The 56,439-nt window shown below is 67.8% G+C and carries 48 protein-coding genes and 4 pseudogenes (2 of these 52 only partly in view); 24 read left to right on the forward strand and 28 right to left on the reverse strand.

Features of this window, described 5'->3' with window-relative positions:
- From HIV01_RS13615 to HIV01_RS13625, 3 genes are all read right to left on the reverse strand, one after another.
- Positions 1-93 carry the beginning of a ThiF family adenylyltransferase gene (locus tag HIV01_RS13615; protein WP_207526964.1) on the reverse strand. It extends 1,119 nt beyond the left edge of the window, so 93 of the gene's 1,212 nt are visible here — the first part of the coding sequence; the start codon lies at positions 91-93; its stop codon lies beyond the left edge, outside the window.
- The gene (locus HIV01_RS13620) at positions 68-331 is read right to left on the reverse strand and encodes a multiubiquitin domain-containing protein (protein ID WP_200607935.1); all 264 of its coding nucleotides are present in this window, start codon (positions 329-331) and stop codon (positions 68-70) included. The genes HIV01_RS13615 and HIV01_RS13620 overlap by 26 nt, the downstream gene beginning before the upstream one ends.
- 76 nt (positions 332-407) lie before the next feature.
- Positions 408-590: a hypothetical protein gene (locus tag HIV01_RS13625; RefSeq protein ID WP_207526965.1), complete on the reverse strand. Its 183-nt coding sequence runs from the start codon at positions 588-590 to the stop codon at positions 408-410.
- A gap of 191 nt (positions 591-781) precedes the next feature.
- Between HIV01_RS13625 and HIV01_RS13630 the strand changes: the two genes are divergently transcribed.
- Both HIV01_RS13630 and HIV01_RS13635 read left to right on the forward strand, forming a co-directional pair.
- Positions 782-1,150, forward strand: a complete 369-nt coding sequence (locus HIV01_RS13630) for a helix-turn-helix domain-containing protein (protein WP_200607939.1) — start codon at positions 782-784, stop codon at positions 1,148-1,150.
- Between the two features lie 12 nt (positions 1,151-1,162).
- Positions 1,163-2,029, forward strand: a complete 867-nt coding sequence (locus HIV01_RS13635) for an ImmA/IrrE family metallo-endopeptidase (protein WP_200607941.1) — start codon at positions 1,163-1,165, stop codon at positions 2,027-2,029.
- 299 nt (positions 2,030-2,328) lie between these two features.
- Here the strand turns inward: HIV01_RS13635 and HIV01_RS13640 are convergent, their stop codons facing one another.
- Positions 2,329-3,597: a TCR/Tet family MFS transporter gene (locus HIV01_RS13640; protein ID WP_245156809.1), complete on the reverse strand. Its 1,269-nt coding sequence runs from the start codon at positions 3,595-3,597 to the stop codon at positions 2,329-2,331.
- A gap of 403 nt (positions 3,598-4,000) precedes the next feature.
- Between HIV01_RS13640 and gltB the strand changes: the two genes are divergently transcribed.
- The 3 genes from gltB to HIV01_RS13655 all read left to right on the forward strand — a co-directional run bounded on the left by gltB (position 4,001) and on the right by HIV01_RS13655 (position 10,409).
- Positions 4,001-8,467: a glutamate synthase large subunit gene (gltB, locus tag HIV01_RS13645; RefSeq protein WP_207526966.1), complete on the forward strand. Its 4,467-nt coding sequence runs from the start codon at positions 4,001-4,003 to the stop codon at positions 8,465-8,467.
- A gap of 5 nt (positions 8,468-8,472) precedes the next feature.
- On the forward strand, positions 8,473-9,963 hold the full coding sequence (locus HIV01_RS13650; RefSeq protein ID WP_200608573.1) for an FAD-dependent oxidoreductase: 1,491 nt from the start codon (positions 8,473-8,475) through the stop codon (positions 9,961-9,963).
- A gap of 155 nt (positions 9,964-10,118) precedes the next feature.
- Positions 10,119-10,409: a GIY-YIG nuclease family protein gene (locus tag HIV01_RS13655; protein ID WP_200607946.1), complete on the forward strand. Its 291-nt coding sequence runs from the start codon at positions 10,119-10,121 to the stop codon at positions 10,407-10,409.
- A gap of 118 nt (positions 10,410-10,527) precedes the next feature.
- Here the strand turns inward: HIV01_RS13655 and folE are convergent, their stop codons facing one another.
- From folE to HIV01_RS13685, 7 genes and pseudogenes are all read right to left on the reverse strand, one after another.
- Complete coding sequence (gene folE / locus HIV01_RS13660; RefSeq protein WP_200607948.1) at positions 10,528-11,118, reverse strand: GTP cyclohydrolase I FolE; 591 nt, start codon at positions 11,116-11,118, stop codon at positions 10,528-10,530.
- Between the two features lie 218 nt (positions 11,119-11,336).
- A complete protein-coding gene (locus HIV01_RS18435; protein ID WP_486624455.1) occupies positions 11,337-11,687 on the reverse strand; it encodes a TolC family protein in 351 nt (116 codons plus the stop codon).
- A gap of 1 nt (position 11,688) precedes the next feature.
- Positions 11,689-12,906 (reverse strand): annotated as a pseudogene (locus HIV01_RS13665) (efflux transporter outer membrane subunit); the annotation flags it as partial.
- A complete protein-coding gene (locus HIV01_RS13670) occupies positions 12,899-16,069 on the reverse strand; it encodes an efflux RND transporter permease subunit (protein WP_200607952.1) in 3,171 nt (1,056 codons plus the stop codon). The gene HIV01_RS13670 and the pseudogene HIV01_RS13665, both read right to left, overlap by 8 nt.
- A gap of 116 nt (positions 16,070-16,185) precedes the next feature.
- On the reverse strand, positions 16,186-17,379 hold the full coding sequence (locus HIV01_RS13675; protein WP_200607954.1) for an efflux RND transporter periplasmic adaptor subunit: 1,194 nt from the start codon (positions 17,377-17,379) through the stop codon (positions 16,186-16,188).
- Entirely contained in the window at positions 17,376-18,422 is a 1,047-nt protein-coding gene (locus HIV01_RS13680) for an SDR family NAD(P)-dependent oxidoreductase (RefSeq protein ID WP_200607956.1), read from the reverse strand. Before HIV01_RS13680 ends, HIV01_RS13675 begins: the two co-directional genes overlap by 4 nt.
- The gene (locus HIV01_RS13685; protein ID WP_207526968.1) at positions 18,419-18,700 is read right to left on the reverse strand and encodes a DUF2798 domain-containing protein; all 282 of its coding nucleotides are present in this window, start codon (positions 18,698-18,700) and stop codon (positions 18,419-18,421) included. The genes HIV01_RS13680 and HIV01_RS13685 overlap by 4 nt, the downstream gene beginning before the upstream one ends.
- Before the next feature lie 161 nt (positions 18,701-18,861).
- Here HIV01_RS13685 and HIV01_RS13690 point away from each other — a divergent pair, with 161 nt between their 5' ends.
- A complete protein-coding gene (locus HIV01_RS13690) occupies positions 18,862-19,938 on the forward strand; it encodes a LysR family transcriptional regulator (RefSeq protein WP_200607960.1) in 1,077 nt (358 codons plus the stop codon).
- A gap of 13 nt (positions 19,939-19,951) precedes the next feature.
- Here the strand turns inward: HIV01_RS13690 and recD are convergent, their stop codons facing one another.
- From recD to recC, 3 genes are read right to left on the reverse strand one after another with little or no spacing between them, the layout of a single operon-like run.
- Complete coding sequence (gene recD / locus HIV01_RS13695; RefSeq protein WP_200607962.1) at positions 19,952-21,802, reverse strand: exodeoxyribonuclease V subunit alpha; 1,851 nt, start codon at positions 21,800-21,802, stop codon at positions 19,952-19,954.
- On the reverse strand, positions 21,799-25,374 hold the full coding sequence (recB, locus tag HIV01_RS13700; RefSeq protein ID WP_200607964.1) for an exodeoxyribonuclease V subunit beta: 3,576 nt from the start codon (positions 25,372-25,374) through the stop codon (positions 21,799-21,801). Before recB ends, recD begins: the two co-directional genes overlap by 4 nt.
- Complete coding sequence (gene recC / locus HIV01_RS13705; RefSeq protein ID WP_425600234.1) at positions 25,371-28,712, reverse strand: exodeoxyribonuclease V subunit gamma; 3,342 nt, start codon at positions 28,710-28,712, stop codon at positions 25,371-25,373. Before recC ends, recB begins: the two co-directional genes overlap by 4 nt.
- Before the next feature lie 229 nt (positions 28,713-28,941).
- On the opposite strand from recC, the gene HIV01_RS13710 reads away from it, so the two are divergent.
- The 6 genes and pseudogenes from HIV01_RS13710 to HIV01_RS18180 all read left to right on the forward strand — a co-directional run bounded on the left by HIV01_RS13710 (position 28,942) and on the right by HIV01_RS18180 (position 33,297).
- Positions 28,942-29,730 carry an ABC transporter ATP-binding protein gene (locus HIV01_RS13710; protein WP_200607966.1) on the forward strand — a complete coding sequence of 263 codons (789 nt, stop codon included), beginning with the start codon at positions 28,942-28,944 and terminating at the stop codon, positions 29,728-29,730.
- Positions 29,731-29,758: 28 nt separating this feature from the next.
- Entirely contained in the window at positions 29,759-30,550 is a 792-nt protein-coding gene (locus HIV01_RS13715; RefSeq protein WP_207526969.1) for an MlaE family lipid ABC transporter permease subunit, read from the forward strand.
- A pseudogene (gene mlaD / locus HIV01_RS13720) lies at positions 30,547-31,111 on the forward strand (outer membrane lipid asymmetry maintenance protein MlaD). The gene HIV01_RS13715 and the pseudogene mlaD overlap by 4 nt, the downstream one beginning before the upstream one ends.
- Complete coding sequence (locus HIV01_RS13725) at positions 31,108-31,785, forward strand: MlaC/ttg2D family ABC transporter substrate-binding protein (RefSeq protein ID WP_200607971.1); 678 nt, start codon at positions 31,108-31,110, stop codon at positions 31,783-31,785. The pseudogene mlaD and the gene HIV01_RS13725 overlap by 4 nt, the downstream one beginning before the upstream one ends.
- A 2-nt stretch (positions 31,786-31,787) precedes the next feature.
- Positions 31,788-32,069, forward strand: a complete 282-nt coding sequence (locus tag HIV01_RS13730; protein WP_200607973.1) for an STAS domain-containing protein — start codon at positions 31,788-31,790, stop codon at positions 32,067-32,069.
- A gap of 196 nt (positions 32,070-32,265) precedes the next feature.
- Positions 32,266-33,297 (forward strand): MlaA family lipoprotein, encoded by a 1,032-nt coding sequence (locus tag HIV01_RS18180; protein WP_425600285.1) that lies wholly within the window; start codon positions 32,266-32,268, stop codon positions 33,295-33,297.
- A 79-nt stretch (positions 33,298-33,376) separates the two neighbouring features.
- On the opposite strand, the gene HIV01_RS13740 is transcribed toward HIV01_RS18180, so the two are convergent.
- The 3 genes from HIV01_RS13740 to HIV01_RS13750 form a co-directional block, all read right to left on the reverse strand.
- Positions 33,377-33,748, reverse strand: coding sequence for a hypothetical protein (locus tag HIV01_RS13740; protein WP_200607975.1), 372 nt, complete (start codon positions 33,746-33,748; stop codon positions 33,377-33,379).
- Positions 33,749-33,828: 80 nt separating this feature from the next.
- Positions 33,829-35,187 (reverse strand): DNA recombination protein RmuC, encoded by a 1,359-nt coding sequence (locus tag HIV01_RS13745; protein ID WP_200607977.1) that lies wholly within the window; start codon positions 35,185-35,187, stop codon positions 33,829-33,831.
- Between the two features lie 113 nt (positions 35,188-35,300).
- On the reverse strand, positions 35,301-36,470 hold the full coding sequence (locus tag HIV01_RS13750; protein ID WP_200607978.1) for a class I SAM-dependent rRNA methyltransferase: 1,170 nt from the start codon (positions 36,468-36,470) through the stop codon (positions 35,301-35,303).
- Positions 36,471-36,594: 124 nt separating this feature from the next.
- On the opposite strand from HIV01_RS13750, the gene HIV01_RS13755 reads away from it, so the two are divergent.
- Positions 36,595-37,374, forward strand: coding sequence for a rhomboid family intramembrane serine protease (locus HIV01_RS13755; protein ID WP_200608584.1), 780 nt, complete (start codon positions 36,595-36,597; stop codon positions 37,372-37,374).
- Positions 37,375-37,391: 17 nt separating this feature from the next.
- On the opposite strand, the gene HIV01_RS13760 is transcribed toward HIV01_RS13755, so the two are convergent.
- The gene (locus HIV01_RS13760; RefSeq protein WP_200607980.1) at positions 37,392-38,039 is read right to left on the reverse strand and encodes a DUF2238 domain-containing protein; all 648 of its coding nucleotides are present in this window, start codon (positions 38,037-38,039) and stop codon (positions 37,392-37,394) included.
- Positions 38,040-38,139: 100 nt separating this feature from the next.
- Here HIV01_RS13760 and HIV01_RS13765 point away from each other — a divergent pair, with 100 nt between their 5' ends.
- From HIV01_RS13765 to HIV01_RS13790, 6 genes are all read left to right on the forward strand, one after another.
- Positions 38,140-39,822 (forward strand): M28 family metallopeptidase, encoded by a 1,683-nt coding sequence (locus tag HIV01_RS13765; protein WP_200607982.1) that lies wholly within the window; start codon positions 38,140-38,142, stop codon positions 39,820-39,822.
- Positions 39,819-40,514, forward strand: a complete 696-nt coding sequence (locus tag HIV01_RS13770) for an aspartate/glutamate racemase family protein (RefSeq protein WP_200607984.1) — start codon at positions 39,819-39,821, stop codon at positions 40,512-40,514. Before HIV01_RS13765 ends, HIV01_RS13770 begins: the two co-directional genes overlap by 4 nt.
- Before the next feature lie 74 nt (positions 40,515-40,588).
- Positions 40,589-41,536, forward strand: a complete 948-nt coding sequence (locus HIV01_RS13775) for a hypothetical protein (protein WP_207526970.1) — start codon at positions 40,589-40,591, stop codon at positions 41,534-41,536.
- Positions 41,533-42,258 (forward strand): ABC transporter ATP-binding protein, encoded by a 726-nt coding sequence (locus HIV01_RS13780; protein ID WP_200607987.1) that lies wholly within the window; start codon positions 41,533-41,535, stop codon positions 42,256-42,258. The genes HIV01_RS13775 and HIV01_RS13780 overlap by 4 nt, the downstream gene beginning before the upstream one ends.
- 101 nt (positions 42,259-42,359) lie before the next feature.
- Positions 42,360-43,379: a TIGR00266 family protein gene (locus HIV01_RS13785; protein ID WP_200607989.1), complete on the forward strand. Its 1,020-nt coding sequence runs from the start codon at positions 42,360-42,362 to the stop codon at positions 43,377-43,379.
- A gap of 103 nt (positions 43,380-43,482) precedes the next feature.
- Positions 43,483-44,538: a patatin-like phospholipase family protein gene (locus HIV01_RS13790; RefSeq protein ID WP_200607991.1), complete on the forward strand. Its 1,056-nt coding sequence runs from the start codon at positions 43,483-43,485 to the stop codon at positions 44,536-44,538.
- Positions 44,539-44,540: 2 nt separating this feature from the next.
- On the opposite strand, the gene HIV01_RS13795 is transcribed toward HIV01_RS13790, so the two are convergent.
- Together HIV01_RS13795 and HIV01_RS13800 are read right to left on the reverse strand one after the other, a co-directional pair.
- Entirely contained in the window at positions 44,541-45,719 is a 1,179-nt protein-coding gene (locus HIV01_RS13795) for a fatty acid desaturase family protein (RefSeq protein WP_200607994.1), read from the reverse strand.
- Positions 45,720-45,727: 8 nt separating this feature from the next.
- Positions 45,728-46,846, reverse strand: coding sequence for a ferredoxin reductase (locus HIV01_RS13800; RefSeq protein ID WP_200607996.1), 1,119 nt, complete (start codon positions 46,844-46,846; stop codon positions 45,728-45,730).
- A gap of 113 nt (positions 46,847-46,959) precedes the next feature.
- Between HIV01_RS13800 and fabR the strand changes: the two genes are divergently transcribed.
- Positions 46,960-47,616, forward strand: coding sequence for an HTH-type transcriptional repressor FabR (gene fabR / locus HIV01_RS13805; protein ID WP_245157005.1), 657 nt, complete (start codon positions 46,960-46,962; stop codon positions 47,614-47,616).
- Here fabR and HIV01_RS13810 read toward each other — a convergent pair.
- Both HIV01_RS13810 and HIV01_RS13815 read right to left on the reverse strand, forming a co-directional pair.
- On the reverse strand, positions 47,613-48,677 hold the full coding sequence (locus HIV01_RS13810) for a pyridoxal-phosphate dependent enzyme (RefSeq protein WP_200608000.1): 1,065 nt from the start codon (positions 48,675-48,677) through the stop codon (positions 47,613-47,615). The genes fabR and HIV01_RS13810 overlap by 4 nt on opposite strands.
- Before the next feature lie 93 nt (positions 48,678-48,770).
- Entirely contained in the window at positions 48,771-49,334 is a 564-nt protein-coding gene (locus HIV01_RS13815; RefSeq protein ID WP_245156811.1) for an Lrp/AsnC family transcriptional regulator, read from the reverse strand.
- Between the two features lie 26 nt (positions 49,335-49,360).
- Here HIV01_RS13815 and HIV01_RS13820 point away from each other — a divergent pair, with 26 nt between their 5' ends.
- Positions 49,361-49,990, forward strand: a complete 630-nt coding sequence (locus HIV01_RS13820; RefSeq protein WP_245156812.1) for a glutathione S-transferase family protein — start codon at positions 49,361-49,363, stop codon at positions 49,988-49,990.
- A gap of 11 nt (positions 49,991-50,001) precedes the next feature.
- Here HIV01_RS13820 and HIV01_RS13825 read toward each other — a convergent pair.
- Positions 50,002-50,478: pseudogene (locus HIV01_RS13825) on the reverse strand (Lrp/AsnC family transcriptional regulator).
- Positions 50,479-50,599: 121 nt separating this feature from the next.
- Between HIV01_RS13825 and phhA the strand changes: the two are divergent.
- Positions 50,600-51,493: pseudogene (phhA, locus tag HIV01_RS13830) on the forward strand (phenylalanine 4-monooxygenase).
- 52 nt (positions 51,494-51,545) lie between these two features.
- Here phhA and HIV01_RS13835 read toward each other — a convergent pair.
- The 3 genes from HIV01_RS13835 to HIV01_RS13845 form a co-directional block, all read right to left on the reverse strand.
- Positions 51,546-52,967 carry an FAD/NAD(P)-binding protein gene (locus HIV01_RS13835; protein WP_200608006.1) on the reverse strand — a complete coding sequence of 474 codons (1,422 nt, stop codon included), beginning with the start codon at positions 52,965-52,967 and terminating at the stop codon, positions 51,546-51,548.
- Between the two features lie 130 nt (positions 52,968-53,097).
- On the reverse strand, positions 53,098-53,787 hold the full coding sequence (locus tag HIV01_RS13840; protein ID WP_200608008.1) for a hypothetical protein: 690 nt from the start codon (positions 53,785-53,787) through the stop codon (positions 53,098-53,100).
- 18 nt (positions 53,788-53,805) lie between these two features.
- Positions 53,806-53,943 carry a hypothetical protein gene (locus HIV01_RS13845; RefSeq protein WP_200608010.1) on the reverse strand — a complete coding sequence of 46 codons (138 nt, stop codon included), beginning with the start codon at positions 53,941-53,943 and terminating at the stop codon, positions 53,806-53,808.
- Here HIV01_RS13845 and HIV01_RS13850 point away from each other — a divergent pair.
- Both HIV01_RS13850 and HIV01_RS13855 read left to right on the forward strand, forming a co-directional pair.
- Positions 53,942-55,045, forward strand: coding sequence for a sensor histidine kinase (locus HIV01_RS13850; RefSeq protein ID WP_200608012.1), 1,104 nt, complete (start codon positions 53,942-53,944; stop codon positions 55,043-55,045). The two genes, HIV01_RS13845 and HIV01_RS13850, sit on opposite strands and share 2 nt — an antisense overlap.
- Before the next feature lie 26 nt (positions 55,046-55,071).
- Positions 55,072-55,710, forward strand: coding sequence for a response regulator transcription factor (locus HIV01_RS13855; RefSeq protein WP_200608590.1), 639 nt, complete (start codon positions 55,072-55,074; stop codon positions 55,708-55,710).
- A 27-nt stretch (positions 55,711-55,737) separates the two neighbouring features.
- On the opposite strand, the gene HIV01_RS13860 is transcribed toward HIV01_RS13855, so the two are convergent.
- On the reverse strand, positions 55,738-56,100 hold the full coding sequence (locus HIV01_RS13860; protein ID WP_200608014.1) for a hypothetical protein: 363 nt from the start codon (positions 56,098-56,100) through the stop codon (positions 55,738-55,740).
- A gap of 81 nt (positions 56,101-56,181) precedes the next feature.
- Positions 56,182-56,439, reverse strand: partial view of a LytR/AlgR family response regulator transcription factor gene (locus tag HIV01_RS13865; RefSeq protein ID WP_200608016.1) — the 3' end only. It continues 522 nt past the right edge of the window; the window shows 258 of its 780 coding nt (coding positions 523-780); its start codon lies off the right edge, out of view; the stop codon is at positions 56,182-56,184.

Consider the following 56,439-nt stretch of genomic DNA (forward strand, 5'->3'; position numbering starts at 1 on the left):
AACGAGCAGGTGCTGGTCGCGGATCTCTACTTCGAACCCCTCGTCGCGAAGGCGATCGAGGGCGGTATTAGGATCGACTGGATTTGATGACATTGAAGCTCATCCCTTCGCGAACCTTGGTGTCCTGGCCTTGCGTCACCGTTCCGTCGGGGCCGTGGTCGTTGGCGTAATCGACGGCGTAGGTGATGTCGAACGGCCCTTCCGGGAAAGCCAGGCGCACGACTTCCTCGTAGCTGATGCGCTGTTGCGTGACGGAGTGCGGCTGGCCGTTGATGACGATCTGGACCGGCTTGTTGTGGCCGGGAGCGTTTTCCGAGTGTTCGTTGCTCATTCGTGCAATTTCCTTGGTGGATGAATTTGGTTGTCTTGACCGGGACTCGGGAGGCCGAAGCCTCCCGGCCGGTTGATCACTTCTTGTGACGGGTGGGATCCACCAAGCTGTAGCTCGAGCCCGGTGAGGGCGTCGGCGGGAGCGGTTCTTGGCGCACGACGGTGCGCTCTGGACCCTTGGCCCCGCGGGGACCGATGATTTGATACTGGCCGGACTGGGGTGCCTTCGCGCCCGGCTTCAACCCGCTGGTCTTGCTCATGCTGCTCCTCCGTTGTCCTTCCAGACAACACAATCGGCCAAGAAAACCCGCCTCGCGGCGGTCGTTGTTCAGCCAGACAACGCAACGGTCCAAAATTTGGCCGCTCTGCGGCCGTAGCATTCTGAACTGTTGTCTGGCTGGTCAACAGCATATACTCGCCTCCCCAACGAATGCAATAGGCTGAACAGAACATGGATCTGGCGGGCTTCATCGAGCGCGCGCGCGACAAAAAGGACTTGAGTTTCAGGAAGTTAGAGCGCGCCAGTGATTTGGACCATGCCTATATCTGGCACTTGGCGAAAGGGTCGAAGACCTCCCCCTCGGAGACAACGCTGGAGAAGCTGTCAGAGGCACTGAGCCTAGATGAACGGGAGCGAGCCATTTTGCAACTGCTTGCGGAGCAGCCGATCGACGATGCGCTGTTCAACCTGATGATCACGCGCCGAGACATTGCCTGGGACGAGCTGCGGGATGTCTCCCGCGTCAGTAATCGCGGGGACCGTCAGACCACTGAAGAGGGCTGGCTGAAGTTGATCGAACACATGCGTGAACTCTTCTGAGGACGCACGCTCATGGATGAGTTGACGGCCATTTCGCGAGCTAGGCGCCTTCTGGAAAAACACCCTTCCGCACGAGCTCCCGTTGATATCGCTGCCATTGCCGAAGCCGAAGGCTTCGAGGTTAAGGAGAGCGACAAGCTCGAGTCCGGTACTGCCGGCATGCTGCTTCAGCGTGGCGGTCGAAAGATCATTGTCGTCAACAAGAACGATCATCCATATCGTCGCCGGTTCACTATCGCGCATGAGCTCGCGCATCAGATTCTTGGCCTACCGTCGGTGCATGGGGCGCGTGTGCCATCCGACGAACTCGAACGGCATGGCAGGCGGCCGAAGGAAGAAATTCTGTGCGATGTGTTCGCTGCGGAGTGTTTGGTGCCATGGAAACTGATCCAGCAGCAGGCAAACAACTTGCATTTTACAGTGGAGACGATTTCCGAACTCTCCGAACTGTATGAAGCGTCGAAGCCCTGTGTGGCTTCGCGCTTCGCGCAAGTGTCCGAAGACCTGCTGGCTTACGTCCCCGTTGAGAGTGGCACTGTTCGCCATGCCATCCTGTCTAGGTCACTGCGTGAGTCCGGACTTCGGATCACCGTCGGCATCAAGGTTCCTAGAACCTCAGCCGTCTATCGAGCAATGGAGCGCGACGAAGGGATTGCGATCGTGGATATCGAGGGCACGGACTGGAGCGAAAGCGGCGTTGCGGGAGACTTTTCCTGCCACGAGGAAGCGTTCCATGTCGGCGACTGGGATCAGGGTTTCACGCTGCTGACCTTCGAAGAAGCGCCATCAAGTTCCGATGCGGTATCGGATCGCGACATTCACGAAGACGATGAGCGCCTTTCTCCCCTCACTGGGCATCTAGAATGGGGTAAAAAGTAGGCACGGCTGCTCTGGGCACGCGACTGACCTACCAACAGTCGATATTGAACGAGTCCAGCCGAGATGCCGCAGCAAAGTCCGTTCTGCGCGGCACCGGTCTACAAGCGAACTGGGCAAGCGGAGGGAGGTGGCAGCCGTCCAAGATCAGTCTGCTCGGATCAAGGTCATCGCGTCGGCGGACGATTTATGCTTTCCTAACGCGGACAATTCATGGCTTCCAGCACAGTCGTTGTTTCTGAAACCATATGTTGGCCGTTTTCGCCAACCTTACGATGTTAAAAGTCCTGGGAGACTGAGCCTCAGCCCGCTTCGGCCATCACCGCCGGCGCGGCCTGGGCCGGCACGCGCGCGTAGCGCCAGGCGATACCCACCGCGACGCACAACAGCACCGAGGCGATCAGGAACGGCGCGCCCGGCAGGTGCACCGGCGCGCGGTCGTCGATGAAGTAGCCGAAGCTGCCGGCGAACACCGCCGGGCCGATGATGCCGGCCAGGCTCACCAGGCTCATCAGCGCGCCCTGGATGCGGCCCTGCACGTCGGCACCGACCTGGCGCGTGATCAGCGCCTGCGTCGACGGCGCCGCCAGGCCCCAGATCGCCGAGATCGGCAGGCCGATCAGGAACACCCAGCCGACATCGGCGAAGCCATAGATCGCGAATCCGACCGCGCCGAAGCACAGTCCGATAATCAGCGCGCGGCGCTCACCAATCGCATGCACGATCCGCCCGACCAGCCCCGCCTGCACGATCACGTTGAGTACGCCCACGATCGCCAGCACGTAGCTGACTTCGCGCGGACCCCACTGGTACTGGTAGTCGGCGAACAGCACGAACACGCTCGGATAGACGTAGTGGGCGAGGTTGGCGATGAACACCACCGCCGCCAGCCCGAACACCTGCGGATAGCGCTTGAGCAGCACCAGCGAGCCGAGCGGATTGGCGTGCGACCAGTCGAAGCGCGCACTGCGCTTTTCCTTCGGCAGCGACTCGGGCAGCACGAACCAGCCGTAGCAGAAGTTGACCAGCGCCAGGCCGGCGGCAAACCAGAACGGCAGGCGCAGGTCGATCTCACCCAGCTGCCCGCCGATCAGCGGACCGACGATGAAGCCGACCCCGAACGCCGCGCCGAGCAGGCCGTAGCTCTTGGCGCGCTTGTCGGCAGGGGTGACGTCGGCGACGTAGGCATTGGCGGTGGTGAAGCTGGCCGAGGTGATGCCGGAAATGATGCGGCCCACCAGCAACCAGGCCAGCGACGGCGCCAGCGCCATGAACACGAAATCCAGGCCCAGGCCCAGGCACGAGATCAGGATCACCGGCCGCCGGCCGAAGCGGTCCGACAGCGCGCCCTGGATCGGCGAGGTCACGAACTGGATCGCCGCGAACAGGAATCCGAACGCCGCCACCCAGTACGCCGCGTGCGCGGTGTCGCCGCCGGCGAACTGCTCGATCAGGTGCGGCAGCACCGGAATGATCAGCCCGAACGAGAGCACGTCGATCAGGATGGTGACGAAAATGAAGGCGAGCGCGGCGCTACGGCGAGCGCCGCTGGCAGGAATCGAATCGGTCACGGATGGGCCGCAGGGGCGTGTGTCGGGATGAGAGGAGTTTATCGCGGCGGCGCACGGGGCCACCCCTGCCCATGGTCGCGGTCCACGCCAACGTCGTTTGGGTGCGATCGCCATGTCCATCAGACACCGCTGCGCAACGCCACGCGCAATGGTTTCAGGCGTTACCAAAATCCTTCGTTTCCCGCCGAAAACTCCCAGTAACGTCAATGCCTTAGCCTGGATCGGCTGATGTCCATTGCCATGCGTATGCTGCAAATTGCCGCATCGCACAATTTGTGCTTTATTCGGATGAAACAGTGTCAAGGCAGGCCGGACTGCGCGAGCGGACCGTCATGCCCCGTCGCTGTGAGCCAGGTTTCGTTGTCCAACGATTTCAAGCTGCCACAACAGCGACGGAGTAACGATGGAGCAGCAGTACCGCACCGGCCCTGTCGGTCTTTATGACCCCCGCGACGAGCGGGATGCCTGTGGTTTCGGCCTGATCGCGCAGCTCGACGATGCCCCGAGCCGCGCGATCGTCGATCGCGCCATCGATGCGCTGGTACGCATGACCCATCGCGGCGGCATCGCCGCCGACGGCCTCAGCGGCGACGGCTGCGGCCTGCTGATCCGCCAGCCCGATGCCTTCCTGCGTGCGCTTGCGCGCGAAGCCGGCATCGCACTGGGTTCGCACTACGCGTCCGGCCTGGTGTTCCTTCCGCATGACGAAGGCGACGCCGCACGTGCGCGCGACACGCTCAATGCACAGCTGCAGCGCGAGCGCGTCGACGTCGCCGGTTGGCGCGTCGTCCCGGTCGACACCAGCGCCTGCGGCGAGCTGGCCAAGCGGACCATGCCGCGGATCGAGCAGATCTTCGTCAAGCCGGCCGGCGCGTTCGATGCGGCGATCTTCCAGCGCTCGCTGTTCCTCGCCCGGCGCCGCGCCGAGCAGGCGCTGCGCGAACTGCCCGACTTCTATGTGGTCAGCCTGTCGGCGGCGAGCATCGGCTACAAGGGCATGGTCCTGCCCGATCGCCTCGCCCAGCTCTATCCGGACCTGCAGCGTGCCGACCTGACCGCCAGCGTGGTGGTGTTCCACCAGCGCTTCTCCACCAACACCACGCCGCGCTGGCCGCTGGCGCAACCGTTCCGCCTGCTGGCGCACAACGGCGAGATCAACACCATCGCCGGCAACCGCGCCTGGGCACAGGCACGCGTGCACGCCTGGCATACGCCGGCGCTGGACCTGACCGAGTTCGACCCGGTGATCTCCACCGACGGCTCCGACTCGCAGTCGCTCGACAACATGCTCGAACTGCTCCAGGCCGGCGGCATGGACCTGCTCAAGGCGATGCGGATCCTGATTCCGCCGGCCACGCAGTCGCTTGAATACAAGGACGCGGACCTCGCCGCGTTCTACGAGTACTACGCGCTCAACACCGAGCCGTGGGACGGCCCGGCCGGCATCGTCACCGTCGACGGCCGCTACGCCGCCTGCACGCTCGACCGCAACGGCCTGCGCCCGGCGCGCTGGCTGCGCACGCGCGACCGCCACTTCCTGATCGCCTCCGAAGCCGGCGTGTGGGAACTGCCGGCCGAGGAGATCGAGGCCAAGGGCAAGCTCGGCCCGGGCGAGATGATCGCCGCCGACCTCTACCTGGGCGAGCTGCTCGACTCCGACGCGATCGACCGCATCAACCGCGCACGCGCGCCGTACAAGCGCTGGCTCAAGCAGGGCATGACCTACCTGCAGACCGAGCTGATCGACCCGCAGCTGGCGGCCGAGCCGTTCGACGCCGAGACGCTTTCTGCTTTCCAGAAACTCTTCCAGCTCACCCGCGAGGAACGCGAGCAGGTGCTGCGTCCGCTGGCAGAAACCGAGCAGGAAGGCATCGGCTCGATGGGCGACGACGTGCCGATGGCAGTGCTGAGCCAGCAGGTGCGGCCGCTCTACGACCAGTTCCGCCAGGCCTTTGCCCAGGTCACCAATCCGCCGATTGATCCATTGCGCGAGGACTGCGTGATGTCGCTGGCGACGCAGCTCGGCCGCGAAGGCAATGTCTTCGCCGACGGTCCGGGCAATGTCGGCCACGTCCATCTCAACTCGCCCGTGTTGTCGCAGCGCAAGCTGCGCCAGCTGCTGGCGATGGCGCCGTACGACCAGTCGCACGCGTTGATCCATCTGCACTACTCGCCGGAGGAAGGCCTCAAGGCCGCACTCGAGCGCATCTGCGCCGAGGCCGAAGCCGCCACGCGCGCCGGCAAGGTGCTGCTGGTGCTCAGCGACCGTTACCCGCAGCCCGACCGGCTGATGGTGCACGCGCTGCTCGCCACCGGTGCGGTCCACCAGCACCTGGCCCGCGCCGGCATCCGCTGCGAGTCCAACCTGATCATCGAGACCGGCACCGCCCGCGACCCGCACCACTTCGCCTGCCTGCTCGGCTTCGGCGCCACTGCGGTCTACCCGTACCTGGCCTACCAGACCCTGCACGACCTGGGCGTGCGCGGCATCCTCAAGACCAAGCACGGCGAGGTCGCGCAGATCGGTCGCAGCTACCGGCGCGGCATCAAGAAGGGCCTGCTCAAGATCATCTCGAAGATGGGCATCAGCACCATCGGCAGCTACCGCGGTGCGCGCCTGTTCGAGATCGTCGGCCTGGACCGTGAAGTGGTCGACCTGTGTTTTGCGGGAACTCCCTCACGGATCGGCGGCGCCGGTTTCGACGACCTGCACGCCGATGCCGCCCAGCTCGCCGACCACGCCTCGAACGTCAACGCCCTGCCCGCCATCGGCGGCCTGCTCAAGTACACACCCGGCGGCGAATACCACCTGTTCAATCCCGACGTGGTCACGCGCCTGCAACGCGCGGTCACGACCGGTGACTGGAACGACTGGCAAAGCTACGCCGAAGCGGTCAACGAGCGCCCGACCGCTGCGCTGCGCGACCTGCTCGAAGTCGATGCTTCGACGGCGACGCCCATCTCCATTGATGACGTTGAGCCGGTGTCGGCGATCGTCCGCCGCTTCGACTCGGCGGCGATGAGCCTGGGCGCGTTGTCGCCGGAAGCGCACGAAGCGCTGGCGATCGCGATGAACCGCCTCGGCGGGCGCAGCAATTCCGGCGAAGGCGGCGAAGACCCGGTCCGCTACGGCACCGAGAAGGTCAGCAAGATCAAGCAGATTGCTTCTGGCCGCTTTGGTGTGACGCCCGAGTACCTGGTCAATGCCGAAGTACTTCAGATCAAGATCGCCCAGGGCGCCAAGCCCGGCGAAGGCGGCCAGCTGCCGGGCCACAAGGTCAACGAGCTCATCGCGCGACTGCGCTACGCGATGCCCGGCATCGGCCTGATCTCGCCGCCGCCGCACCACGACATCTATTCGATCGAGGACCTCGCCCAGCTGATCTTCGACCTCAAGCAGGTCAATCCGCAGGCGCTGGTGTCGGTGAAGCTGGTCTCGCATGCCGGCGTCGGCACGATCGCCACCGGCGTGGCCAAGGCCGGCGCCGACCTGGTGACGATCTCCGGCCACGATGGCGGCACCGGCGCCAGCCCGCTGTCGTCGATCCGCTACGCCGGCACGCCGTGGGAACTGGGCCTGTCGGAAGCGCGCCAGGCCTTGCTCGCCAACGACCTGCGCGAGCGCGTGATCCTGCAGACCGACGGCGGCCTCAAGAGCGGACTGGACGTGATCAAGGCCGCCCTGCTCGGCGCCGAGAGCTTCGGCTTCGGCACCGCGCCGATGATCGCGCTGGGCTGCAAGTACCTGCGTATCTGCCACCTCAACAATTGCGCTACCGGTGTTGCCACCCAGGACGATGCGCTGCGTCGCGACCACTTCACCGGCCTGCCCGAACGCGTCGAGAACTTCTTCCGCCTGCTCGCCGAGGAAGTGCGTGTGTGGCTGGCGCAACTGGGCGTGCGCACGCTGGGCGAGCTGGTCGGTCGCACCGACCTGCTGCGCCAGGTCGACGGCGACAGCGGTCGCCAGCACGGTCTCGACCTGGCACCGCTGCTGGCCGGCACCGGCCTCGCCCATGGCGGCCACTGCGGCGCACCGCAACCGGCGGCGGATCCGGAAGGCCTTGCAGCCCGACTGGATGCCGAGCTGGCGGACGCGATCGACCACAAGCGCGGCGGCGAATACCGCCATGCCATCCGCAACACCGACCGCAGCATCGGCGCGCGCCTGTCCGGGCGCATCGCGCGAGTGCACGGCGATCGCGGCATGAGCGATACGCCACTGACGCTGCGCTTCGACGGCACCGCCGGACAGAGCTTCGGCGCGTTCAATGCCGGCGGCCTGCATTTTGAACTCAGCGGCGAAGCCAACGACTATGTCGGCAAGGGCATGGCCGGCGGGCGCATCGTGATCCGGCCGCCGCAAGGGGCGCGTTACGTCGCCCACGAAACGCCGATCCTCGGCAACACCTGCCTGTACGGCGCCACCGGCGGCGAACTGTATGCCGCAGGCCGCGCCGGCGAGCGCTTCGCCGTGCGCAACTCCGGCGCGACGGCCGTCGTCGAAGGCGCCGGCGACCACTGCTGCGAGTACATGACCGGCGGCGTGGTCGCCGTGCTCGGCCGCACCGGCCTCAACTTCGGTGCCGGCTTCACCGGCGGCATGGCCTACGTGCTCGACACCGAGCGCGATTTCGTCGACCGCTACAACCACGAACTCATCGACATCCTGCGCATCGCCGCCGACGGCTTCGAGAACCACCGCTCGCACCTGCGCGAACTGCTCGAGTCGCACATCCGCCTCACCGGCAGCGCGTGGGCGCAGCGCATCCTCGACGAGATGCGCGACTACCTCGGCAAGTTCTGGCTGGTGAAGCCGAAGGCCGCGAGTCTCGAATCGCTCGCAGAGAACCTGCGGAGGGCAGCGTGAGCAAGATGGACGCAAAGAAGCCCGTGTTCGCCTTCCGCGAGACCCCCCGGCAGATGCCGGCGCGGATCCCGCTCGAGTTGCGCCAGAGCGGCGACTGGAACGAGCTCTATGGCCGCTTCGGCGAAGCCGAGGCCAAGCACCAGGCCAGCCGCTGCCTCGACTGTGGCAATCCGTATTGCGCGTGGAAGTGCCCGCTGCACAACTACATCCCGAACTGGCTCGAACTGGCACGCGAAGGCCGCATCCACGAAGCCGCCGCGCTCGCCCACGAGACCAACCCGCTGCCGGAAGTGTGCGGACGCGTCTGCCCGCAGGACCGCCTGTGCGAAGGCAGCTGCACGCTCAACGACGGATTCGGCGCGGTCACCATCGGCGCGGTCGAGAAGTACATCGCCGACCGTGCGCTCGCCGATGGCTGGCGACCGGACCTTTCGCGCGTGGTTGCCACTGGCAAGCGCGTGGCCGTGATCGGCGCAGGTCCCGCGGGTCTGTCGTGTGCGGACCGCCTGGCACGCGCCGGTATCGAAGCCACCGTGTTCGACCGCTACGAACAGATCGGCGGCCTGCTCCACTTCGGCATCCCCAGCTTCAAGCTCGACAAGTCGGTGATGGCCACGCGCCGCGACGTGCTCGAGGGCATGGGCGTGAAGTTCCGCCTCGGCGTCGAGATCGGTCGCGACATCGGCCTCGACACGCTGCTGGCGGAGTTCGACGCGGTGTTCCTGGGCCTGGGCAGCTATCGCTACACCGATGGCGGCCTGCCGGGCCAGGACCTGCGTAACGTCCTGCCGGCCCTGCCGTTCCTGGTGCAGAACGGGCGCCTGGTGCATGGCGAGGATGAAGTCGACGGCAAGCCGATCGCCGGTTGGGAAGACCACGTCGCCCTGCCCGACCTGCGCGGCAAGCGCGTGGTCGTGCTCGGCGGCGGCGACACCGGCATGGACTGCGTGCGCAGCGCGGTGCGCCTGGGCGCCTCACGCGTGACCTGCGCCTACCGCCGCGACGAAGCCAACATGCCCGGCTCCGCGCGCGAAGTGGCCAATGCGCGCGAGGAAGGCGTGCAGTTCCTCTTCAACCGTGCACCGCTGGCGCTCCTGGGCGAGGACGGTGATGTCACCGGCGTGCGCGTGGCCGAGACGCAGCTGGGCGCACCGGATGCACAGGGCCGTCGCAACGCCGAGATCGTCGCAGGCAGCGAATCGGTGCTGGCCGCGGACGTGGTGATCATCGCCTTCGGCTTCCAGCCCGACCCGCCGGAATGGCTGTCGGCGCATGGGATCGAGCTGGAGGGCAACGGCAGGATCCGCGTGCAGCCGGCGGCTTCGGGCTGCGGGTCGCGGAAGAAGGTAGCCGCTGATGCGCGACTGCCGTTCCAGACGGCCAATGCGAAGGTGTTCGCCGGTGGCGACAGCGTGCGCGGGGCAGATCTGGTGGTGACCGCGGCGTACGAGGGACGCGAGGCGGCGGCGGGGATTGTGAAGCTGCTGCTGGGGTGAGGCGGTCCTTCGACTTCGCTGCGCTACGCTTCCTTCGACTTCGCTGCGCTACGCTCAGGACGAACGGGGTCAGATAGTCACCGTTCGTCCTGAGCGTAGGGCCGTCAGGCCCGAAGTCGAAGGACACAGACACAGATACGCTCAAGGAGGAGCGAATGTTCTGGATCTACATGCTTCGCTGCGCCGACGGCACCTTCTACCTCGGCCACACCGACGATATCGAACGCCGCCTGGACCAGCACCATGCTGGGCAGCATGCCTGCTATACCCAACGACGCAGGCCAGTCACGCTGGTCTTCTCGCAGGAGTTCCCGACGCGGGAAGAAGCCCTTGTCGCCGAGCGGCAGATCAAGGGATGGAGCCGAGCGAAGAAGCTGGCGCTGGTCGACGGAGACTGGGGCAGGATCAGTCTGCTGGCCCGGGGGAAGCACCGGCATCAGCGGTGAGGCTTTTGGCTGTCCTTCGACTTCGCTGAGCTACGCTCAGGACGAACGGTGACTTACCAACCCCGTTCGTCCTGAGCGTAGGGCCGAAGGCCCGAAGTCGAAGGACCCGCGCTGGGTCTTACCGCCCCGGACCCACATCAATAAACTGCAAGAACTCCGCGCGCGTCCGCGCATCCTCGCGGAAGCTTCCCAGCATCTTCGAAGTGATCATGCTCACCCCGCGCTTGTGCACTCCGCGCGTGGTCATGCACTCGTGCGCGCCTTCGATCACCACGCCGACACCGCGCGGCTGCAACACATCCTGGATCACCTGCGCGATCTGCGCGGTCATCTTCTCCTGCACCTGCAACCGGCGCGCATAGGTCTCGACCACGCGCGCGAGCTTGCTGATGCCGACCACCTTGCCGTCGGGCAGGTAGCCCACGTGCGCCTTGCCGATGATCGGCGCCATGTGGTGCTCGCAGTGGCTCTCGAACTCGATGTCGCGCAGCACGATCATCTCGTCGTAGCCCTCGACTTCCTCGAAGGTGCGCTTGAGGTAGTCGGCCGGGTCCTCGGCGTAGCCGCTGAACCAGTCGGTGTACGCCTTGGCCACGCGCTTGGGCGTGTCGAGCAGGCCTTCGCGAGCCGGGTCGTCGCCGGCCCAGCGCAGCAGGGTGCGCACGGCCGCTTCGGCCTGTTCGCGGGACGGCTTGTCGTTGTCGGCCATGGCGCGGCTCCTGTGGGGGGACGCAAATGCTACTCCACCGGGGTGGAGAGGATAAAAAAATGCCGCAGGGACGGGATGAGACCCCTGCGGCAAGCAAAAGGCTGCGAGGAGCCTGCGGAATGCGGTGGTCCGCGCCGATCAGCCGATGACGTCACGCTCGAGGGAGGGGAAAGCGTGCCGCCACCGGCCGTCGGGTTGGATTGGGGGAGCCTGTTGTCTCAGCGCTTGGCGACGTCCTCGCGCAGCGGCACGCGGGTCGGCCAGCCACCGGCCAGCGCCTTGTACAGCGCGACCGCGCCGGAGGCGCTGCGGGTGCGGCCGTCGGCGAATGCTTCCTGGGCGACCAGCTGGGTGCGCTCGGCATCCAGCACTTCGAACAGGTCGGCGGCGCCGGCTTCGTAGCGCACGCGCGCCAGTCGCGCCGCGGTGGCGCTGTCGATCGCGGCCTGCTCCAGGTGCTGGTCTTCGACACGGGCACGCGAGTAGCGCACCAGCGCGTTCTCGGTGTCCTCCAGCGCCAGCAGCACGGCCTGCTCGTAGCGGGCCAGGGTCGCCGGCGGCATCGGCATCGGCCGCGGCAATGCGCGCACGCACCCGGCCGATGTCGAGGAACGACCAGTCGATGCCCAGACCGATGAGGCGGGTCTCGCTGTCGCGCTCGAACAGCGCGCCGCTGTCGATCGCCTGGCTGCCGATCAGTCCGAACAGCGTGAAGCGCGGGAACAGGTCGGCGGTGGCCACGCCTATCTTGGCCGTGGCGGCATGCAGGCGATGCTCGGCGGCGATCACGTCGGGGCGGTTGCGCAGCAGGTCGCCCGGCGTGCCTGGGTCGAGCCTTGCAGGCAACGTCGGCAGCGGCTGCTGCGGCGTCAGGTCGGTGATCAGCGCTTCGGGCGTCTTGCCGGTCAGCACCGCGAGCCGATGCATGCTCACCGCGACCTGCGCTTCCAGGTTCGGCACGCGCGACAGCGTCGCTTCGAGCTGGGCACGGGCACGCGAGGTGTCGAATTCGGTGCCGCGGCCGGCATCGAATCGCGCCTGCACCAGGCGCAGGGTTTCGCGCTGGTTCTCCGAGTTGTCGCGGGCGACGCGCAGGCGCTCCTGCAAACCGCGCAGCTCGACGTAGGTACGCGCCACCTCACCGACGATCGCGACCTGCAATGCGTCCAGATCGGACGCGGCGGCCCACACCTCGGCGCGCTGCGACTCGACATTGCGGCGAACGCGACCGAACAGGTCGAGTTCCCAGCTGGCATCGGCCTGCACGTTGTAGCTCTCGCCGTCGCGATCGTTGCGACCGACGCCCGGTGCCTGGTCCGAACTCGCACGCGAGTCGGTGCCGGTGGCACTGGCGGTCACGGTCGGGAAGCGGTCGAGCTTGGCGTTGCGCAGCAGCGCGTTGGAACGGTCATAGCTGGCCAGGGCGATGCGCAGGTCGTGGTTGGCGGTCAGCGACTCCTCGACCAGCCGCGTCAGCAGCGGGTCGTTGAAGCTGGTCCAGAACTCGGCGTTGGCCTGCGGGCTGGCTTCCTGGGCGACGGCGGCATTGCCGTCGCCAGTTGCCGGGGCATCGACGGCAGCTGCGCCTTCGTCGCGGGCGAAGTTCGCCGGCGTCGGCATATCCGGCCGCACGTAGTCCGGGCCGACCGCGCACGCGGCCAGCGCGAGCGCCAGCAGCGATGGCGCGAACACCTTGGCGACTGCGGCGACGGTCAGTCCTTGCGGTTGCATGGCTTGCACGATGGTGTCCTCTGTTCGAATCAACGCGGTGCTGGATGGCTTACGCATGCGCCTTCCCCATCGAGCTCTGCTCGCCCACCCACTTCGGCGTCTTGTGCACCATCTTGCGAAGGGCGACGTAGAACACCGGCGTCAGGAACAGGCCGAACAGGGTCACGCCGAGCATGCCGGCGAACACGGTGATGCCGGTGGCCGAGCGGACCTCGGCGCCAGCGCCGTGCGAGAGCACCAGCGGAACGGTGCCGGCGATGAACGCGATCGAGGTCATCACGATCGGGCGCAGACGCAGGCGGCAGGCTTCCAGCGCGGCTTCGACGATGCTCTTGCCCTGCATTTCAAGTTCGCGGGCGAACTCGACGATCAGGATCGCGTTCTTGCACGCCAGGCCCATCAGCACGACCAGGCCGACCTGCACGAACACGTTGTTGTCGCCACCGGTGAGCCACACGCCGGCCAGCGCCGAGAGCATGCACATCGGCACGATCAGGATCACCGCCAGCGGCAGCGTCCAGCTTTCGTACAGCGCCGCCAGCACCAGGAAGGCGAGCAGGATGGCGAGCGGGAACACGACGAGTGCGGCGTTGCCCTGCGTGGCCTGCTGGAAGCTCAGGTCGGTCCACTCCAGGCTCATGCCGTTGGGCAGCACCTTGGCGGCGATTTCCTCGAGCTGGCCCATGGCCTGCGCCGACGACAGCATGCGCGGGTCGGCTTCGCCGGCCAGGTCGGCCGCCGGGTAACCGTTGTAGCGCAGCACCGGGTCGGGACCGTAGGTCTGCTTGATGGTCACCATCGAACCGATCGGCACCATCTCGCCGCGATCATTGCGGGTACGCAGGTTGGCGATGTCCTCGACACTGTCGCGGTACGAGCCGTCGGCCTGGGCGATCACCTGCCAGGTACGGCCGAACTGGTTGAAGTCGTTGACGTAAGCCGAGCCAAGGTAGGTCTGCAGCGTGTCGAACAACTCCGTCAGCGGCACGCCCTGTGCCTTGGCCTTGACGCGATCGACTTCGGCGTCGAGCTGCGGCACGTTGGCCTGGTAGCTGCTGATCGGGAAGCCCATGCCCGGCGTCTGCGACACGGCGCCCTGGAACGAGTTCACCGCGTTCTGCAGCGCACCGTAGCCGAGATTGCCGCGGTCCTCGATGAACAACTGGTAGCCCGAACCATTGCCGAGACCGAGGATCGGCGGCGGCATGAACGAGAAGGTGAAGCCTTCCTGCAGCCCGGCGATCTTCTGGTTGATCTCGGCGTTGATCTGCTCGGCAGTGCGTCCGTTGCGCTCGTTGAACGGCTTGAGCGGGAAGAACGCCACGCCGGTGTTGGGCGTGTTGGTGAACTGCAGGGCATTGAGGCCCGGGAACGCGATCGAATGCGCCACGCCGTCGGTGTTCATGGCGATGTCGCTGACCTTCTTCAGCAGCTCATCGGTACGGGCGATCGACGAACCTTCCGGCAGCTTGACGCCGGCGATCAGGTACAGCTTGTCCTGGATCGGGATGAAGCCGGCCGGCACGACCTTGAACATCAGGCCGGTGGCGACCAGCAGCACCGCATAGACCGCGAACACCGAACCGCGACGACCAAGCGTGCGCGAGACGGCGCCCTGGTACTTGTTGGAGCTGGAGTTGAAGAAGCGGTTGAACGGACGGAACACCCAGCCAAAGGCGCGGTCGATCAGGCGCGACGGTGCATCCTTCGGAGCGCCGTGCGGCTTGAGCAGGCGCGCGGCAAGGGCCGGCGACAGGGTCAGCGAGTTGATCGCGGAGATCACCGTCGAGATGGCGATGGTCACGGCGAACTGCTTGTAGAACTGGCCGGTCACGCCCGACAGGAACGCCATCGGCACGAACACCGCGCACAGCACCAGCGCGATCGCCACGATCGGGCCGGACACTTCCTTCATCGCCTGGTGCGCCGCATCCATCGGCGACAGGCCTTCCTCGATGTTTCGCTCGACGTTCTCCACGACCACGATCGCGTCATCGACCACGATGCCGATGGCGAGGACGAGGCCGAACAGGCTCAACGTGTTGATCGAGAACCCAAGCAGGTAGAGCGCGGCGAACGTGCCCACGACCGACACCGGCACGGCGATCAGCGGAATGATCGAGGCGCGCCAGGTCTGCAGGAACAGGATCACCACCAGCACCACCAGTGCGATGGCTTCCAGCAGCGTGGTCACCACGGCCTTGATCGAGTCACGCACGAAGATGGTGGTGTCGTACACGGCCTCGTACTTGACGCCAGCCGGGAAGCGCTTGGACATCTCGTCCATCGACGAGATCACCTTCTCCTGGATCTCGAGCGCGTTCGCGCCCGGCGCCTGGAAGATGCCGATGCCGACCGCGCTCTTGCCGTCGAGCTGCGAGCGCAGCGTGTAGTCGCCGGCGCCCAGTTCCAGGCGGGCGACGTCGGACAGGCGCACGATCTCGCCGTCGGCACCACTCTTGAGCACGACCTGGCCGAATTCCTCAACCGAGCGCAGGCGGCCCTGGGCGTTGATCAGGGTCAGGAAGTCGCTGTTGGGCATCGGCTCGGCGCCGAGCTGGCCGGCGGAAACCTGCACGTTCTGTTCGCGCATCGCCCGCACCACGTCGCCGGCGGTGAGGCCGCGCGAGGCGATCTTGTCCGGGTCGAGCCAGGCACGCATGGCGTAGTCGCCACCGCCGAAGATCTGCGCGTCGCCGACGCCCTGGATGCGCGCGAGCGCGTCCTTGACGTGCAGGCGGGCGTAGTTGCGCAGGTACAGCGTGTCGTACTTGCCGTCAGGCGAGGTCAGGTGCACGACCATCAGGAAGGTCGGCGACTGCTTCTGCGTGGTCACGCCCTGTCGGCGCACGTCCTCGGGCAGGCGCGCGAGCGATTGCGCGACGCGGTTCTGCACACGCACGGCCGCATCGTCGGCATCGGTGCCCGGGCGGAAGGTGACGGTCATCTGCAGCACGCCGTCGGAACCGGCCACGGACTTGATGTACATCATGTCCTCGACGCCGTTGATCGCTTCTTCCAATGGCGTGGCCACGGTTTCGGCGATCACCTTCGGGTTGGCGCCCGGGTACACGGTGCGCACGACGACCGACGGCGGCACCACTTCCGGGTATTCGCTGATCGGCAGGATCGGAATGGCGATCAGGCCGGCGGCGAAGATCACGATCGACAGCACGGCGGCGAAGATCGGTCTGTCGATGAAGAACTTTGAAAAGTCCATGAGGGGTTCCTGATGCGGCCTTCAGGCCGCAAAGTCCTTGGCGACGCCAGGGGCGTCGCCAAAAGGGGTCTACGTTTTGCCCTCTCCCCTGCCATGCAGGGGGAGGTGCACAGCGGTTACTTCATCGCCACTTTCAGCTCGGGAGCAGCCGCGCCCATCGCGATCTGCTTCGGTGACACCGGCATGCCCGGGAAGAACACCTTCTGCACGCCGTGCACGATCACCTTGTCGGTCGGCGCCAGGCCGGAATCGACCACGCGCAGGCCATCGACGATGCGACCGAGCTGCACATCCTTGCGGGTGGCGGCGTTCTTCGGGCCAAGCACGTAGACGTACTTGCGGTCCTGGTCGGTCAGCACGGCCTTCTCGTCGATCAGCATCGCCTTGACGCTGCTGCTGCCTTCCAGCTGTACGCGCGCGAACAGGCCAGGGGTGAAGATGCGGTCCGGGTTACGCAATACCGCGCGGGCGCGGATGGTGCCGGTGGCCGAATCGACCTGGTTGTCGGTGAAGTCGACCGTGCCTTCGTGCGGATAGCCCTGCTCGTTGGCCAGGCCGACGCGGACCGGGTTCTGCGACTGCGCGCGCTTGCCGTCGCGGGCGAGCGCCTGGTAACGCAGGAAGCTCTGTTCGTCGGCTTCGAAGTAGACGAACACCGGGTCCTGCGAGACCAGCGTGGTCATCAGCGTCGAATCGGCCTGGGCGAGGTTGCCCTCGGTGACCGCGGCGCGACCGGCACGACCGTTGATCGGCGAACGCACCTGGGTGAACTGCAGGTCGAGCTGGGCGTTGGCGACGGCGGCCTCGGCCGCACGCACCGCGGCGTTGCCCTGGGTGGTGGCGGCACGACGGGTCTCGAACTCTTCACGCGAGATCGCCTTGGCCTCGACCAGGGTCTGCGCACGCGCATCCTGGGTCTGGGCGAGACGCGCCTCGGCACGGGCGCGCTCGAGGTCGGCCTGGGCCTGGTCGAGCTGCGCCTTGTAACGACGCTGGTCGATGACGAACAGCAGGTCGCCCTTCTTCACTTCCTGGCCTTCCTGGTACGCCACGCGCTCGACATAGCCGGACACGCGCGGACGCAGTTCGACGGTTTCGATCGCGGTGACGCGGCCGGTGAAATCGTCCCACTCGCTGACCTGCTTGCTCAGCACCTGGGCGACGCTGACTTCCGGCGGCGGCGGCATGCCTGCGGCCGGCTCGGCCTGGCTGCTGCAGGCCGTGATGACCGCAGCAAACAGAAGGCTCACCGCGAGGGCGAGGACGGGGACTCCGGAGGTGGAGCGGGCCAATGCTTTGCGGGGGCTCATGGCGAAGAAGGTTCCTGGTTCGGGAAAGGCGGGTTGTTGTTATTGGTATCGGGTGATTGCGTGTTTGTTGAAAGCAGGTTCCTGAGCAGCGTGCGCGCGTCCTGCAGACAGCGTGATGGCAGTAGTGCTTCAGGGTCCTGGGTGACGCGGGTCGCGGTTTGAGCGTCAGCTTGAGCTTCGGCGTCGTGTTCGTCCGTTACCTGAGAGGTAATGCCCTCGGAGCCCTGAGAGGTCAGGTCCTGATTGGTAATCGAATCAGCGTCGACGGAATCGACATCGATGCCGGCGACCGGCACCACATCGGCGTAGCGAACAACTGCCTGAGTCGCCTTCGGCGTGTTGTGCGGCTCGACAAGGGCCAATGCGCGCTGGCCAACGGCGATTGCACTGGGCCATTGCGCACAGGCGTGTTCACGGTTGAGCTCAGTGTTCACGGGGCTGTCGATCGACAGCAGCTGCACGCGCACGCCGATGCTTCGTGCCTCTTCATGCAGCACGCGCGCGAGCATGCGCAGCGCGGCCGTGGCGATCGAGCGATGGCCGTAACCGGCCCACGGCTGTTCCGCGCCCGGCCCGCCGATCAACACATAAGTACCGCCACGATTGCCCTGTGCCAGCAGCGGCAACAGGTGCCGCGCGGCCGCGAGGTGCGGAAGAAGGTCTTCGTCCAGGCGCTGGCGCAGGTAAGCAGCCGGATGGTCGAGCAGGCGGCCGCGGCCGGAACTGCCCGAGACGGCCGCGATCACGCCGCCAATCGGTCGGCCAAGCTTCGCCAGTGCCTTGGCGAGGCGCTCGCCGTCGGCATCGCTGCTGATCGAGCCAGCCACGACGCTGAGATCGGCCTTGGCGTGGTGGGCCTTGAGGCACTGTAGGCCGGACTTGTCGCGGGCGACCGCGATGACCGGCCGGCCAGCTGCGAGAGCGGCTTCGACCACGCCGCGGCCGACCCCGCCAGTGGCGCCCAGGACGACGACGGGCGTCCGGGCGACCGAGGGCTTTTGGGCCGATGCCGACTGGGCAGGACGGGCGACCGGGGATTTCACATCCGGCTCCAATGTCCCGAATGCGGGATTTTCTCTCCCGCCACCGGGACGGTTTCGCGACGCGTGGCCTGCTGCAGGACAGCACTGATGATGGGAAGGACCAGCATCGCCGCCGGCAGCACCAGCGTGAAGGCCAGCACCCAGGCCAGCATCCAGAATTCGTCCGGGCCCGCTGCCAGGCCCTGCTGGACAACGACCACGGCCAGGCCGATCAGCGCCAGCATGGCGATCAGCATCAGCGGGAAGAAGGCGTAACGGGCTTGGCGGGGAGTCAACATGGCGGGGGCCAGCGGGGGATTGGGGGAATCTGCGGGACAGAGTAGGCCCCCGACCGGCACTTGATTAGCCGGTAATTGAGGGAATAATTGTCCCGTGATCGGTCCAAACCCCCTCGGACCGCCTCCGCCTCCCCCGGCGCGCCACTCAGGAGCCCCCCGCCATGGCCCGCGATCTCAATGACACCCTGATCTTCGTACGGGTGGTCGAACACGGCAGCTTCATCTCCGCCGCCCGCGCCCTGCAGCTGCCCAAGACCACGGTCAGTCGCAAGGTCCAGGAACTTGAAACCCGACTCGGTGCGCAGCTGCTGCATCGGACCACGCGCAAGCTCGGCCTCACCGAAGCCGGCAACATCTACTTCGAGCATTGCCAGCGCATCGCGCGCGAACTCGACGAAGCCGAAAGTGCGGTCGGCCAGTTGCAAGGCGGCCCGCGCGGCTGGCTGCGCTTCACTGCCCCGTATTCGGTCGGCATCACCTGGATCGCGCCGTTGCTCGGCGAGTTCCACGCACGCCATCCGGAAGTGCGCGTCGACATGGTGCTGACCAATGAAGCACTGGACATCATCGACAAGGAAATCGACGTCGCCCTGCGCGTGGGCAACCTGCCCGACTCCAACCTGATCGCGCGCAAGCTGGCGACGTTCCGCACCCAGGTCTATGCCAGCCCCAACTACATCGCCCGCCACGGCGAACCGCTGCATCCGGACGACCTGATCCACCACCGCACCGTGGCGATGCCGAAATCACGCCGCAACGGACAGTACTTCTGGCCGCTCAGCGACGGTACGCGCACGATCGATTACCGCATCGACCCGGTGTTGCTCGCCAACGATCCGGCGCCGCTCAGTGGCGCGCTGCTGTGCGGCGAAGGCCTGATGCTGGCCAGCGACGTCACCGTGAAGGCATATGCCGAGCAGGGTTACGTGCAACGCGTGCTGGCCGGCTGGACCGGACCGGAGTACGAGTTCAACGCGGTGTTCCCGCGTGGACGCGTGCAGTCGCCGAAGGTGCGCGCGTTCGTCGACTTCCTGGTCGAGCGCCTCAACTTCGACGCCGACTACATGCAGGTGCTCTGCCCGAACGTGCGTGCGCGCTACCAGGCCGCGGAGAAGTCGGCTGCCGAAGCGATCACCGCCGAGCTGGCCAAGGTTGCAGGGCTTCCGGCGGCCAAGGCCAAGCGCAAGGCCAAGCCGCTGCAGGAGCCGGTGGGGTCGGAGGTGGATGAGGAGGAGTGAGGCTCAGACCGCCTTACCCCCGCAGCCGCCAGGCCAATCCCGACACGCGCGCCGCATGCCTTGCCAGCGCGGCGTGCAGTACCGTCTCGCTCGCGCACACATGCAGTTCGCTGCGTGCCCGCGTCACCGCCGTGTACAGCAGCTCGCGCGACAACGTCCGCGCATCCTGCCGCGGCAGCAGCAACCACACCGTGTCGAACTCCGAACCCTGCGCCTTGTGCACGGTCATCGCGAAGGCGCCGGTGTGCGCCGGCAGCGCCGCCGGATGGAAGCCGCGCACGCCTTCGCTGCCACCGGCGAACCAGGCCACGGTGTGGCCCTTGGCGTCACGCTGGCATACGCCGATGTCGCCATTGAACAGGCCGTGCCGGTAACTGTTCTCCGTCACCAGCAACAGGCGGCCGTGGAAGTACGGATCGCGATGGGCACCGGCCAATGCCTCTTCGATGCGCGCGTTGAGCACGCCGGCACCCTGCGCGCCTTCGCGCAAGGCAGTCAGCACGCGTAGCGCCGAGGCACGTTGCAGTGCCACCACCGGGTCATCCAGTTCGAGAAGTCCGCGCCAGACCGACAGCAACGTCTCCCGCCGCGGCCCGAGCAGCGGGTCGGTGACGCCTTCGTGGTAATGGATGCCGTCCAGCACGTTGCCGCGCAGCAGTTCGATGGTGCGGTCGGCATCGCCGACGCGCAGCGCGTCTGCCAGCGGCGCCAGGTCCAGCGACTGCGACTGGCGATAACCGCGAAGCAGCTGCACGCGATGGCCGCTGAGCGGCGTACCTGCGGACGGCGTCGTTGCAATGTCGCCAAGCAGCGGTTGCAGGCGATGGACCAGTGATGCCGGCAGCGCATCGCCCTCGCCTGCCGCATCGGTGATGGCCGCGAGCACGTCGCCGGCCTCGATCGACGGCAGCTGATCACGATCGCCAAGCAGGATCAGGCGGGCGCCGTCGGCGACGGCCTCCACCAGCTTGCACATCAGCGGCAGGTCCACCATCGACGCTTCGTCGACGACGATGACATCGAACGACAACGGATTGCTTGCGTCATGGCGGAAGCGCGGACTGCCGGGAATGGTGCCGAGCAGTCGGTGCAGCGTACTCGCGGCCTCGGGAAGCGCATCGCACAGTGCGTCATCGACGCCTTCGATGGCGCGCAGCTGCACACTCGCCGCACGCAGACTCTCGGCCATGCGCTCGGCGGCACGACCGGTTGGCGCGGCCAGCGCGATGCGCGGCGATGGCAGACCGGCGTGGTGCGCCTGCGCGATCAGCAACAGCAGCACGCGCGTAATCGTCGTGGTCTTGCCGGTGCCCGGGCCGCCGGTGACCAGCAGCAACGACTGCAGCAATGCCAGCGCCGCTGCGCGCGCCTGGCGATCGCCATCGCGGGCGTGCGGGAACAGCTTGGCGAACAACGATGCGATGCCGTCCAGGCCGTCGCTCTGCGGGCGTGCCGCCGCGATGCGCTTGAGGCCGATGCCAAGGCGCCGCTCGTACTCGCGGTAGCGGCGCAGGTACAGCAGGCCGTTCTCCCACACCAACGGCCGGTCGCCGGCGGCAACCGCGTCGGCTTGCGGCTCGCTGACCCACTGCGAGGCCTGAAGCGCATCGCGCCACGCTTTGGCGTTGGGCCAGGCGATCGCGTCGTCCTGCAGCCAGGACGGCTGCGCCGGGTCGAACGCGGCGTGGCCGCGCGCCACCGACTGCGATGCCAGCGCCGCCGCGGCGAGCACCGCGTCGGGCGCGTCGGTGCCGAACAGGTCGGAGCTGGTGTCGCGTCGGCCAAGCCGGCGCAGGCTCTGCGCGAACGCATGGTCGAGCGTGTTGAGCGCACCGGCGCGGTACAGCGCATCGAGCAGGCTCATGCCGCACCTCCGGCGAAGAGCGTGTCGAGTGCGTCGACGAGTGCCGGATCAGGCGCATGGGCATGGATGCCCTGCCCTTCCGCCAGGCCGCGACAGAACAGGTAGCGAACGCCGCCGAAGTCGCGCGCGTAGTCGTAACCATCGCCGAGGCGGAAGCGCAGCCAGCGGTGCAGGGCCAGTGTGTAGATCAATGCCTGCAGGTCGTACTCGCTGTGCGCCATCGCGGCATCGAGGCTGGCACGGTCGTAGGCCGGCAGCCGGTTGGACTTGTAGTCGAGCACGTACCAGCGACCGTCGACGGTGTAGGTCAAGTCGATCTTGCCGGTCATCAGGCCTTCGAGGCGTCGGCGCGGACCGAAGCCCTGGCGCGTGGCAACCACACCGCCGGCGTGCAGCACATCGATCAGTGCATCGACCGCGGTCGGCTGAAGGGCGAAGTGGAATTCGATTTCGGCGCGGCGGGCGCCCGGCGCGAGATCACACAACCGGCCGCCCTCGGGCAGGGTCGTGGTCAGCGTGTGCCCTGCCAGGCGCGTGAGGATCGGCACGCCATCGGCCACGTCCTCGTCGGCATAGCCGCCGGCACGCAGCGCCTGGGCGAGGTTGTCTGCCTGTCCTTGTGGCGCGATGTCACCTTCCATCCAGTCGCGCCACGCACCGAAGTCGGTGTGCTCGAGCGCGTCGTGCAACACATTGCCGAAACGGCTGCCGCTGAAGCGAGGATCGAAGGCTTCTGCCTCGTCGCGCACCTCAGGTTCGGCCGGCTCATCGACCGCACCACGCTCGTCCACCGCGACGACGACTTCGGCCCCGGCTTCGGCCTGTGCCAGCTGGGTGAAGCTGTAGACCCACCAGTCGCGCGAGATCGTGCGCTGCGGCGACCGTGCCGGCGCCACTTCGGCGGTCTGCATGGCGTTGAGCGGCGCGGCGACCGCGACGACTTCGCCGCTGATCACCGCCATGTCCGGATGATCACGCAGCGCCCCGGTATTGGCGAGCATCTTCGCCAGGCGCGTCTTGTCTGCGCCATAGAACTCGCCGCTGGCCAGCCACAGCGCGTGGCCCGCGCGTGTCAAGCCGACATACAGCAGGCGCGCATCCTCGGCGAGCTGCTCGTTGCGCCATTCCGTCGCCGCGTTCCTCCAGTCGGCGTCGTCCTTGTCGATCTTCCAGCGCAGCTGACGGCGGTCGCCGTTGTGGACGATGCAGTATCGATCGGCGCTGGGCGGCTGCCCGCCGATGGCGACGAATGGCAAGTACACCAGCGGGTATTCCAGGCCTTTGCTCTTGTGCAGGGTGACGATCTGCACGCACTGGGCGTCCGATTCCAGGCGCAGCAGCTGCGCTTCATCGTTGGAATCGGCTTCGGCGATGCGCCGGCACAGCCAGTCGACCAGACCATGCAGACCGAGCGAACGCGCGTCGGCGTCCTGCATCAGCTCGCCCAGCTGCAGGTAGTTGGTGAGGCGACGTTCGCCGTCGAGCAGGCCCAGCAGGCGTTCGGCGTGCGTGGCGCACAGGTCCGACACCAGCGCGAAGGGTCCGCTGCGCTGCCAGCGCTCACGCCAGGCCATCGCATCGAGCTGATGTTGGCGATAAGCAGGGCCATCGTGTTCGAGCGAATCAATGGTGCAGGCGTCCACGCCCAGCAGCACCGTGGCGAGCGCCGTGCGCAGGCGACCATCGTCGGCCGGTTGCAGCAAGGCCTCGAACAGCATGCGCAGCTCGGCCGCCTCATCGGTTGCGAACAGGCTCTGCATACCGGCTGCCACCGCCGGGATGCCGACGGCGGTCAACGCACGCTGGATGCGTGTCGCCTCGTGGTGGCGGCGCACCAGTACCGCGATGTCGCCAGGCTGCACCGGCTCGCCGTCGATCAGGGCCGTGCCCTCGCGCGCGCGCGCGAGAACGTAGTGGATGGCACCGACGCAGGCGTCGGTGGCCAGTTCGCGCGATCGCTCGGCGTTGTGGGCCTCGCCGTTGCGGTCCGGGCCAATCATGCGCACGACCAGCGCCGGGGCAGCGGCGCCATCGATCATGAAGTCCTCATCGCGGCGCAGGTCACCGGGATGGACCGGATGGAAATTGATGCCCGGCACGACGAACGGCGCGTCGCCGGCGGCGACGGCGTTGTCGTACAGCGATTCGATCGCGCGAAGCACGCCCGGTCGCGAACGGAAATTGCGATCCAGTGGCGGTGCGCGCTCGGCGACCGCGGCAGCGGCCAGGTAGGTATGCACGTCGCCGCCACGGAAGCCGTAAATGGCCTGCTTCGGGTCGCCGATCAGGAATAGTGCGCCCGTGTCGTCATCGGCGGTGCGGCCCTTGCCGAAGACGCGGTCGAAGATGCCCCACTGGCGCGCATCGGTATCCTGGAACTCGTCGACCAGCGCGAACGCGTACTGCTTGCGCAGCCGCTGCACCAGCTCCTCGCCGTGGTCGCTGTCGAGCGCGTTGGCGACATCGTCGATCAGGTCGTCGTAGGTCTGCAGGCGCAGCGTCTGCTTGGTCTCGTGCAGGCGCCGGCTTGCGTCGTCGCGGACGCGGTGCAGCAGGTCGACGCGCTGGCGGTCGTGTTCGCGGCGATGGCGGGCGCGCGCGTCGAGGTAATCGGCGACGGCAACGAACAGGGGCGAATGCGGGCAGCGCGCGCGCAGGGCTGTCTTGGTCTTGTCGACCAGCGTGGCCTGGCGCAGGTTGGGCAGTTTCTCGTGGTAGTCGTCGAACGGGCCACCATGCTCCAGCTGCTGTTCCAGCGCGTTCCACAGCAGCGGGATGTGTTCGGGCTTGTAGCTGGACTTGTTCAGCAGCGCCTGTTCGATCGCGTCTTCAATCTTTCGCCGGGCCTCGTCGCCGTGCTCGGCGAAGACCTGCCGCAACGTGCTGAAAGCGCTGTCGACGTCATCGCGGGCGCCGTCCTGGCCTTCCGCTGGCACCGATTCGGGCAACAGCTGCACCGGCGACAGCAGGTTCGGCAGATCCTTGGCCAGCTCTTCCGGATTGCGCCACAGCGACGGCAGCAGCGCGGCATCGTCGCCGTGCGCGGCGATCGCCCGCCACAGGTCGCGAGCGAGCGCGTCGCGCAGGTCGGCATCGCTGGTCAGCAGTTGTGGCGGGTCGAACGGCTGGTCGCTTTCCAGCGCGTGCTCGCGCAGCACGCGCGCACAGAAACCGTGGATGGTGAAGATGGCGGCCAGGTCGACTTCCAGCACCGCGCGCTTGAGGCGGAACTGCAGCTGTTCGCGCGTCTCGCCGCTGGCGACCAGATGGTCTTCGATGATGCGACGGGTGAGCGCGACATCGGCCGATTCGTCGTCGCAGGCTGGCGAACCGACCAGCGCGGCCGCGTGCTCCAGTCGCTCGCGGATGCGCTTGCGCAGTTCCTGCGTGGCGGCCTCGGTGAAGGTCACCACCAGGATCGTGCCGATACGCAGGTCGCGTTCGACTATCAGGCGCGTGACCAGCGTGGCCAGGGTGAAGGTCTTGCCGGTGCCGGCGCTGGCCTCGATCAGGCGCACGCCGTGCAGTGGCAGCGTGAGATAGGGGTCGGAGGCGTTGAGCGCGAGGTTCATGCGCCCGCCTCCGGCGCCGGCGCGCGCTCATATGCCGTGACCGCATCGAACACCCGCTCGGTGGTCGCTGCAAAGGCTTCGCGCAGCACATCCTCGGCCAGCAGGTCACGGCCGCGTAGTGTCAGCTTGATCGCATCGCCCGCGCCTTCGGCCCAGTTTCGTCCGCTGTCGCCGGTCCAGCGTTCGCGCATCTTCTGCCACGCCTTCTCGTCGCTCATGCCGTCGCGCAGCGCGCTGTATAGCGCCCAGCCGCTGTAGGGTGCGAACGCGAGTGCTTCGCGCATTCCCTGCTCGCGCAGCTGCAACAACTGGCGCAGCGCTTCGCGCGCCTGCTCGGCGTTCAGCGCCGGACGCTCAAACCGCTGCGCGCCATCGCCGTCGTCGTGAAACTGCACCAGTGGCCTGCCCTGCTCCGCCGCGCACAGCAGCAGCCAGTCCAGGCCGGCGCGGATCGTCGACAAGCCGTTGGGCTCACCGATTCGGACACGTGCGAGACCATGCTCGTAGACATTGTCGATGCGGCCGCGCAGGACTGTGCCGTCGATTTGTGTCTCCACCGTCATCGCCAGCGGTCGCCGGTTGCCGCGCCATTCCGAATACAGGCGTGCATACGGCCTCTCCTGCCCGACCAGTGCTTCGAACTCACGCCGGCCCAACGGACCCGACGGCAGCAGCGCACGCGCCAGCAGCCGTTCGTACAGGCCCTCGGTCTGCTGTTCAAGCAGCGCATCGAGCACCGCCCGCTGCAGCAGCGATCGCGACCAGCCACCGCCGGGCATCAGCAACGGCTCGGTGTCGTCGGCGGCCTCCACTTCAGCAGGAAGGCGCATGCCCATGCGCTCGCGCAGGAACTGCCCGGCCGGGTCGCACAGGAAACGCCGCAGGCTGTCGAGCATGGTGACCTGGGGACCACCGGCGCTCGCGGCCAGCGGGCCGGCGAGCCAGGGCATCAGCGCATGGCGCTCCCCGCCGCGCAGGTTGGCCGCCGGGTGCCATTCGTCGCGGTAGCTGAAACGACGGGTTTCGCCGGCATCGCCGAACGCCGCCGGAGCGAATGGCTGCAATGGATGGCGCACGACCAGCGCCTGCTTCGCGTCGGCATCCGGCGAGTGGTAGTCGGCGATGACATTGAGCAGCTCCGACACCAGCACCGATGGCTCGCGTGGACTGCCGTCGCGCGGGTCGGCGCCCTGGTAACTCAGGTACAGCACGTCGCCGGCCGACGCCAGCAGTTGCAGGAACAGGAAGCGATCGTCCTCGCGCAGCGAGCGGTCGCCATGGCGGCGATGGGCGGTGCCGAGCTCGGCGCTCAGGCGGTTCAGGCCCGCCGCAGGATCGCGTCGCGGGTAGTCGCCATCGTTGAGGCCGAGCACGCAGATCGCGCGGAACGGCAGCAGCCGCATCGGCACCATGCGGCCAAAGCTCACACCGCCGGTGAGCAGCGGCGCGCGCGTATCGGCTTCGGACAGCCGCGCGGCGAAATGCGCGCGCACGACTTCGGCCGGCACCGGCGCATCGAAGCCGGCGCGTTGCGCGGACTGGGCGAAGTCGCCGATCAGCAGGCGCAGCCGCTCCAATGCACGTTGGCCGGCGACGGCCGCGGGCGGCCGCAGGAACAAGGCATCCAGCAGACCCAGCAGGCGTTCGCGCCATTGCGACGGCGGCATCGACTCGGCCAGCGTGCGCTGGTGTCGGGCCAGCACGCGCATCAGGCGCAGCAGCGTGTCGAGTGCATCGACCGCGCCACCTTCCAGTTCCGGCCACGGCGCGATGCCGGCAATGTCCTCGTCGCTGCCGCTGGCATAACCGAGCAGCAGGCGGTCGAGGGCGAAGGCCCAGGTGTAGGCATCATCGCGCGGTGCGTCGTGCAGCGCGCGGTGGCCCGCGTCCAGGCCCCAGCGCACGCCCGCTTCCTCCAGCCAGCCGTGCAGGCGCTCGAGCGCGGGCGCATCCAGGCCGGCGGCACTGGCCAACGGCGGACTGGCGAGCAGGTCGAGGATTTCGTTGAGGCCGAAACGCGACACCGGCAAGGCCAGCAGGCGCAGGAACAGTTCGGCCAGCGGTTCGCCGGCGAGCGGGCTGGCATCGGCCAGCGCGAACGGGATGAAGTCCTCGCGCCCTGCCCGCCCACCGAAGACCGCGTCGATGCACGGAATGTACGGGTCGATATCGGGCGCGAGCACCGCGATGTCGCGCGGCTGCAAGGGCGGATCGAAGCGCGGGTCGTCGAGCAGGCCACGCAGCTGGTCGTGCAGCACCTGCACTTCGCGCAGGCGGGTGTGGCAGGCATGCAGCTGCACGCTCGGGTCGTTGCGATCCACCTGCGCACGCCACGGTGCCGGCGCACGCCGGTGCAGCAGGTCGCGCTGGAGGTGGCCGAGCAGCGAGTCGTTCTCGGGCCGGTCGCCTTCGGCCGCTTCCGGATCGACGTAGTGGGCGTGCTCGTGGGAGGGATGCACCACCTCGTAGCTGCCCAGCACGGCGATGAAGTCGCGCCCGGCCGCGCCCCAGGCCTGCAACAACGGGTTCTCCTCCGCCGGCGTGCCGAACATGCTGTCCAAAGGCGCATCGTCGGCGCCGCCGCGCAACTGCTCGGCGAGCGTCTGCAGGTCGCCCCAGTAGCTGCGCGTCGGGCTGGGCATATAGAAATGCAGCGTGCCGACCCGGGCCTGCGTGGCGATCACGCGCAGCACGTCGGGTGACATGTTCAACGTGGCAAAGGCGAACAAACGCGATGGCAAACCCTGCGGCAACGGCCCCGACGGGTCGCCGAACCGCTGCAGGTACTCGCCTATCCGCTGCGCGCGATGGCCGCCGCCGGCCGCCACGCGACGCCAGAGTGCCGCCTGCGGGTCACCGGGTTCGTGCCCTGCCTCCCACGCCAGCAGCCAGTCGCGGCGCCAGGCCTGGTACTTCTCGAACACGCCCGCCAGTTCGCCCGCCAGCGACCACGGTTTCAGTGCATCGGCACCTTGCAGGTAGGCGCGCAGTGGACGCAGGGCCGGCGTGCGCAGCGTGGCCGGATCGGCCAACGCGGCATACAGGTGCCAGTGCAGTGTGTCGGCATCCAGGTCGTGGTCGCCACCGGGCACGTTGGCATCGAGGGCACGATGGACGAACTCGCCCGGCGTCAGGAACTCCAGGTTGGCGGCGATGCCATAGGTCCTGGCCAGGGTCGCCTGCAGCCAGCGCCGCATCGCCACCTGCGGAATGAGGACGATGTCGGGCGCCAGCAGCGACTGCCCCGGCGCCGGGCTGCGCAGCTCCCGTGCGAGCAGCTGCGCCAGGATGTCCAGGGCATTGGAATGGTAGAGGCGGAAGTCGGGGTGGCCTGGCATCACCACTATCTTGCCGGAGCAGCGACGCACGCGCTGAGACGGACCAGGGCGACATGTCGGTGGGCAACGTGCGGCGTGTCGGCGACTTTGCGTTTTTGCGACCCCCTGCCCCAGAGCCGGTCGAGCATCCCGGCCGAACCTGCCACAATGCCCGTCCCGCTTCCCGTTCAGCCATCTCCGGCGACACTGCCGATCCGCTGCACGGCAGTTCCGGAATGCACCCCCGCGCATGAGCAACGAAGGCCCCATCGTCCGCCTCAACCAGCTCCGCCTCGATCGCGGCGGACGCACGGTGCTGCACGACATCAACCTCGACGTTCCGCGCGGCAGCATCGTCGCAGTGCTCGGTCCGTCCGGCAGCGGCAAGTCGACGTTGCTGGCGGCACTGACCGGCGAGCTCGCGCCTGCCGCGGGCACGGTCGAAGTGTTCGGTCAGGCAGTTCCGCAAGGCCGGCGCGCACTGCTCGAGTTGCGCAAGGGCATCGGCGTGCTGCTGCAGGGCAATGGCCTGCTGACCGACCTCACCGCGGCCGAGAACGTCGCGCTGCCGATCCGCGCCCACACCAACCTGCCCGAGCCGGTGATCCGCCAGCTGGTGCTGATGAAGCTGCATGCGGTCGGCCTGCGCGCCGCAGCCGACGCTTACCCGCGCGAACTGTCCGGCGGCATGGCCCGTCGCGTCGCCCTGGCGCGCGCGCTGGCGCTGGACCCGCCGCTGATGATCTACGACGAGCCGCTGACCGGACTGGATCCGATCGCCAGCGGCGTGGTCATGGCGCTGGTGCGTCGTCTCAACGACACGCTCGGCCTGACCAGCATCGTGGTCACCCACCACGTCCACGAAACCCTGCCGGTGGCCGACCATGCCATCGTCATCGCCAATGGCGGCATCGTGTTCTCCGGTACCCCCGCCCAGCTGGAAGCGAGCGACGACCCGCTCGTCCGCCAGTTCCTCAAGGGCGAGCCGGATGGTCCGATCGCGTTCGACGCCGCGCCGCGCGCGACGGAGGCGGCATGATGCGCCCGCAGTCGATGGAGATTTGCTGATGCCTTTCGTAGCCGCGACCCGCTCGCTCGGCCGCGCCGGCCTGTTCTCGTTGTCGGTGTTCCGGGCGTCAAAGCCGACCCCCGACTTCTTCAGGGAGCTGGTCCGCGAGATTTACAAGATCGGCGCACGTTCGCTGCCGATCATCGCCGTTGGCGGTGCATTCGTCGGTCTTTCCGTGACATTGCTGGGCTACCGCGCGCTCGAGACCTACGGCGCGACCGCCCAGGTCAGCGCCCTGCTCGGCCTGGGCATGTACCGCGAGCTGGGCCCGGTACTGACCGCGCTGCTCTTCATCGGCCGCGCCGGCAGCTCCATTGCCGCCGAACTGGGCCTGATGCGCGCCACCGACCAGATCACCGCCCTAGGCCTGATGGCGATCGACCCGGTAGGCAAGGCCGTGGCGCCGCGCTTCTGGGCGGCGGTGCTGTGCGTGCCGCTGCTGACCGGCTTCTTCTGCAGCTTCGCGATCAGCGCCAGCTACTTCGAGTCGGTGCACGTGATCGGGCTCGATGCCGGCACGTTCTGGCAGGTTTTGAAGGATAGCGTCGATTTTGTCGACGACTTCCTGATGGCGCTGGTGAAGTCGGCCGTGTTCGGCGGCACCGCCGCGCTGGTTGCTTCCTATGTCGGCTTCCACGCCGAACCGACCATCGAAGGCACCTCGGTCGCCACCACCCGCGCGGTGGTGAATGCCTCCCTGCTGGTGCTGATGTTCAATTTCGTCATGCCTTCCTGTTTCGCTAAGCATGCCCCGTTGAGGCGACGCACTTTAATGAGTACCCATCGATGAGCATCCGCGCCCCCCGTATCGAATTTGCCGTCGGCGCCTTCCTGTTGCTGGCCCTGGGCTCGCTGCTGGTTCTGGCCCTGGCCTCCACCAACGGCCGCTGGGGCCTTCGCAGCGATACCTACCCGTTGACCGCACGTTTCTCGACGATCGGCGCACTTCGGCCGAACGCCCCGATCAAGATCGGCGGCGTGGCAGTCGGACATGTCGACAAGATCGACGTGGATCCCGTCAAGTTCGACACCGTTGTGACCCTTGGCGGTGAACAAGCGCTACGACAAGCTGCCGGCCGATACCGCCGCCAGCATCCTCACCAGCGGCCTGCTGGGCGAGAGCTACATCAATCTCGCACCTGGCGGAGATCCTGACTCGCTCAAGCCCGGCGACGAGATCTACCTGACCCAGTCCGCGGTCGACCTGATCCAGCTGGTCGGCAAATACATGTTCAGCGGCGGTGGCGCCAAGCCCGCCGACAATGCCGGCCAAGCCGCAGAACCCTCTGCTGACGTTCCCGACTACCTGAAGGGCGATGCCGCCCCCACGGACGAGACCAAGACCAAATGACCCAGTCCAACCGCATTCTCTCCCTCGTGATTGCCGGTGCCCTGGCCGTGGCAGCGCCCGCCGCGGTGCTGGCGCAGGCCGCGCCCGCCGCCGCGCCCGCCGCCGGCAGCACCGCTCCGGCCGGTTCGCCGAGCGCACTGGTGCTCAGCAACAGCACCCGCATCCTGGCCACGCTGGAAAGCCGCCGCGCTGAATTCAGCAAGGATCGCGGCGCGCTGCGCCAGTTCATCGCCAGCGAATTCGACAATATCTTCGACCGCGACTACTCCGCCCGCCTGGTGCTGGGCGTGCACGGCCGCGGCGCCTCCGACGCCGACGTGAAGGTGTTCGCCGATGCGCTCGCCGACAGCCTGATGCAGCGCTACGGCTCGTCCCTGCTCGACCTCAACACCAAACTCAAGGTGCGTGTGAAGTCGGAGACGCCGATCCGCGGCGGCGCCATCGTCAAGGTATCGAGCGAGTACCTGCGCCAGGGCAACGAGGCCGTGCCGGTCGACTACCTGATGCGCAAGGTCGGCACGCAGTGGAAGGTGTTCGACGTGATGGTCGAGGGCGTCAGCTTCGTGCAGACGTTCCGCAACCAGTTCGATACCCCGCTCAAGCAGAAGTCGATCCCGCAGGTGGCCGCCGACATCAAGGCGGGCAGGCTGCAGGCGGCCGCCAGCAGCAACTGAGCATGACCACCGCGACGGTCCGCCAGGACGGTGACACCCTCGCCTTCAGCGGCGCGCTCGAGCGCGCCGCGGTTGCATCGCTGTGGGCACAGCTGCGCACGCTCGGACCGGGCCTTCGCCGGATCGATCTGAGCGCTGTCAGCCGGGTCGACAGCGCCGGACTGGCGCTGCTCTCGGAGCTGTGCGCCCGCAGTTCGATAGCCCAGGTCAATGGCGATCCGCCGGGACTGGCCGAACTGCGCGCCGCCTACCGCCTCGACGAAGCACTGGCCTTCGCCGGCTGAGCCGTACGAACACTGCGTTCCGGCCACGGTCACGCCGGTGCCGGGCCGTGCCTCCCCCTGAGCCTCTACACTGCGACCCATGCGCCCCCACGCACCCCTTATCGCTTTAGCGCTCGCCTGCGTGCCGTTGTTCGGCCACGCACAGATCCTCACGCGCCCGTTGTCGGGCCAGCAGCGCGAGGAGTTCGAGCGCTGCATGAAGGAAGCCGGTGACGATGCGGCCAAGGCGCGCGCGTGCGTGAAGGCGAGCATCGACGGGCAACCGGTGACGACGCCGGAGCAGCCCGCGACGCCGACGACTCCCGAGCCCACGACTCCCGAACCGGCAACGCCGGTGCCGAGTGAGCCGACGCCGACCACTCCGGTCGAGCAGCCCACGCCCGAACCACACCCGCAAACCGAGCCGACGCCGGTGCCGCCGAGTGACGAGCGCACCCAGGCCGAGCGCGACTACGACGCCCTGTACGGCACGCCGGACGAAGGCTATGCCGATCCGAACCTGCCCACGCCGGCGACGATGCCGACGGTCTATGACCCGTGGGAGAAGTACAACCGCAAGATGCACCGCTTCAACAACGCCGTCGACCGCGGCGTCGCGCGGCCACTGGCGCGCGGTTACGTCAAGGTGGTACCGCGTCCCTTTCGTCTGGGCATAAGCAACTTCTTCAACAACCTCGGCCAGCCGGTGTCCGCGGTCAATGCACTGCTGCAGGGCAAGCCCAAGCAGGCAGGGCAGTCGCTGGGACGCTTCGTCCTCAACACCACGCTGGGCATTGGCGGCATCTTCGACCCGGCCTCCGACGCCAAGCTGCCCAATCGCGGCGAGGACTTCGGCCAGACGCTCGGCGTGTGGGGCTGGAAGAGTTCGCGTTACTTCGAGCTGCCGCTGTTCGGACCGCGCACCGTGCGCGACACGCTGGGTCTTTTCGGCGATGCGCCGCTGAGCCCGCTACGCCAGGTCGAGGCCGACAACATCCGCATTCCGCTGCAGGGCCTGCAGCTGGTCGACGTGCGCTCGCAGCTGCTGGCCACCGACAGTTTCCGCGAAGGTGCCGAGGACGATTACACGCTGGTGCGTGATGCGTGGATGCAGCGCCGCGACTACCAGATCCAGGGCGACCGATTGAACGGCGACGAGACCGACACGCTGCCGGACTACCTGCAGGACGACAGCAATCCGCAGGTGCCGGTGGATGCATTGCCGGTCATGCCAGCGGATGGTGGCTGAGCGGATGTGGCTGATCTGACGATCAGCCCGCTCGCAGAGCGAGCGATCCGCATTTCGCAGCGCCATACCCCAGCCGCGCTCACTTCGACATCCAGCGCCGGTAGATCGCCGCAGCGGCGGCGATCGACGCCCAAAGCAATGTTCCTGCCACGCCGACGATCACGGCGAGCGTCACCATCAACCATATGCCGCCGCGATCGCCCGCGAAGTTCAGGGCCAGGTTGCCGGCGAGGGCAATGGATATCGGCAGCCACGCCGCTGCTGCAATCAGCACGGCCAGCGATGCGCGCCTGAGCGCGGTGCCCGGCACGCTCATCGCAACCGGCACGGCGGCCAGCGCGCACAGGCTCAGTGCGGCCAGTGCATTACCCGCGGGCAATCCGCCAGGGAGTTCCGATTCGATCCATGCGGCGCCTGTCAGCAGTGGCCACACTGACAAGGCGGTGATCATCAGGAGCGCTGCGACCGTCGGCGCTGTCAGCCTGGGTCCCGGCGTTTGCCGGGAGGACGGTGGGGTAGGGCGCACGCGGCTCAATCGTCGGTCTGGTCTTCGATGTCCGGACCGATCAGGCGCAGGCTTTCCTCGGCCGGCAGGGCTTCGACGTCGCGCAGCTTGCGGGTCAGCACGCGCGTGCGGCGGCCGGTTTCCTCGATCTTGTTGCTGGCTTCGTCGAGCTTCTTCTTGACGCCGTCGAGGACGGTGCCGAACTTCGCGAACTCGGTCTTGACCGCGCCCAGGGTCTGCCAGACCTCGCTCGAGCGCTTCTCGATCGCCAGCGTGCGAAAGCCCATCTGGAAGCTGGTCATCAGCGCCAGCAACGTGGTCGGGCCGGCGACGGCGATGCGGACGTCGCGCTGCAAGGCATCGACCAGGCCCGGGCGGCGCAGCACTTCGGCGTACAGGCCTTCGGTCGGCAGGAACAGGATTCCGAACTCGGTGGTGTGCGGTACCGCGATGTACTTCTCGCGGATGCGCGCGGCTTCATGGCGGACGCGTCGTTCCAGTGCATCGCCGGCAGCGCGCGCCAGTTCCGGCTCGCCGCGCTCCTGCGCGTCGAGCAGGCGCTCGTAGTCTTCGCGCGGGAACTTGGCGTCGATCGGCAACCACACCGGCGCGTCGCCGGACGAGCCGGGAAAACGCACGGCGAATTCGACGCGTTCGCTGCTGTCGGGGATGGTGGCGACGTTGGAGGCGTACTGGTCGGGTGCGAATACCTGCTCGAGCAGGCCGGCCAGCTGCACTTCACCGAACACGCCGCGCGACTTCACGTTGGTCAGCACGCGCTGCAGGCCGCCCACGTCGGCGGCGAGCTTGTTCATGTCGCCCAGGCCCTGGTGCACCTGCGCCAGCATCTGGGTGACGTGGCCGAAGCTTTCGCTGAGGCGGGTTTCCAGCGTCGCGTGCAGCTTCTCGTCGACGGTGGCGCGCATCTGTTCGAGCTTGGCGGAGTTGTCTGCCTGCAGTTCCCGCAGCCGGGCTTCCAGCGTGGTGCGCATCTCGCCCATGCGCGCTTCGTTGTTGCGGGTCAGTTCGCCGACCCGGGTGTCGAGGGCGGTGGCGAAATCCTTCAGCGCGAGCGCCGTCTCGCTGCGAGCCTTGCGCGCGTCTTCGGTCAGCGCTTCGCGCAGGTCTTCCAGGCGCTGGTCGGTGCGCGCCGCGGCATCGTTCAGTCGCGTGGCGAAGCCTTCGATGCGCTGTTCCTGCTGCATCGACAGGCTGTCGAGCTGCTGGCGCAGTTCGCCGCGGCCGTCGCGCTGTTCCTCGCGCAGGGCATGCTCGAGGCGGTCGAACTGGCCTTCGGGCTTGCGCAGCAACAGGATGACGAGGAGGACGATCGCGGTGATCACCGCGACGAGCAGGACGAGCAGCAGCAGGGACGGATCGGGCATGGCGTCAGTCTAGCCGGTCCGGTCTCATTGCCTGAGAACCCTGGCCGTCGCCGACAGGCGACGGAGAGTGCCTCCATGGATGATCCCCGCCTTCGCGGGGATCACGGGGCAGGTCAGTCGACCACGCGGCAGAACACGGCCTTGAGGTAACGCGACTCCTGCACCTGCGCCAGCCACGGATGGTCGGCGCCGGCGCCGGCCACCTTCAGCACCTGCACGGTGCGGCCGGCGTAGTACGCGGCACGGCGCAGCATGTCGAGGAACTGCTCCTCGCTGACCAGGCCGGTGCACGAGAACGTCGCGAACAAGCCGCCCGGCTTGACCACGCCCATGGCGAGCTTGTTCATGTCCAGGTACTTCTTCAGCGCCGGGATCACCTGCTCGCGGTCGCGGGTCATCTTGGCAGGGTCGAGGATGACCACGTCGTACTTGTCGCCGCGGATGCCGGCATCGCGCAGCCACGGGAAGATGTCGGCCTGGATGAAGCGCGGGCGGACGTTGTTGAGCTTGCCGTTGGCTTTGGCGATCTCGATCACGTCGGCGTCGATGTCCACGCCGATGACCTCATTGGCGCCACGCGCCGCGGCGTATACGGCGAAGCCGCCGGTGTTGCAGCACAGGTCGAGGACGCTCTTGCCTTCGACCTGCTGCGACAGCCACTCGCGGTTCTCGCGCTGGTCGGCGAAGAAGCCGGTCTTGTGGGCGCCGGCCGGGTCGGCGCGGAACTTGATGCCGTATTCGGTGATCACTTCCGGCTGCACCGGCTCGCTGCCGCGGAAGTCGAAGCTTTCCTGCTTCTGCACGTGCTCGTCGGCGAAGCTGTAGAAGCGGCAGCCCGGGAACTGCGCCTTGAGCGCGTCGTAGATCCATTCGCGGTGGCGGAACATGCCGGCGCTGAAGAACTCCACCACCAGCAGGTCGCCGTAGCGGTCCACGACCAGGCCCGACAGGCCGTCGCCTTCGCTGTGGCACACGCGCCAGGCGTCGCTGACCGCGTCGAGCTTGAGCACGTCGCGACGCAGCGAGACGGCCTCGGCGATCTTGCGCGCGAACCAGCCGGCGTCGACCTCGACGTCGGGGTTGGTTTCCAGGATGCGCACGGCGATGCGCGAGTGGCCGTTGTAGAAGCCGCGGCCGATCCAGTCGCCCTCGACCCCGTAGACATCGACGATCGTGCCGGGCTTGGGTTTCTGCGCGGGCTTTTCGACCAGGCGCTGGAAGATCCAGGGGTGGGTGGATTTCCAGGCGTTCTTGAGGCGTACAGCGGGGTAGGGGGCGTTCATCGGGGCATTTTACGGGGTGGGGGTGTCCACTGCTTGGCAAATGAGGCCCCGTGCGGAGGATCGGGACATTGAAGCCCGTGGCGACCGGCTTGTTTTCGCCGCCAGCCGGATCAATCTGCTCAACATGCACCTGCCCACGCCCGAAGCCGTCCCCGACACCCCGGCCCAACGCAAGGCCGACAAGCGCCGCTGGCTGCGCGCCTTCAACCTCAGCCTGGCCTTCGTGCTGGTGCTGGCGGCGGTGTTCAGCGCCCAGGGCCATTTCGACGTGGCGGCCTGGACCGTGCAGCCCTGGTCGATCCAGGGACTGCTCGGTGTACTGGCCGCGCCGCTGTTGCACGGCTCGTTCGAGCACCTGGCGGCGAACTCGATCGCACTGCTGATGCTCGGCACGCTTGCCGGCGGCCTGTACCCGCGCGCCACGCTGCGGGCGCTGCCTCTGATCTGGGTGGGTTCCGGCCTCGGTGCGTGGCTGCTCGGCGATCCCGGCTCGCATCATCTCGGCGCCAGCGGCCTCAGCCATGGCCTGATGTTCCTGGTGTTCGTGCTCGGCCTGCTGCGCCGCGACCGCGCCAGCATTGCCGCGGCGATGCTCGCCTTCATGTTCTACGGCGGCATGCTGTTGACGATCCTGCCGCGCGAGCCGGGCGTGTCCTGGCAGGCCCACCTGGGCGGCGCCGCGGCCGGCGTGCTGGCGGCGTGGCTGCTGCGACGGGCTGATCCGTTGCCGCCGCGCAAGCGCTACAGCTGGGAAGACGAGGAAGACTCGATGGTGCCGGCCGTCGACCAACTCGCGAACGCCGATCTGGAGCCGCCCAGCCCGCGTGAAGTGCCGGTGCTGTGGAATCGCCCGGACCAGCAGCACGGCACGGTGCTGCGCTTTCCTCCGCGCCAGGAGCCGTAACTGTCAAGGAGCGGGGGTCAGCGCCCGAGCTGGCGGTCGTGCAGCCGCGACCACAACAGCAGCGACGCGATCGCCCCGCACAGGCACAGGAACATGTCCCACTGCGTGTCCCAGACATCGCCCTGGGTGGCAAGGAACGCATCGGCGTCGGCACCGAACAGCAGCGCAGCCCACCATTCGATCAGTTCAAACAACGCGCTGAAGCTCAGCGCCGCCGCCAGCACCAGGTAGACCAGCCAACCGCCACGACGCAGCGGCGTGCAGCGCAGCAGCAGCTCGCGGGCGAGGATCACCGGGACGAAGCCCTGCATCAGATGGCCAACCCGGTCCCAGGGATTGCGCGAGAAACCGAACAGGTCGCGCAACCAGAATCCCAGCGGTGTTTCGGCGTAGGTGTAGGCGCCGCCGTAGATCAGCACCAGCGCGTGCGCGGCGAGCAGCCAGCACAGCAGTCGTGTCAGGGGAAGGCGTCCCCAGGCCAGCATCACCACCGGCAGGCCGACGATCACCCACACCACTTCCATGAACCAGGTCAGCCGGTCCTTGGGCGCGATGGCCGACCAGAGCAGGACGCCGACGACCAGACCGATCAGTCCCCAGGCCTCGCCGCGCGCGGGTGGCTGCGCGATGTCGTGGGCGGGCAGGGAAGCTGCAACTGACGTCATGGCGGTCCTCCGGTGCGGCCGAGCATAGCCCGGTCGGCATTTGGCCCGACAGGCCCGCGGTGCTAGCTTCGCGCCCTGACCTCGGGAACCGGAACCGGACATGCGCACTGCCGCGTTGCTCAGCCTCGCCCTGTTGCTTGTTGCCTGCCAGCGTGAAACAACCGCGCCTGTCGCCCAGAAGAAGCAAGCCAGGGAAACCTATGACGCCTCGGCCGGCGCCGACGCGCGCCGCATCGAGGCCGACGTGCGCTTCCTCGCCGACGACCTGCTCGAAGGCCGCGAGGCCGGTACGCGCGGCTACGACCTGGCCTCGCTGTATGTCGCCCAGCGCATGCGCGCAACGGGACTGGCACCGGCCGGCGACGAAGGCAGCTATTTCCAGCGCGTGCCGATGCTGCGTGGCGTGATCCAGGCCGAAGGCAACGAGCTGGTGATCAACCGCGACGGCCGCAGCCGCGCGCTGGTGTTCCGCGAGCAGTTCCTGCCGAACGTCAACTACAACCAGGCCGATGCGCACGTGGAGGCGCAGGCGGTGTTCGTGGGGCAGGGCGTGCATGCACCGGAGCTTGACCAGGACGATTTCGCCGGGGTCGACGTCAAGGGCAAGGTTGCGGTGCTGTTCAACGGTGCGCCGGCGCGCTTCGACAATGATCGCCGCGCCTTCTATTCCTCCAGCCGCACCAAGGCCGAGGAACTGGTCCGCCGCGGCGCCGTCGGCGTGATCGTGGTGCAGAGCGACGAGGACGAGAAGAAGCGGCCGTGGGCGCGCGCGGCCAGCAACTGGAACCGCCCGGGCATGCGCCTGCGCGGCAGCGACGGCATGGGCATCGACACCTGGCCGCAGCTGAAGGTGGCCGCCAGCGTGAGTGCCGCCAGCGCCGATGCCCTGTTGTCGGCCAATGGCCGCACGGCCAAGGGCCTGTTCCAGGAACTGCGTGATGGCAAGCTGCGCGCGTTCGACCTGCCGGGCAAGGTCAAGCTGGCCGCGCGTACGCAGATCACCCCGGTGGACTCGCGCAATGTCGTCGCCCGCATCGACGGCACGGACGCGGCGAAGAAGTCCGAGTACGTGGTGTTCAGTGCCCACCTCGACCACGTCGGCATCGGCGCGCCGGTCAACGGCGACGCGATCTACAACGGCGCGCTCGACAACGCGCTCGGCATCGCGGTGATGCTGGAGGCCGCCAACCGCCTCGTGCATTCGCCGGAACCGACGCAGCGTTCGCTGCTGTTCGTCGCCGTGACCGCCGAGGAGAAGGGCCTGCTTGGCGCGGAGTGGTTCGCGCGCAATCCGACCGTGCCGCGCGAGTCGCTGGTGGCCAACGTCAACATGGACATGCCGATGCTGCTGGCGCCGACCGCCGACGTGGTGCCGATCGGCATCGAACACTCCAGCCTGCAGGCATTGGTGCAGCAGGCGGCCAAGGAAGTCGGCGTCGACCTGTCGCCGGATCCGTCGCCGGAAGAGGTGGTGTTCGTGCGCAGCGACCAGTACGCCTTCATCCGCGCCGGCGTGCCGGCGGTGTACCTGGATGGTGGCTACAAAGGCGAGGGCGCGCAGAAGATCCAGGAGGAATTCCTGCGCCAGCGTTACCACCAGCCCGGCGACGACATCAATCAGCCGATCCAGTACGGCGACGCGGCGCGACTGGCCCGGCTCAATGCCCGCATCGGCAGCCTGATCGCCGACGCGCCGCAGCGTCCGGCCTGGAACAGCGGCGACTTCTTCGGCGAGCGCTTCGGCCGCCAGGCCGCCGCCAAGCCGGAGGCGCACGCGAAATGAAAACGCTGGGCCTGATCGGCGGCATGAGCTGGGAATCGACCGTGCCGTACTACCGGTTGATCAACCAGACCGTGAAGCAGGAATTGGGCGGCCTGCATTCGGCGCGGCTGATCCTGTACAGCGTCGACTTCGCCGAGATCGAACGCCTGCAGATGAGCGGCGACTGGGACACGGCCGGCCAGGTGCTGGCCGACGCCGCCCGCGCGCTGCGTGCCGGCGGCGCCGACCTGCTGGTGATCTGCACCAACACCATGCACAAGGTCGCCGACGCCGTGGAAGCCGCCAGCGGCCTGCCGTTGCTGCACATCGCCGACGCCACCGCCGGCGAGATCCGCGCCCGGGGGCTGCAGCGCGTCGGCCTGCTCGGCACCCGCTTCACGATGGAACAGGACTTCTACCGCCAGCGCCTGGTCGGCCACGGCCTGGAGGTACTGGTGCCGGACGCCGACGACCGCGGCATCGTCCACCGCGTGATCTATGACGAACTGTGCCTGGGCCAGGTCCGCGATGAGTCACGCCAGCAGTACCGCCGGATCATCGCCGACCTGGTCGCGCGCGGCGCGCAGGGTGTGATCCTGGGCTGCACCGAGATCGGACTGCTGGTCGGCGATGACGATGCCAGCGTGCCGCTGTTCGATACGGCGGCACTGCACGCACGGCATGCGGCGTTGGCAGCGCTGGCGGACGGCTGAGTCTCGGCCATGGTTCCGTGAGCTGGCATCCCTGGTTCGCCGAACAACGCCTGTCCTGGTCGCGGCAGCCGGTCGTGCGGTGGCTGCGTGTTCCGGCGCTGGTGTTGCTGGGTCTGTTGGTCCTCTTGCCGATCGTCGCCAGCGCCGCCAGCTTCGGTCCCATACCCGTGGCCGCCGCCGAGGCGAGCCTGAGCACGGTCGCGCGCTGGCCGGTGACGATCGCGCTGCTGCTGGCGATGCTGGTCGGCATGGGCTTGCGACGCCGGGTGCTGGTACTCGCGCATGAATTGCACACCGGCTGGTGGGCCGCAGCGCCCGTGCCGCCGCACCAGTCGCGCCAGGCGTTACTCGTGTTCGGCATCGGTCTGGCGCTGATGGTGCTGTTCGCATGCACGGCTGCATTGACCCTCGTCGCAACCGTTGCACAGCGCTTTGATCTGATCGGCGCAGCACTGATCGTGGTTTCTGCCGGCGTCGGCATGGGCACCGCACTGGGACTGATCGGCTTGCCCGCGCGAACGCGTGCATCGGGTTCACGATTGGCGAGCGGGCGCCGCCAGGCGGTTCTGACGCTCACCGGACTCGGTGACCCGCGCCTGCCCTGGCTGTTCGACTGGCAACGGCGCACCGCGCTGTCGCGCTGGCGGCAAGGCGGAAATGCCTGGCTCGCTGGCGTGCTGCTGCTGGCGATGCCGGCCGGCGTCGCGCCTTCGACGGTCCTCGGGCTGTTGCTGATGGTGCTGTCAGCGGCATGGATGGCTGTCGTGCTGCGCGCCGCTGTGGGAGTCACGGGGGAGTCGATCCGACTGTTGCAGGCTGCTCCGGCGCCACGTCGGCGGCTTCTAGGTGCGGCTTTGCGTTATCCCGCTTTCGCCCTGGCCTGCGCGCTGTCGTGGGCATTGGCCGGAGCCTGCCTGTGCGGCGCGGTGACTGGACTGATGACGGCTTGGTGTGTCGCCCTGACCGTGCTGTCGCTTCCCGCGCTGCGTTTTCTCCTTCTACTTCACCGGCGCTCGCCATGACCCCCATCCTGCATCTGGATCAGGTTTGCTTCGGCTACGTGCGGCGTCCGGTGCTGGACGGCGTCGAGATGCAGTTGCTCCGCGGCGAGTTCGTTGCGCTGATCGGCCCCAATGGCGCCGGCAAGACCACACTGTTGCAGTGCCTGTCGGGCGTGCTGGCGCCGCGCAGCGGGCAGATCCGGATCAATGGAATCGACCTGGCGGCGGATCCGCTGATGGCGAAGCGGCAACTGGGCATGACCGTCGACCCGGTCCGCCTGCCGGAATTGCTGACCGGCCGCGAATGCCTGCAGCTGTTCGCCGGCGCGCGTGGCTTGCACGGCGTTCCCGACAGCACGCAGGTGCTCTGCGACGCGCTTTCGCTGACATCGATGCTCGATCACCCGGTGGCCGAGTACTCGCTGGGCATGCGACAGAAGCTCGGCGTTGCCCTTGGCCTGTTGGGCGAGCCGGCGCTGCTGGTGCTCGACGAGCCCCTCAACGGCCTGGACCCGGCCAGCGCCTACGTCCTCAAGCACCATCTGCAGGCGCTGTGTCGCGAGCGCGGCACGACCGTGCTGCTGGCCACGCATTCGCTCGACGTCGCCGAGCGGTTCATCGACCGCGCGCTGCTGCTGGTCGAGGGAAGGCTGCGCCGAAGCTGGGACAGGAGCGAACTGGACGAGATCCGTCGCGATCCGGAGCGCTCGCTGGAACAGGCCATGGTCCAGGCGCTGGCCTGAACACTCGACCCGAGCACCCGGCTCGCGGATGACTTCCGGCCGATTCGGCCGCGGCGCGCACGGCTAAACTCGCCGCTTCCAAACCCCCGCAGGATGCCGTCATGTCGCAGTGGTACTTCGTCCCCGCCGGTAGCACGCAGCGCATCGGCCCGCTCGATCTGGTCGCCGCGCAGGCGCACGCACGCCGCAATCCCAACGACCTGTGCTGGCGCGAGGGCATGGCCGGCTGGCAGGCGGTGAAGTCGGTGCCGGAGTTCGCCGAGGCGGTCGACACCATGCCCGCGCACCTGCCGCCATCGCCGCCGCCGTCGCGCGGGCGCAGCGACGACATCGATTACCGCATCGTCGGCAACGACATGCAGTTCGTCGAGGTCGAGCTGGACCCGGGCGAAAGCGCGATCGCCGAAGCCGGCGCGCTGATGTACAAGGACGCCGCGGTGCAGATGGACACGGTGTTCGGCGACGGTCGCCACAGCGGCCAGGGCGGCGGCTTCATGGACAAGCTGATGTCCGCCGGCAAGCGCGTGCTGACCGGCGAGAGCCTGTTCACCACGGTGTTCACCCACGCCGGTAGCGGCAAGGCGCGCGTCGCGTTCGCCGCGCCGTATCCGGGCACGGTGCTGGCAATGAAGCTCGACGAGCACGGCGGCCGCCTGATCTGCCAGAAGGACAGCTTCCTGGCCGGCGCGCGCGGCGTCAGCGTCGGCATCCACTTCCAGCGCAAGATCCTCACCGGCCTGTTCGGCGGCGAGGGTTTCATCATGCAGAAGCTCGAAGGCGACGGCTGGGTGTTTGTCCATGCCGGCGGCACGGTGGTCGAGCGCGAGCTGCGCGCCGGCGAACGCCTGGACGTCGACACCGGCTGCGTGATGGCCTTCCACGACAGCGTGCAGATGGACGTGCGCGCGGTCGGCGGCATCAAGAGCATGCTGTTCGGCGGCGAAGGCGTGTTCCTGGCGACGCTGACCGGCCCGGGCAAGGTCTGGCTGCAGTCGCTGCCGTTCTCGCGCATGGCCGGCCGGATGCTGGCGGCGGCGCCGCAGGGCGGCGGGCAGAACCGTGGCGAGGGCTCGGTGCTGGGTGGCCTCGGTCGCATCCTGGATGGCGACAACGGGTTTTGAAGACCGCCGCGCGATGGCGGGTGAACGGTTGCTACCGCAGTCCGATTTCCCCCGCCGCCCCGCGTGTATGCTGCGCCGCTGATCGCCTGAGCCACCTGTACCCATGAAGCCGTCCACCGCCCTGCGCCCGCTGCTGCTGGCCTCCATCGCCGCCCTGCTCGCTGCCTGCGGGGGTGGTGAGGCGGTCAAGCCGACGCCGCCGCCGGTGGTGGTAGCGCCGCCAGTGGTGGCGCCGCCGGCGAAGATCCGGATCGGTGTCGCCCTCGGCGGCGGTGCGGCCAAGGGCTTCGCCCATATCGGCGTGATCAAGATGCTCGAAGCCAACGGCTTCCAGCCCGAGGTCGTGTCCGGCACCAGCGCCGGCAGCGTGGTCGGTGCGATGTACGCCAGCGGCATGGATGCGTTCGCCATGCAGAAGCAGGCCTTCGCCCTCGACGAGACCCAGATCCGCGACTACAGCCTGTTCTCCGGCGGCGTGGTGAAGGGCCAGAAGCTGCAGGACTACGTCAACCAGCAGGTCGGGCAGAAGACCATCCAGCAGATGCGCAAGCCGTTCGCGGCGGTCGCCACGCAGCTGGAGACCGGCGATCGCACGGTGTTCGTGCGCGGCAACACCGGTCAGGCGGTGCGCGCATCGAGCAGCATTCCCGGCGTGTTCGAGCCGGTGGTGATCGGCAAGTACCACTACGTCGACGGCGGCGTGGTCAGCCCGGTGCCGGTGGATGCGGCGCGCATGCTCGGCGCCGACTTCGTCATCGCCGTCGACATCTCCAGCAAGGCCAGCGGCAAGAACCCGGGCAGCGTGCTGGGCAACATCAACCAGTCGATCACGATCATGGGCCAGCGCCTGGGCCAGCAGGAGCTGGCGCGCGCCGACGTCGTCATCCGTCCGAGCGTGAACGAGATCGGCCCGGCCGATTTCGAGCAGCGCAACAACGCGATCATGGAAGGCGAGCGTGCGACGCTGGCGATGATCCCGCAGATCCGCCAGAAGCTTGCGCAGATGCAGCGCGCGCGCGTTGCCGCGCAGGCGGCGAAGGTGCCGGTTGCACCGACACCCGTGAAGGTCGATCCGGAATGCGAGAAGCAGGGCTTCCGCATTGGCAGTCTGTTCGGCCGCGACGACAAGTGCGAGGCGGCGCAGGCCTCAGCGCCCTGACGTCAGACGGCGGCCTCCTGGGCCGCCTCTTGCCGCACCAGCGGCGCCAGCTTGCGCGGCCGGCTCGGCCAGGCGTGACGCAGGATCCGCCAGATCACCTCGCCAAACTGCTTGGGCAGCGAGCCGGTGTTGTAGTGCTGGCCGTAGCGCGCGCAGATCTCGCGCACTTCGATCGCCATCTGCGAGTAGCGGTTGGCCGGCACGTCCGGATAGAAGTGGTGCTCGATCTGGTGGCTGAGGTTGCCCGACATCACGTTGAGCAGGCGGCCGCCGGCGATGTTCGACGAGCCGCGCAGCTGGCGCAGGTACCAGTGGCCACGCGATTCGTTGCGCACGGATTCCTTCGGGAAGGTCTCGACGTCCGCGGTGAAGTGGCCGCAGAAGATGATCATGTAGGTCCACAGGTTGCGCAGGACGTTGGCGACCACGTTGCCCAGCAGCACCGGCAGGAAGAACGGACCGGCCAGCAGCGGGAACACGAGGTAGTCCTTCAGCACCTGGCGGCCCATCTTGCGCGCGACCGGGCGCAGCGCCTTGCGCATCTGCGCGTGGGTGGTCTTGCCGGCGAGCCAGCGGCCGACCTTCAGGTCCTGTATCGCCACGCCCCACTCGAACAGCAGGGCGAACACCACCGCCACGATCGGCTGCACCAGGTAGAACGGGCGCCAGCGCTGCTCGGGGAAGATCCGCAGCAGGCCATAGCCGATGTCGTCGTCCATGCCGCGCACGTTGGTGTACGTGTGGTGCTTGTAGTTGTGCGTCTTGCGCCAGTTGTCGCTGGTGCCGGCGATGTCCCACTCGTAGGTCTTGCCATCAAGATGGGGGTCGCGCATCCAGTCGTACTGGCCGTGCATGACGTTGTGGCCCAGCTCCATGTTTTCCAGGATCTTGGCCAGCGCAAGCAGCAGCGTGCCGGCGATGCAGCCCGGCCAGAACAGCGCCGGCAGCAGCGTGCTGCCGAGGATCGCGCCGGCGAACAACACGATGCGACCGGCGACGCCGATATAGCGCACGGCCTTGACGATCTTGCGGATGTAGTCGGCATCGGCCTGGCCGAGCGTGGCGACGGTGCGCGCGCGCAGGGCGTCGAGCTCATCGCCGAAACGGTCGAGTTCGGCCGGTGTCAGTGGGCGGTTGCGATGCTTTACAGCGGCATGCTTGCTTGCGGCGGGGGCGGTCATTCGATCGCTCACAGGTCGAGTACGAGATCGCTGGTGGCTGCGTTGACGCACAGCCTCAGCGCGGACACCGGTTCGCCGATGGCGTCGCCGGTATGCAGATGTCGGGTGGTGCCGGAAACCTTGCCGCAGGCGCAGGTGTTGCAGATGCCCATGCGGCAGCCGCTGGCGAGCTTGAGCCCCTGGCCTTCCAGCGCGGTCAGCAGCGACTGTCCGCGCGGCACGCTCAGGGTGCGGCCGCTGGCGGCAAGGGTGACTTCAACATTGCCACCTGCCTCGACTTCCACATCGCGCGGCGGCGGCGTGAATGCCTCGGCGGTGAAGCTGCGTGCGTTCGGCGCGACCAGTGCGCGAGCGCTGTCGACGAAGCCGCCCGGGCCGCAGGCATACACGCCGCGCTGGGCAAGGTCGGCCACGAGCTCCGACAGCAGGGCGCTGCCGATGCGCCCGCTGTGCTCACCGTCGACCAGTTCGCTCTCGCGGGTCAGGACGAAGTGCACGTTGAACTGCGGGTAGCGCTGCGACAGCGCGCGCAACTCGTCGACAAAGCACAGCTCGTCGCGATTTCGTGCCCAGTACAGCAGCGTCAGCGCGGTCGGCATGTCCTTTGCCGCATGAGCGCGAACCAGGGCCATCAACGGCGTGATGCCGCTGCCGGCGGCAAGGAACAGCCAGGCCCCCTCTGCGCCGTTCGCCCACGTCATCTCGCCGAAGGCCTGGCCGAGATCGACCACGTCGCCGATGCGCGCGTCCTGGCACAGGTGGCGGCTCAGGCGGCCGCCTTCGATGTGCTTGACCGTCACCGCGATGCGACCGTCGGCGCGCGGGGCGTCACTGAGGCTGTAGCTGCGGGTCATCCGCACGCCGTCAATTTCCACGCCCAGGTTGACGTGCTGGCCGGGCAGGAAGCCGCGCCAGTGGCGATTGGGTTGCAGCAGCAGGGTGACGGCGTCACGCGACTGCGCCTGCCGGTCGACGATTCGCGCCAGCGGGCGGTTCCAGGACCAGGTCGGGTGCAGGTGCGACGCCCAGAAATCGAAGACATCCGGGGCGACCCAGCTGCGCAGCAGCGACAGCGGACCTCTCGCGCGGGCGGCTCGGGGGGGCCGGGGGCGGGTAACAGCGTTCATGGGGCCACTATACAGTCACACATACAAGTGTGTATACATGTGTGCATTAATAGGTCACGCGTATGATGCCAGCTTCGATCAGCCCAGCCGACTTCGTGACCCAACGCCCTGAACTGCCTGGCCACGTCACGCCTCCCGACAGCGCGCCTGCCGAAGGCGAACACGCGGCTGGTCGCAAGGCCTCGATTTCGCGCGAGGACATCCTCGCCGCGGCACTGAAGCTGATCGGCCCGCACCGCAGCGTCTCGACCCTGAGCCTGCGCGAGATCGCCCGCGAGGCCGGAATCGCGCCGAACAGCTTCTACCGCCAGTTCCGCGACACCGACGAGCTGGCCGTGGCCCTGATCGACCTGGCCGGCCGCTCCCTGCGCAAGATCGTGGGCGAAGCGCGTTACCGGGCGAAGACCGATCGCAGCATCGTTCGCAGTTCGGTCGAGGCGTTCATGGAACAGGTCCGCGCCGACGACAAGCTGCTGCACGTGCTGCTGCGCGAAGGCACGGTCGGCTCGGACGCCTTCAAGCACGCAGTCGACCGCGAGCTGAACTTCTTCGAGGAAGAACTGCGGGTCGACCTGATCCGCCTGACCCGCGCCCAGGGCATCACCCTGCGCGAGCCGGCGCTGGTGGCCAAGGCCATTACCCGCCTGGTGTTCGCGATGGGCGCGGCGGCGATGGACTCGCCACCGGAGAAGGACCCGGAGCTGATCCGTCAGCTGACGATGATGGTTCGGATGATCATTGCCGGATCGCGGACGTTGGCCGCAAGTTAGGCGGAATTGACGTCGCGCTGGGGCGCCGCCTCGGTCACCAGGACCAGCACCTCGCTGTCGCCGCCCAGGCCGTGAGCCTGCGCCAGCGACGGATCGCCGGCCACGCGCAGCAGCCCGGCCAGGCCCGCGGCGCCCGACGGCGTCGATTCTGGACCACCCGCCTCCCGCAACAGGTACACCGCCTCGGCCAGCCCGGACTCGTCGACCGCGACGGCCGATGCGCCCGCCCCGCGCAGCGCGGGCAGGGCAGCCGCGGACGCCAGGCCGCAGGCGAGCATTTCGGCGACCGAATGCAGGTCGCCCTCCAGCAGGGTCGGCTCACCCGATTCCAGAGCGCGGCCGACGCACGCGGCGCTTTCCGGCTCGACCACGACCAGCCGCGCGCCATCGCGCAGATGCCCGCGCAGGCCGTCGGCCATGGCCGCGGCCAGCCCGCCGACGCCGGCCTGGATGAAGGCATGACCGGGGTGCACGCCCAGCGCGCGCAACTGCGCACCCGCCTCGTCGGCGATCAGCCGGTAACCGGCCATCACGTCGGCGACCACGAGGTTCGCGGGATCGGGGTCGGTATCGGCGATCAACAGGCCGTCGCCGGAAGCGGCCGCCGCGGCCGCAACATCGACGGCGTCGTCGTAGGTTCCCTCGACGATGACGACGCGCGCGCCGCGATCGGCAATGCGCTGCACACGCAGCGGACCCACCGACGACGGCAGGTAGATGCATGCCTCCGAGCCAGCGCGCTGCGCGGCCAGCGCCACCGACAGGCCATGGTTGCCGTCGCTGGCGCAGAGCAGTCGCGGCAGCGGCGTGGCGCGCGTTCCACCGTCGAGCAGGTCCTGCAGTGATGCCGCACCGCTGGCGCGCATCAGCGCGCGCAGTCCGGCGATCATCCCGCCCAGCACCTTGAAGTTGCCGAAGGGTCGCTGGCTTTCGAGCTTGGCGAAAACCCGGCCCACGCGCGCGGTCCTGGCCAGCTGCGGCAGCTCGATCAGCGCCGTCGGCCGGTAATCCGGGAACAGCAAGGCGAAGTCGGCTGCGATGTCGTGTGTCGTGCGTTCCATGTCGTCACTCTGCCAGTGTCCATTTGCCGAGTTGCGGCGATAACCGCGGGCTGTCGCGGCGAACCGGTGCGAGCGCCCGACGCCGTGCCGCAATCATTCTTCCAGCGGCACCGGGATCGTCAATCCGCGTTTGACCACGCTCATCGCCACGTTGGTGGTGAAGCGCGCGACGTTCGGGTTCTCGCTGACCAGCCGGCCCATCAGTGCATCGTAGGTCTCCGCATCGGGCGCGGTGACGACGAGGACGAAGTCGGCCTCGCCGGTCACGTAGAACGCCTGTTGCACGTGCTCCTGCGCGGCCAGCCATTTGCGCAGCTGCGCCATCAGGTCGGGGCGCTCGCGCTCGACCTGCAGCGAGACGATGAAAAGCGTCGGCCGGCCCACCGCGCGCGGATCGACGATCGCCGACTCGCGCTCGATCACGCCGCTCTCGCGCAGCCGCCGCAGCCGGCGCTGTATCGCCGAGGGCGACAGCGCGACGTGCTCGGCCAGCCGGTCGGCGGTCTGGCCGCAATCCTGCTGGACCAGGTTCAGCAGCTGGCGATCGAAGCGGTCGAGGTCCATGGCGCGCAGCTTAGCCGAGCGCCCGTGCAGGAAATGCGCGCGCAGACCGGGTACAACGCCGTGAACCTGCACGGCGGCGACGCCAGTATTCAAGGCCTGATCACCCGACATTAGCCGCCATGCCACTTCCCACGATGCAGCTCCTGTACCAGACCCACTCGCCGTACGCGCGCAAGGCACTCGTGTTCGCCCACGAGGCTGGCCTTGCCGGATCGATCGAAGTGATCCACCACGAGACCAGCCCGACGCGCCGCAACGAGGACGTGTTCGCGCGAAATCCACTGGGCAAGGTGCCGGTGCTTCTGCGCCCGGGCCTGCCTGCCCTGTTCGATTCCGACGTGATCTGCGCCTTCCTGGACACGCTGCACGACGGCCCGCGCCTCATTCCCGCCAACGGAGAACATCGCTGGCAGGCCCTGCGCGTGCAGGCCATCGCCCAGGGCCTGGCCGACGCCGGCATCGCGGTGCGCTGGGAAACCGTGCGGCGTCCGGAGCACCTGCGCTATCCGCCATTGCGCGATGGCCATATCGAGAAGCTGCTCAGCAGCTACGACTGGCTCGAGCGCGAGCTCGACACCGACACGCTGCACGTGGGGCATGTCGCGCTCGCCACCGCGCTGGACTGGCTGGAATTCCGCGACCTGCCCGGCTTTCGCGATGGGCGGCCGCGCCTGACGGCATGGTTCGACGCGTTCGCAATGCGGCCGTCGATGCAGGCGACGCCACTGTCGGGCGACACCCATGACTAGCCCGCTCTGGTTCAGCGCACCGGCAATGGCATGCCGCGGAAGGCCTTCACCGTGCGCAGCACGAAGCTCGAATTGACGTCGGCGACGCCGGCCTAGTTAAGCAGGCGGTCGAGCAGGAAGCGCGAGAAGTGCTCCAGGTCCTGCACGACGATTTGCAACAGGTAGTCCATGTCGCCGGTCAGTGCATGGCAGGCGACCACTTCGTCCCAGTTCTTGACGAAATCGACGAAGGCGGCGATCGCCTCGCTGTCGTGTCGCACCAGCTGCACGCGCACGAACGCCTGCAAGCCCAGGCCGAGCCGGTCGGGATCGACCTCGGCGCGGTAGCCGGCAATCACGCCCTCGCGCTCCAGCCGCTGCACACGGCGCAGGCAGGCCGATGCCGACAGGTGGACGCGCTCGGCCAGCTCGGCATTGGTCAGGCGGCCGCTGCGCTGCAGTTCGGCGAGCACCAGCAGGTCGGTGCGATCGAGTTCGACGGAGGCCATTTCGTGCGTCTTATTGGCTATGTACGCAAGAATATTGCGCCGTAACCGGCTACACGCGCAACTACGCAAACTTATTGCGCGCCGCGGCCGCTAAAGTCGATGTTCAAGGACAGGAGCCCCCATGAACGCCACGACCCCCACTCGCGTCGAACACCAGCTCACCGACAAGGGCTACGTGCCGGTGTACACGACGTCCGTGGTCGAGCAGCCGTGGTCGAGCTACAGCGGCACCGACCACGATGTCTGGAGGACGCTGTTCAAGCGCCAGCGCGAGGTCCTGGTCGGCCGCGCCAGCGACGAATTCCTGCGCACGCAGGAAGTGATGGGGATGACGCCCGACCGCATCCCCAAGTACGACGACCTCAACCGCATGCTGCGCAAGGCCACCGGCTGGGAGCTGGTCGGCGTGGAAGGGTTGCTACCGGAGCTGACGTTCTTCGACCACCTCGCCAATCGTCGCTTCCCGGTGACCTGGTGGATCCGCAAGCCCGAGCAGCTCGACTACCTGGCCGAACCTGACCTGTTCCACGACCTGTTCGGCCACGTGCCGCTGCTGATGAACCCGGTCTTCGCCGACTACATGCAGGCCTACGGCCGCGGCGGCGTGAAGGCGCACGGGATCGGCCCGGACGCGCTGGTCAACCTGACCCGCCTGTACTGGTACACGGTCGAGTTCGGCCTGATCCGCCAGCCCGACGGCCTGCGCATCTACGGCAGCGGCATCGTCTCGTCCAAGGGCGAGTCGATCCATTGACTGGAGAGCGCGTCGCCGAACCGCATCGGCTTCGACCTCGAGCGGATCATGCGCACGCGCTACCGCATCGACACCTTCCAGAAGACCTACTTCGTCATCGACAGCTACGAGCAGTTGATGGAAGCGACCACGCCGGACTTCACCCCGATCTACGCGAGCCTGGCGCAGCAGGAGTCGATCCCGGCGGGCAGCGTGCTGGCCACTGACACGGTCTTCAACCGCGGCACCGGCGAGGGCTGGGCGACCGACGGCGACGTCTGACCGTCATCCCGGCGAAAGCCGGGAACCATCTGCCTTTGCTCGCGGTAGCCATCTAGGCCTGGTGCTGCACCACCTCCCATGCCGTAGTGCGTCGCTCGCCAGACTGGCGAGCCGACGCCGACGCCAGCAACTGCTTCGCCAGCGCACGCGCCGCAACCCGCAACTCCGGCACCGCGGTGATCTCCCACAGCTGCGCGCGCAGTAGCGGCCCCAGCGCATAAAGCCCGCGCACGGGAGCGCCGTTGCCATCGAGCGCCTCGAACCGTGGCGAGGCATTGATCCCCAGTCCGAGCGGATCGGCACTGAGCATGCCCGCATCGCGTAGCTGCGCAACCAGCGGGTGACTGGTCCGCTCCAGGTCCGTATCGAACCCGGTCGCACGGATCAGCACGTCGAACTGTTCGCTGCTGGCGTGGGAGAAGCCACGTTCGCGGATCAGCACTTCGATCGCATCACCGCCACGCCGCGCCCGCAGCATGCGTCCGGCACGCACGCGCAGCTTGCCGCGTACGCGCAGTTCGTCGATCTCGCCCGCCAGCGCCGGCGCCAGGCGATGGCGCATCACTTCCCAGTAGGCGCGCAGGTGACGCAGGAACTGGCTGCGCCTGGGCTGCGGCAAGCCGTGCCAGAAGCCCTGGATGTACGGCCGCAGCGCATCGATCAGGGCGCGCCAGTCCGGGACGATCGGCGAGAGCGTGCGCAGGGCGCGGACCAGTTGTGGCAGATCATGGCTGCTGATCGCCTGCAGCACGGTCGGTGGCAATGCGATCGCGGCGATCGGGTCTTCGCTGTGCGAGTGCGGCAACAGTCCGTGTCGCGACAGTGCGGTGATCGGCCCGCGATGACCGCGCCGGTGCAGCGTCGTTACCACGTCGGCCATGGTCAGGCCGGTGCCGATGATCAGCACGCGCGCGCCGGGTGGCACGTGGTCGATCGCGCCCGTGCCGTCCAGGCCGTTCTGCCAGGGCCAGGCCAGGTAGCTGGGATGCACGGCAAGGCGCGGGCCGACGCCCGCCAGCGGCTGGGGTGGCAGCGCACCCACGGTCAGCACGACCGCGTCGCTGAGGAAGTCGGCGCCGTCGGCGAGATGGATGCGGAAGGCACCGGCATCGCGCTGGATCGCGATCGCTTCCTGCTCGACCCGCGCGAGCGCCGCCAGCGATACCTGCGCGGCGCTGTGCAGCCGTGAATGCAGGTACTCGCCATAGACCAGCCGCGGCAGGAAGCTGTGGCGTGCGCGCTCGGTCAGGCTCAGCCAGTCGGCGAACTCGCCGGGATGATCGGCGGTCGCGCCCAGGTCACGCGCGCGGACATTGAGCAGGTGCTCCGGCCGCGCCTCGCCATAGGCCACGCCGCGGCCGTAGCTGTCGGGCGTGCCGACCAGCTGGATGTCCACGCCGGCCGGCGCGGCACGCGCCAGTTCGGTGGCCAGAACGCAGCCGCTGAAGCCGGCGCCGATGATGCTGATCCGCATGACCGTTGTCTCCGTCGCTGTCGGGCGTCCATTGGTAACCGGATGCGCCGCGGCGGAGGTAAATCTGCGGTTATCTGCTCGGAACGGTTTTTCAGCGCGCCATAACCGATCGCCATATCCGCGGCGGAGTTCAGGAAGCTTGCACGAGCGTCCGCGGCTTCCAGCGCCGGTCGATCAGCACCTTCGCGATCACCGCCACCAGCAACGGGCCGAACCACGCCAGCGTCGTCAGCACGCCGCCACCGGCCGACGGCAACAGGCGCGGCAACCCGATCGAGAGGAAGGCGATGTGGGTGGCGATGCCATTGCCGAGCACGGCGTTGTAGTGCTCGACCAGCCACCAGTCCCGGCGCGCACCCAGTTGCGCACGGTGCCGCCGCTTGTAGATATGTTCCGCGCCACTGGCCAGCCCGACGACCGAGAAACCCATCAGCAATGGCGCGCCGACGCGGATGCCCAGCACCAGCACCGCAAGTCCCGACAGCAGCGACAACACGCCCGGTCCGACATAGACCGGGCCGGTGTAGCGCACGACATCGTCCTGGTCACGGATCGCACGCCATTGGCACCACACCGCGACGGCGGTGATCACCACCAGGTAGGCGAGGAATGCGGCGGTGACCGGGCGCCCGCTGCGGAAGGCGAACCACGCCATCGGCGTTGCGGTGGCGAGGATGCCTGTCATCGCCAGCAGGAATACGCGACCGACACGCCGGTGCAGCGTGGTGCCCTTGCGCAGGACGGCGTTGCTCCAGAACGTGACCAGTGCGATCACGCCGATCGCGCCGTGAACGGAAACGAGGACTTGATAGGTAGTCATGGCTGCCAATCCCGGTTTTCATTGCAATTGCGGCCACGCTGCGCCGTCGCCGTCGCCCGGTGCAGTGCCCGCGGTCATCGCCACGACCTGCCGGAAGTCACTTTCTGCACCTTCGGCATTGCACAGGCGTCGCTGCGGTCGCAGCATGGCCGCCATGAAGGAACGCCTGCGCACATTGCTGCAACCGCTCAACCTGGCCGGGCTGTTCACACTGGTGGCCGTGGGCATGGCGTTGCGCTGGATGCCGCCGGAGCGCCTGCCTTACGGTCTGGCCCTGGTCGTCGCGTTCGGCGCGCTGCTGCTGGTCACCGACATGTGGCCGCGCGTGACCTGGCTGCGGCCGGTCTCCATCGTGCTGATGCCGCTGATCGCGTTGACGCTGATCTGGCTCGACCCGCGACCGTCGGTCGCGCCGGTGCTGCTGGTGGTGTGGACCGCGGTGATGGCGCTGACCATTTCGCTGCGTACCACCATGATCGCCGTGGTCGTAGTCGACATCGCCTACTACTTCCTGCTGCGGTCCGATGACCACAGCGCGCCGCTGACGGTTGTTTTCATCCACGGCGGCTTCCAGGCCTTCGCCGCGCTTTGCGCGTGGTATGCCGCCAGCGCCGAGCGCGCCCGCGATGCGCTCGCCCGCGTCAACGCCGATCTGCTCGCCACGCGCGCACTGCTGGCCGACTCCACGCGCGACAACGAACGCCTGCGCGTCGCCCGCGAGCTGCACGACGTGGCCGGCCACAAGCTCACCGCGATGACGCTCAACCTGCGCGCCCTGGCTGCCGACCCGGCCTTCGCCGGCCGGCAGGAGATAGTCGTTGCCCAGCAGTTGTCGAGCGAGCTGCTGGCCGACATCCGCGGCATTGTCCAGGCGATACGCCACGACCGCGGCCTCGACCTGGGCACGGCCCTGCGTGCTCTGGCGGCACCGCTGCCACGGCCGTCGCTGCGCCTGAGCATCGACGACAGCGTGCACGTCACCGACCCGGCCGTTGCCGAGGCGATCCTGCGGCTGGTGCAGGAAGCGCTGACCAACAGCATCCGCCATGCCGACGCCGACGTCGTCCAGGTAAGGCTGAGCTGCGATGCCGGCCGGCTGCACATCCGCGTCGAGGACGATGGCTGTGTGCGCGGCGTACTGCGCGAAGGCAACGGCCTGGCCGGCATGCGCGAACGCATCGTCGCCGCTGGCGGCAGCCTCGACCTGTCCCGGTCCGCACGAGGGGCGCTGCGCATCGAGGCGAGTCTGCCGGCATGACCGATGCACGCATCACGGCGCCAGGCATGACGACAGCGCCGGTCCGCATCGCCCTCGCCGACGACCAGGGCATCGTCCGCGCCGGTCTGCGCGCCTTGCTCGAGCGCCACGGCATCGAGGTCGTGTTCGAGGCCGAGGATGGCGCGCAGTTGCTGGATCGGCTGGCGGCCACGCCGGTCGATGTGGTGCTGAGCGACATCCGCATGGCCGGCGTCGACGGCATCGAGGCCCTGCGCCGCATGCGCGAGCGTGGCGACACCACGCCGGTGCTGCTGCTGACCACATTCGATGAGAGCGAGCTGCTGCTGCGCGCCACCGCTGCCGGGGCACAGGGCTTCATGCTCAAGGATGCCGCGCCCGAAGACCTGCGCGATGCGATTGCGCGCGTCGCCGCGGGCGAGACGCTGCTGCAACCGGTCAGCACCGACCCGGTGCGTGCCAGGTACCAGTACCACGCCAGCGAAGCGCCGCGCGAGAACTTCACCGATCGCGAGGTCGCGATCCTGCGCCTGCTGGCCGGCGGCTATTCCAACAAGGAGATCGCGCGGGCGATGTTCCTCGCCGAAGGCACGGTCAAGAACTACGTGTCGGTGATCCTCGACAAGCTCGATACCCGCGACCGCACCCGCGCGGTGCTCAAGGCGATCACGCTGCGGGTGATCTGATCACGCTGCTCTGATCGGGTGCCCTGATCATTGTGATCTGGGCACCGCTTCGGCGGCCGGCTTGCAGTCGGGACCGACTCTGGCGTCGAGGTGGCTCACGCACAGGCTGAAATCGGCGGGCAGGTCGCTGCGCTCGCGCACCTGGCCGACTGCGACATCGAAGGTGGCAGCGGCGCGCCGGTCGGCGAACAACACATAGTGACAATGGCCGCTGGCACTGCGCAGGCACTGGAAGCGAACCCGGCCGGCGGCCACGTGGGTTGCGCTGAGCAGTGTCTCGACGCCGTTCTCGGCACTGCGCGCCACCAGCGTGGTGCCACCGCCGTCGGCGCCGCCCGCGACGCCGACCAGACTGAGGAGGAAGTAGACGAAAGCCATAACGCTGCGCATGGGGCATCCTTCGCGGCAACGGGGCCGCGTCGTGGGTACTGCATGACGAAGGGTCGGACGGTCGCGCCGGTGGGCGTGCCGCTACATCTGCTTGAACAGCGCCATGAAAGGCTGGCTGACGGTGAGGGTTTCCGGACGCTGGCGCAGGCGCACCAGGCCCTTGCCGCTGTCGTCGCGCACGATCGAGGCGATCGCCTTGAGGTTGACGATGGTGGAGCGGTGGATCTGGCGGAACACGCTCGGGTCGAGCGCGATCAGCAGTTCACGGATCGGCTTGCGGATCAGTGCTTCACCGTCGGCCGTCATCACCACCGTGTACTTGTGTTCGGCGCGGAAGTA

The sequence above is a fragment of the Lysobacter arenosi genome, assembly GCF_016613475.2.
GTDB classification, from domain to species: Bacteria; Pseudomonadota; Gammaproteobacteria; order Xanthomonadales; family Xanthomonadaceae; genus Lysobacter_J; species Lysobacter_J arenosi.

Bases quoted from the DNA above. Each gene is read 5' to 3' on its own strand.
- HIV01_RS13620 (WP_200607935.1), bottom strand. From the start codon at position 331: ATGAGCAACGAACACTCGGAAAACGCTCCCGGCCACAACAAGCCGGTC.
- HIV01_RS13625 (WP_207526965.1), bottom strand. From the start codon at position 590: ATGAGCAAGACCAGCGGGTTGAAGCCGGGCGCGAAGGCACCCCAGTCC.
- HIV01_RS13630 (WP_200607939.1), top strand. From the start codon at position 782: ATGGATCTGGCGGGCTTCATCGAGCGCGCGCGCGACAAAAAGGACTTG.
- HIV01_RS13635 (WP_200607941.1), top strand. From the start codon at position 1,163: ATGGATGAGTTGACGGCCATTTCGCGAGCTAGGCGCCTTCTGGAAAAA.
- gltB (WP_207526966.1), top strand. From the start codon at position 4,001: ATGGAGCAGCAGTACCGCACCGGCCCTGTCGGTCTTTATGACCCCCGC.
- HIV01_RS13650 (WP_200608573.1), top strand. From the start codon at position 8,473: ATGGACGCAAAGAAGCCCGTGTTCGCCTTCCGCGAGACCCCCCGGCAG.
- HIV01_RS13655 (WP_200607946.1), top strand. From the start codon at position 10,119: ATGTTCTGGATCTACATGCTTCGCTGCGCCGACGGCACCTTCTACCTC.
- folE (WP_200607948.1), bottom strand. From the start codon at position 11,118: ATGGCCGACAACGACAAGCCGTCCCGCGAACAGGCCGAAGCGGCCGTG.
- HIV01_RS18435 (WP_486624455.1), bottom strand. From the start codon at position 11,687: ATGCCGATGCCGCCGGCGACCCTGGCCCGCTACGAGCAGGCCGTGCTG.
- HIV01_RS13670 (WP_200607952.1), bottom strand. From the start codon at position 16,069: ATGGACTTTTCAAAGTTCTTCATCGACAGACCGATCTTCGCCGCCGTG.
- HIV01_RS13675 (WP_200607954.1), bottom strand. From the start codon at position 17,379: ATGAGCCCCCGCAAAGCATTGGCCCGCTCCACCTCCGGAGTCCCCGTC.
- HIV01_RS13685 (WP_207526968.1), bottom strand. From the start codon at position 18,700: ATGTTGACTCCCCGCCAAGCCCGTTACGCCTTCTTCCCGCTGATGCTG.
- HIV01_RS13690 (WP_200607960.1), top strand. From the start codon at position 18,862: ATGGCCCGCGATCTCAATGACACCCTGATCTTCGTACGGGTGGTCGAA.
- recD (WP_200607962.1), bottom strand. From the start codon at position 21,802: ATGAGCCTGCTCGATGCGCTGTACCGCGCCGGTGCGCTCAACACGCTC.
- recB (WP_200607964.1), bottom strand. From the start codon at position 25,374: ATGAACCTCGCGCTCAACGCCTCCGACCCCTATCTCACGCTGCCACTG.
- recC (WP_425600234.1), bottom strand. From the start codon at position 28,712: ATGCCAGGCCACCCCGACTTCCGCCTCTACCATTCCAATGCCCTGGAC.
- HIV01_RS13710 (WP_200607966.1), top strand. From the start codon at position 28,942: ATGAGCAACGAAGGCCCCATCGTCCGCCTCAACCAGCTCCGCCTCGAT.
- HIV01_RS13715 (WP_207526969.1), top strand. From the start codon at position 29,759: ATGCCTTTCGTAGCCGCGACCCGCTCGCTCGGCCGCGCCGGCCTGTTC.
- HIV01_RS13725 (WP_200607971.1), top strand. From the start codon at position 31,108: ATGACCCAGTCCAACCGCATTCTCTCCCTCGTGATTGCCGGTGCCCTG.
- HIV01_RS13730 (WP_200607973.1), top strand. From the start codon at position 31,788: ATGACCACCGCGACGGTCCGCCAGGACGGTGACACCCTCGCCTTCAGC.
- HIV01_RS18180 (WP_425600285.1), top strand. From the start codon at position 32,266: ATGAAGGAAGCCGGTGACGATGCGGCCAAGGCGCGCGCGTGCGTGAAG.
- HIV01_RS13740 (WP_200607975.1), bottom strand. From the start codon at position 33,748: ATGATCACCGCCTTGTCAGTGTGGCCACTGCTGACAGGCGCCGCATGG.
- HIV01_RS13745 (WP_200607977.1), bottom strand. From the start codon at position 35,187: ATGCCCGATCCGTCCCTGCTGCTGCTCGTCCTGCTCGTCGCGGTGATC.
- HIV01_RS13750 (WP_200607978.1), bottom strand. From the start codon at position 36,470: ATGAACGCCCCCTACCCCGCTGTACGCCTCAAGAACGCCTGGAAATCC.
- HIV01_RS13755 (WP_200608584.1), top strand. From the start codon at position 36,595: ATGCACCTGCCCACGCCCGAAGCCGTCCCCGACACCCCGGCCCAACGC.
- HIV01_RS13760 (WP_200607980.1), bottom strand. From the start codon at position 38,039: ATGACGTCAGTTGCAGCTTCCCTGCCCGCCCACGACATCGCGCAGCCA.
- HIV01_RS13765 (WP_200607982.1), top strand. From the start codon at position 38,140: ATGCGCACTGCCGCGTTGCTCAGCCTCGCCCTGTTGCTTGTTGCCTGC.
- HIV01_RS13770 (WP_200607984.1), top strand. From the start codon at position 39,819: ATGAAAACGCTGGGCCTGATCGGCGGCATGAGCTGGGAATCGACCGTG.
- HIV01_RS13780 (WP_200607987.1), top strand. From the start codon at position 41,533: ATGACCCCCATCCTGCATCTGGATCAGGTTTGCTTCGGCTACGTGCGG.
- HIV01_RS13785 (WP_200607989.1), top strand. From the start codon at position 42,360: ATGTCGCAGTGGTACTTCGTCCCCGCCGGTAGCACGCAGCGCATCGGC.
- HIV01_RS13790 (WP_200607991.1), top strand. From the start codon at position 43,483: ATGAAGCCGTCCACCGCCCTGCGCCCGCTGCTGCTGGCCTCCATCGCC.
- HIV01_RS13795 (WP_200607994.1), bottom strand. From the start codon at position 45,719: ATGACCGCCCCCGCCGCAAGCAAGCATGCCGCTGTAAAGCATCGCAAC.
- HIV01_RS13800 (WP_200607996.1), bottom strand. From the start codon at position 46,846: ATGAACGCTGTTACCCGCCCCCGGCCCCCCCGAGCCGCCCGCGCGAGA.
- HIV01_RS13810 (WP_200608000.1), bottom strand. From the start codon at position 48,677: ATGGAACGCACGACACACGACATCGCAGCCGACTTCGCCTTGCTGTTC.
- HIV01_RS13820 (WP_245156812.1), top strand. From the start codon at position 49,361: ATGCCACTTCCCACGATGCAGCTCCTGTACCAGACCCACTCGCCGTAC.
- HIV01_RS13835 (WP_200608006.1), bottom strand. From the start codon at position 52,967: ATGCGGATCAGCATCATCGGCGCCGGCTTCAGCGGCTGCGTTCTGGCC.
- HIV01_RS13840 (WP_200608008.1), bottom strand. From the start codon at position 53,787: ATGACTACCTATCAAGTCCTCGTTTCCGTTCACGGCGCGATCGGCGTG.
- HIV01_RS13850 (WP_200608012.1), top strand. From the start codon at position 53,942: ATGAAGGAACGCCTGCGCACATTGCTGCAACCGCTCAACCTGGCCGGG.
- HIV01_RS13845 (WP_200608010.1), bottom strand. From the start codon at position 53,943: ATGGCGGCCATGCTGCGACCGCAGCGACGCCTGTGCAATGCCGAAGGT.
- HIV01_RS13855 (WP_200608590.1), top strand. From the start codon at position 55,072: ATGACGACAGCGCCGGTCCGCATCGCCCTCGCCGACGACCAGGGCATC.
- HIV01_RS13860 (WP_200608014.1), bottom strand. From the start codon at position 56,100: ATGCGCAGCGTTATGGCTTTCGTCTACTTCCTCCTCAGTCTGGTCGGC.